This window comes from Paenibacillus sp. 05T425, from assembly GCF_056396205.1.
Map to the genome: position 1 here is coordinate 57,672 of NZ_JBFTLA010000016.1, position 57,671 is coordinate 115,342.

General features: G+C 49.4%; 51 protein-coding genes, 1 tRNA gene and 1 other RNA gene (2 of these 53 cut by a window edge). 8 read left to right on the forward strand and 45 right to left on the reverse strand.

Annotated features, from left to right (window positions below):
- On the reverse strand, positions 1-1,462 hold the 5' portion of the coding sequence (locus tag AC1DF0_RS27435) for a flavin monoamine oxidase family protein (RefSeq protein WP_477576504.1). Its footprint begins 143 nt before the window's first position; only the first 1,462 of its 1,605 coding nucleotides appear in the window; the start codon lies at positions 1,460-1,462; its stop codon lies off the left edge, out of view.
- A 347-nt stretch (positions 1,463-1,809) separates the two neighbouring features.
- On the opposite strand from AC1DF0_RS27435, the gene AC1DF0_RS27440 reads away from it, so the two are divergent.
- Complete coding sequence (locus tag AC1DF0_RS27440; RefSeq protein ID WP_442052306.1) at positions 1,810-2,055, forward strand: MerR family transcriptional regulator; 246 nt, start codon at positions 1,810-1,812, stop codon at positions 2,053-2,055.
- 16 nt (positions 2,056-2,071) lie between these two features.
- Positions 2,072-2,815: a twin-arginine translocase subunit TatC gene (gene tatC / locus AC1DF0_RS27445; RefSeq protein WP_477576506.1), complete on the forward strand. Its 744-nt coding sequence runs from the start codon at positions 2,072-2,074 to the stop codon at positions 2,813-2,815.
- A 54-nt stretch (positions 2,816-2,869) separates the two neighbouring features.
- Here tatC and AC1DF0_RS27450 read toward each other — a convergent pair whose 3' ends face one another.
- Both AC1DF0_RS27450 and AC1DF0_RS27455 read right to left on the reverse strand, forming a co-directional pair.
- The gene (locus tag AC1DF0_RS27450; protein ID WP_477576508.1) at positions 2,870-3,778 is read right to left on the reverse strand and encodes a hypothetical protein; all 909 of its coding nucleotides are present in this window, start codon (positions 3,776-3,778) and stop codon (positions 2,870-2,872) included.
- A complete protein-coding gene (locus AC1DF0_RS27455; protein ID WP_477576510.1) occupies positions 3,778-4,308 on the reverse strand; it encodes an RNA polymerase sigma factor in 531 nt (176 codons plus the stop codon). The genes AC1DF0_RS27450 and AC1DF0_RS27455 overlap by 1 nt, the downstream gene beginning before the upstream one ends.
- Before the next feature lie 179 nt (positions 4,309-4,487).
- On the opposite strand from AC1DF0_RS27455, the gene AC1DF0_RS27460 reads away from it, so the two are divergent.
- Positions 4,488-5,654, forward strand: a complete 1,167-nt coding sequence (locus tag AC1DF0_RS27460) for a type I restriction enzyme HsdR N-terminal domain-containing protein (protein ID WP_477576511.1) — start codon at positions 4,488-4,490, stop codon at positions 5,652-5,654.
- 55 nt (positions 5,655-5,709) lie between these two features.
- On the opposite strand, the gene AC1DF0_RS27465 is transcribed toward AC1DF0_RS27460, so the two are convergent.
- From AC1DF0_RS27465 to AC1DF0_RS27480, 4 genes are all read right to left on the reverse strand, one after another.
- On the reverse strand, positions 5,710-7,536 hold the full coding sequence (locus tag AC1DF0_RS27465) for a stalk domain-containing protein (protein ID WP_477576512.1): 1,827 nt from the start codon (positions 7,534-7,536) through the stop codon (positions 5,710-5,712).
- A 189-nt stretch (positions 7,537-7,725) separates the two neighbouring features.
- The gene (locus AC1DF0_RS27470) at positions 7,726-8,520 is read right to left on the reverse strand and encodes an MBL fold metallo-hydrolase (RefSeq protein ID WP_477576514.1); all 795 of its coding nucleotides are present in this window, start codon (positions 8,518-8,520) and stop codon (positions 7,726-7,728) included.
- Between the two features lie 285 nt (positions 8,521-8,805).
- Positions 8,806-9,027 carry a DNA-binding protein gene (locus AC1DF0_RS27475; protein ID WP_477576516.1) on the reverse strand — a complete coding sequence of 74 codons (222 nt, stop codon included), beginning with the start codon at positions 9,025-9,027 and terminating at the stop codon, positions 8,806-8,808.
- A 254-nt stretch (positions 9,028-9,281) separates the two neighbouring features.
- Complete coding sequence (locus tag AC1DF0_RS27480; RefSeq protein WP_477576518.1) at positions 9,282-12,611, reverse strand: S-layer homology domain-containing protein; 3,330 nt, start codon at positions 12,609-12,611, stop codon at positions 9,282-9,284.
- Between the two features lie 264 nt (positions 12,612-12,875).
- Here AC1DF0_RS27480 and AC1DF0_RS27485 point away from each other — a divergent pair, with 264 nt between their 5' ends.
- Both AC1DF0_RS27485 and AC1DF0_RS27490 read left to right on the forward strand, forming a co-directional pair.
- Positions 12,876-15,836: a histidine kinase gene (locus AC1DF0_RS27485; protein WP_477576520.1), complete on the forward strand. Its 2,961-nt coding sequence runs from the start codon at positions 12,876-12,878 to the stop codon at positions 15,834-15,836.
- Entirely contained in the window at positions 15,814-16,584 is a 771-nt protein-coding gene (locus AC1DF0_RS27490) for a LytR/AlgR family response regulator transcription factor (RefSeq protein ID WP_477576522.1), read from the forward strand. Before AC1DF0_RS27485 ends, AC1DF0_RS27490 begins: the two co-directional genes overlap by 23 nt.
- 107 nt (positions 16,585-16,691) lie before the next feature.
- Here AC1DF0_RS27490 and AC1DF0_RS27495 read toward each other — a convergent pair whose 3' ends face one another.
- The 3 genes from AC1DF0_RS27495 to AC1DF0_RS27505 all read right to left on the reverse strand — a co-directional run bounded on the left by AC1DF0_RS27495 (position 16,692) and on the right by AC1DF0_RS27505 (position 19,356).
- Positions 16,692-17,486, reverse strand: a complete 795-nt coding sequence (locus AC1DF0_RS27495) for an SDR family NAD(P)-dependent oxidoreductase (RefSeq protein WP_477576573.1) — start codon at positions 17,484-17,486, stop codon at positions 16,692-16,694.
- A gap of 64 nt (positions 17,487-17,550) precedes the next feature.
- Positions 17,551-18,585, reverse strand: coding sequence for an AraC family transcriptional regulator (locus AC1DF0_RS27500; RefSeq protein WP_477576524.1), 1,035 nt, complete (start codon positions 18,583-18,585; stop codon positions 17,551-17,553).
- Between the two features lie 123 nt (positions 18,586-18,708).
- Positions 18,709-19,356: a 2OG-Fe(II) oxygenase gene (locus AC1DF0_RS27505; protein ID WP_442052983.1), complete on the reverse strand. Its 648-nt coding sequence runs from the start codon at positions 19,354-19,356 to the stop codon at positions 18,709-18,711.
- A gap of 369 nt (positions 19,357-19,725) precedes the next feature.
- Here AC1DF0_RS27505 and AC1DF0_RS27510 point away from each other — a divergent pair, with 369 nt between their 5' ends.
- Complete coding sequence (locus AC1DF0_RS27510; protein WP_442051575.1) at positions 19,726-20,514, forward strand: nucleotidyltransferase domain-containing protein; 789 nt, start codon at positions 19,726-19,728, stop codon at positions 20,512-20,514.
- 43 nt (positions 20,515-20,557) lie between these two features.
- Here the strand turns inward: AC1DF0_RS27510 and ssrA are convergent.
- From ssrA to AC1DF0_RS27570, 12 genes are all read right to left on the reverse strand, one after another.
- Positions 20,558-20,923: a transfer-messenger RNA gene (ssrA, locus tag AC1DF0_RS27515) on the reverse strand.
- 236 nt (positions 20,924-21,159) lie between these two features.
- Complete coding sequence (gene smpB / locus AC1DF0_RS27520; protein ID WP_477576526.1) at positions 21,160-21,639, reverse strand: SsrA-binding protein SmpB; 480 nt, start codon at positions 21,637-21,639, stop codon at positions 21,160-21,162.
- A 154-nt stretch (positions 21,640-21,793) separates the two neighbouring features.
- Complete coding sequence (locus tag AC1DF0_RS27525; RefSeq protein WP_028609190.1) at positions 21,794-21,994, reverse strand: cold-shock protein; 201 nt, start codon at positions 21,992-21,994, stop codon at positions 21,794-21,796.
- A 268-nt stretch (positions 21,995-22,262) separates the two neighbouring features.
- The gene (gene rnr / locus AC1DF0_RS27530) at positions 22,263-25,103 is read right to left on the reverse strand and encodes a ribonuclease R (protein ID WP_477576528.1); all 2,841 of its coding nucleotides are present in this window, start codon (positions 25,101-25,103) and stop codon (positions 22,263-22,265) included.
- Between the two features lie 173 nt (positions 25,104-25,276).
- Entirely contained in the window at positions 25,277-25,513 is a 237-nt protein-coding gene (secG, locus tag AC1DF0_RS27535) for a preprotein translocase subunit SecG (protein ID WP_337103538.1), read from the reverse strand.
- A 98-nt stretch (positions 25,514-25,611) separates the two neighbouring features.
- Positions 25,612-26,397, reverse strand: coding sequence for a sugar phosphate isomerase/epimerase family protein (locus AC1DF0_RS27540; protein ID WP_442051572.1), 786 nt, complete (start codon positions 26,395-26,397; stop codon positions 25,612-25,614).
- A 148-nt stretch (positions 26,398-26,545) separates the two neighbouring features.
- Positions 26,546-27,838, reverse strand: a complete 1,293-nt coding sequence (gene eno / locus AC1DF0_RS27545) for a phosphopyruvate hydratase (protein ID WP_442051571.1) — start codon at positions 27,836-27,838, stop codon at positions 26,546-26,548.
- A 47-nt stretch (positions 27,839-27,885) separates the two neighbouring features.
- A complete protein-coding gene (gpmI, locus tag AC1DF0_RS27550) occupies positions 27,886-29,424 on the reverse strand; it encodes a 2,3-bisphosphoglycerate-independent phosphoglycerate mutase (protein ID WP_442051570.1) in 1,539 nt (512 codons plus the stop codon).
- Position 29,425: 1 nt separating this feature from the next.
- Positions 29,426-30,181, reverse strand: coding sequence for a triose-phosphate isomerase (gene tpiA / locus AC1DF0_RS27555; RefSeq protein WP_442051569.1), 756 nt, complete (start codon positions 30,179-30,181; stop codon positions 29,426-29,428).
- 26 nt (positions 30,182-30,207) lie between these two features.
- A complete protein-coding gene (locus AC1DF0_RS27560) occupies positions 30,208-31,392 on the reverse strand; it encodes a phosphoglycerate kinase (protein ID WP_442051568.1) in 1,185 nt (394 codons plus the stop codon).
- Between the two features lie 206 nt (positions 31,393-31,598).
- Positions 31,599-32,603, reverse strand: a complete 1,005-nt coding sequence (gene gap, locus AC1DF0_RS27565) for a type I glyceraldehyde-3-phosphate dehydrogenase (protein WP_307207893.1) — start codon at positions 32,601-32,603, stop codon at positions 31,599-31,601.
- Between the two features lie 101 nt (positions 32,604-32,704).
- On the reverse strand, positions 32,705-33,742 hold the full coding sequence (locus AC1DF0_RS27570) for a sugar-binding transcriptional regulator (RefSeq protein ID WP_477576533.1): 1,038 nt from the start codon (positions 33,740-33,742) through the stop codon (positions 32,705-32,707).
- A gap of 234 nt (positions 33,743-33,976) precedes the next feature.
- On the opposite strand from AC1DF0_RS27570, the gene AC1DF0_RS27575 reads away from it, so the two are divergent.
- Both AC1DF0_RS27575 and clpP read left to right on the forward strand, forming a co-directional pair.
- A tRNA-Arg gene (locus tag AC1DF0_RS27575) sits at positions 33,977-34,051 on the forward strand.
- Positions 34,052-34,589: 538 nt separating this feature from the next.
- Positions 34,590-35,174 carry an ATP-dependent Clp endopeptidase proteolytic subunit ClpP gene (clpP, locus tag AC1DF0_RS27580; RefSeq protein ID WP_337103554.1) on the forward strand — a complete coding sequence of 195 codons (585 nt, stop codon included), beginning with the start codon at positions 34,590-34,592 and terminating at the stop codon, positions 35,172-35,174.
- 547 nt (positions 35,175-35,721) lie between these two features.
- Here the strand turns inward: clpP and AC1DF0_RS27585 are convergent.
- The 23 genes from AC1DF0_RS27585 to AC1DF0_RS27695 form a co-directional block, all read right to left on the reverse strand.
- A complete protein-coding gene (locus AC1DF0_RS27585) occupies positions 35,722-35,991 on the reverse strand; it encodes an HPr family phosphocarrier protein (protein WP_028609180.1) in 270 nt (89 codons plus the stop codon).
- A 194-nt stretch (positions 35,992-36,185) separates the two neighbouring features.
- Entirely contained in the window at positions 36,186-37,115 is a 930-nt protein-coding gene (whiA, locus tag AC1DF0_RS27590; RefSeq protein WP_442051567.1) for a DNA-binding protein WhiA, read from the reverse strand.
- Between the two features lie 6 nt (positions 37,116-37,121).
- The gene (locus AC1DF0_RS27595; protein WP_442051566.1) at positions 37,122-38,108 is read right to left on the reverse strand and encodes a gluconeogenesis factor YvcK family protein; all 987 of its coding nucleotides are present in this window, start codon (positions 38,106-38,108) and stop codon (positions 37,122-37,124) included.
- Between the two features lie 12 nt (positions 38,109-38,120).
- Positions 38,121-39,008 (reverse strand): RNase adapter RapZ, encoded by an 888-nt coding sequence (gene rapZ, locus AC1DF0_RS27600; protein ID WP_337103546.1) that lies wholly within the window; start codon positions 39,006-39,008, stop codon positions 38,121-38,123.
- Between the two features lie 236 nt (positions 39,009-39,244).
- Complete coding sequence (locus AC1DF0_RS27605) at positions 39,245-40,195, reverse strand: ROK family glucokinase (RefSeq protein WP_477576536.1); 951 nt, start codon at positions 40,193-40,195, stop codon at positions 39,245-39,247.
- A gap of 483 nt (positions 40,196-40,678) precedes the next feature.
- On the reverse strand, positions 40,679-41,626 hold the full coding sequence (trxB, locus tag AC1DF0_RS27610) for a thioredoxin-disulfide reductase (protein WP_477576538.1): 948 nt from the start codon (positions 41,624-41,626) through the stop codon (positions 40,679-40,681).
- Between the two features lie 63 nt (positions 41,627-41,689).
- Positions 41,690-43,435 (reverse strand): tetratricopeptide repeat protein, encoded by a 1,746-nt coding sequence (locus tag AC1DF0_RS27615; protein WP_477576540.1) that lies wholly within the window; start codon positions 43,433-43,435, stop codon positions 41,690-41,692.
- A gap of 168 nt (positions 43,436-43,603) precedes the next feature.
- Positions 43,604-44,554, reverse strand: a complete 951-nt coding sequence (locus AC1DF0_RS27620; protein ID WP_337104370.1) for a ribose-phosphate diphosphokinase — start codon at positions 44,552-44,554, stop codon at positions 43,604-43,606.
- A gap of 119 nt (positions 44,555-44,673) precedes the next feature.
- On the reverse strand, positions 44,674-45,480 hold the full coding sequence (hisJ, locus tag AC1DF0_RS27625) for a histidinol-phosphatase HisJ (protein WP_477576543.1): 807 nt from the start codon (positions 45,478-45,480) through the stop codon (positions 44,674-44,676).
- A 60-nt stretch (positions 45,481-45,540) separates the two neighbouring features.
- Positions 45,541-46,233, reverse strand: coding sequence for a bifunctional phosphoribosyl-AMP cyclohydrolase/phosphoribosyl-ATP diphosphatase HisIE (gene hisIE, locus AC1DF0_RS27630; RefSeq protein ID WP_442051562.1), 693 nt, complete (start codon positions 46,231-46,233; stop codon positions 45,541-45,543).
- Complete coding sequence (gene hisF, locus AC1DF0_RS27635) at positions 46,230-46,988, reverse strand: imidazole glycerol phosphate synthase subunit HisF (RefSeq protein ID WP_442051561.1); 759 nt, start codon at positions 46,986-46,988, stop codon at positions 46,230-46,232. Before hisF ends, hisIE begins: the two co-directional genes overlap by 4 nt.
- A 52-nt stretch (positions 46,989-47,040) precedes the next feature.
- Positions 47,041-47,670 (reverse strand): imidazole glycerol phosphate synthase subunit HisH, encoded by a 630-nt coding sequence (hisH, locus tag AC1DF0_RS27640; RefSeq protein ID WP_337104374.1) that lies wholly within the window; start codon positions 47,668-47,670, stop codon positions 47,041-47,043.
- On the reverse strand, positions 47,671-48,270 hold the full coding sequence (hisB, locus tag AC1DF0_RS27645; protein ID WP_337104375.1) for an imidazoleglycerol-phosphate dehydratase HisB: 600 nt from the start codon (positions 48,268-48,270) through the stop codon (positions 47,671-47,673).
- 290 nt (positions 48,271-48,560) lie between these two features.
- Entirely contained in the window at positions 48,561-49,850 is a 1,290-nt protein-coding gene (hisD, locus tag AC1DF0_RS27650; RefSeq protein WP_442051560.1) for a histidinol dehydrogenase, read from the reverse strand.
- 130 nt (positions 49,851-49,980) lie between these two features.
- Entirely contained in the window at positions 49,981-50,625 is a 645-nt protein-coding gene (hisG, locus tag AC1DF0_RS27655; RefSeq protein WP_442051559.1) for an ATP phosphoribosyltransferase, read from the reverse strand.
- Entirely contained in the window at positions 50,622-51,848 is a 1,227-nt protein-coding gene (locus AC1DF0_RS27660; RefSeq protein WP_442051558.1) for an ATP phosphoribosyltransferase regulatory subunit, read from the reverse strand. The genes hisG and AC1DF0_RS27660 overlap by 4 nt, the downstream gene beginning before the upstream one ends.
- Before the next feature lie 232 nt (positions 51,849-52,080).
- Positions 52,081-52,608 (reverse strand): acyltransferase, encoded by a 528-nt coding sequence (locus tag AC1DF0_RS27665; protein WP_477576547.1) that lies wholly within the window; start codon positions 52,606-52,608, stop codon positions 52,081-52,083.
- Entirely contained in the window at positions 52,595-53,266 is a 672-nt protein-coding gene (gene ppaX, locus AC1DF0_RS27670; RefSeq protein ID WP_477576549.1) for a pyrophosphatase PpaX, read from the reverse strand. The genes AC1DF0_RS27665 and ppaX overlap by 14 nt, the downstream gene beginning before the upstream one ends.
- Before the next feature lie 59 nt (positions 53,267-53,325).
- Positions 53,326-54,333, reverse strand: a complete 1,008-nt coding sequence (lgt, locus tag AC1DF0_RS27675) for a prolipoprotein diacylglyceryl transferase (protein ID WP_477576551.1) — start codon at positions 54,331-54,333, stop codon at positions 53,326-53,328.
- 27 nt (positions 54,334-54,360) lie between these two features.
- Positions 54,361-55,299 (reverse strand): HPr(Ser) kinase/phosphatase, encoded by a 939-nt coding sequence (gene hprK, locus AC1DF0_RS27680; RefSeq protein ID WP_337104383.1) that lies wholly within the window; start codon positions 55,297-55,299, stop codon positions 54,361-54,363.
- 120 nt (positions 55,300-55,419) lie between these two features.
- Positions 55,420-56,793 (reverse strand): DUF4179 domain-containing protein, encoded by a 1,374-nt coding sequence (locus AC1DF0_RS27685; protein ID WP_477576553.1) that lies wholly within the window; start codon positions 56,791-56,793, stop codon positions 55,420-55,422.
- Positions 56,771-57,334: a sigma-70 family RNA polymerase sigma factor gene (locus tag AC1DF0_RS27690; protein WP_477576555.1), complete on the reverse strand. Its 564-nt coding sequence runs from the start codon at positions 57,332-57,334 to the stop codon at positions 56,771-56,773. Before AC1DF0_RS27690 ends, AC1DF0_RS27685 begins: the two co-directional genes overlap by 23 nt.
- Positions 57,335-57,456: 122 nt before the next feature.
- Positions 57,457-57,671, reverse strand: partial view of an ABC transporter ATP-binding protein gene (locus AC1DF0_RS27695; protein ID WP_477576557.1) — the 3' portion only. 907 nt of this gene lie beyond the right edge of the window; the window shows 215 of its 1,122 coding nt (coding positions 908-1,122); the start codon falls outside the window, past its right edge; the stop codon is at positions 57,457-57,459.

Here is a 57,671-nt window from a genome sequence, read left to right on the forward strand (position 1 = left end):
CAGTATTCCGTTGATCGCCGGAATAACCTACCCAGCCCCCTTCGTTATACTTGATCTTCTTCCAATCGATGGAGAACGACGCTTCGAATTCCTTGTGATATTGGGGATGGATCTTTGCACCCTGAGCCAGCGCATGCGTCTCGCGCTCCTGGTACGACATCGCACCAAGCTTGTCCGCGCTGCCGCCGAACGCATAATAGCCGAGTAACAACCMCTTCTTCTGCATATAGCCGGTAGGAGGATAATAGATGGASGAAATATCCATGTTAGTCAGCGTGTTGCCGCCGTAAATCTGATCGTCTTCCTCCCAGAAGCGACGCTTGAATTGCAAGCCGATTTTACCAGCAGAGGCATAACTGATGCTATCGATCGCATTTTTCATCTCCGGCGAGAAGTCCGCTTTAATTTTCTTCAGAACCGGCAATGGAATCGTACAGATACAGTAGTCGCCTTCTACATTCTGGTATCCGCCTGTGGCCAAATTTTTGTACGTAACCGTGACACCCTTCTCGCTTTGCTTGATCTCCGATACTTCGGAATGAAAACGAATCTTGCCTTGAAGCCGTTTCTCGAACGCCTTCGGAATGGCATCCATGCCGCCTACCGGGTGGAACATCATCATTTGTTGGTCGTAGCCGTATTCGCTGCTCAGGTAGTTGCCGAAGCCGGAATTCAGGATCGCTTTCATGCTGAATGGATCGCGGATGACGCCGGCATCCAAGCGAGCCCCAGGCTCATCCTTATACCCGCCCCTCGACGAACCTTTATAGAACAGATCGGCATCCAATCCACCTTCCGAGCGAAGGTAAGCAACCAGCTTCTCCTTCTCGTCGGCTGTCAGCGGCTTGTCCAGCGCGTTCTGATTCACGGCCTTCGCCATCAGCTCGCTTACATATCCACGCACGTCAGCCTTTGCCTCTCGTTTACGAACCTTCTTGCCGGAGAGCTCCCCGACGTTCTCGTTATAATAATAAGCATGGTCATTAACGTTGTTGAACGGCTCGATCGGAATACCGAACTTGCGGATGTATTCCATCGTGACGTGGAACTGCGGTATTCGCATCGGACCGCCGTTCAAGTAAAGTCCGTCGGAGAACCTCGCAACCTGCTTCGTTCCTCCGATTTCAGTAACCGTCGTACCGCGGCGCACCGACCAGATTCGTCCTCCTGATCGCGCACGGGCTTCCAGAATGGTGCAATCGAATCCAGCTTGGCCAAGCTCGTAGGCCGCCGTCATGCCGGCGATGCCCGCCCCGAGAATGACGATTTTTTTACCTCCGCGGTTGCTCATCGACAGCGCGTTTTTGTCAGGCGGCTCGTAATCCGCCGCTTTCAGCGTCTCGGGCGACAGTAACCCCAGCGTGCCCATGACGCTGAATACCGCAGCGCCTCCCCCGAGCTTCCCTACCGTACCCAGAAACTGGCGCCTCGACATCTCGTTTGGCGTTTTATTCGACTCCATTCGTCTCCACTCCATTCTTCAGCATCGATGTGCTTTGTCCACCACACAACGACAAGATAGCATGGACGATTGGCAGTTTTCTATTTTTGTGTTAGAAAGTCTGACATAAATCATTTTTGGCATATTGTGAAACTACGATAAATTTTACGAATATAGGCTGGTTATCCTAGATTTACAGCCTAATAAATACCAAATACCAAATTACTAGTTCATGGAGATCATTGTCATTTACGAGTCGCCTTGCTAAAATCTCTTCCATAAGAAAGTAGATGTCACCTTATCTATCATCAATCTATTGCATAATTCACTCTTCTAGTATTCTATGAATCGATCCAGGAGGCGAAGCAATGAGTTACAAAGTGATGAGCATTGGTATGGTCAGACAATTGACAGGCTTGACGGAGAGGCAGATCCGATACTACGAGGACCGCCAGCTTGTATTTCCGGATCGTACTTCTGGCGGGGCAAGGAAGTTTTCGTTCGAGGACGTTGAGCGATTAAAAGAGATTCACCGAAAGCTAAGAGACGGCTTTCATACGTTCGAGCTGCGCAAAGCGCTCATGACCGAAACCGCTCATTCCATCGAAACATAGAGAGGAGAATGGTATAATGGGAAACCCGTTTTTGATGTCCTTCTTGGAGCACTTAAGCCAGCTGCGCAAACAGATCATTATCATTGCCGCTGTATTCGCCGGATGCACGGCTCTCGGACTTTTCGCAGCGCCTTTCATTTTCGATGCGATTAAGAGCGCACCCCCGGCTTCACAGATGGAATGGAATACCTTTTCTCCTTTCGACGGCGTGCGCATTTATATGATCATAGCCATGGTCGTCGCCTTAACGCTAACGTTACCCGTTGCGCTTGCTCTCATCTGGAGCTTCGTGAAGAAGGGGTTATATCCTCACGAACGGGCAGCAACGATCCGCTATATCCCGTACAGCGTCATCTGTTTCCTTGTAGGAGGCTGCTTCGGCTACTTTGTCGTCTTACCGATGAGCTTCTCCTTCGTTAACAACATCTCGGAGAATCTGAATCTGACCGAAACGTACGGCGTCGCCGAATACTTTGCGTTTATGATGAACATCGTTCTCCCGATCGCCGCCGCCTTCGAGCTGCCGATCATCGTCATGTTCCTCACGCGGATCGGCCTGCTCACGCCGGATCGCCTCAAGCGCTCGCGCCGCTACGCATATTTGATCTTGGTCGTCAGCTCCAACCTGATGACCCCGCCTGACATCGTCTCGGACTTCCTCCTTCTGATTCCGCTCCTCGCCTTATTCGAGATCAGCGTTTGGTTGTCTGGAGCCGTCTACCGCAAACGAATGTCCGCGACGCTAGGCGCAGCAGCATAGGCTGCAAAAAAAGCCCAGTAGTCCTAATGGCTGCTGGGCTCACATCTTATACGGTTATTTGTCCAACTGACGGAGCTTATCCCCTCCCGCTGCATATCGATACTGTCTCGTCTCATCCTCGTTGGTTAACTGAAAAACTTGGCTCACGGGATCATACGTTACTGTATCTCCGTATTTCGTTTGAAGCGCGGATTGAACATTTACCGATTGGATTTGACCCGCTATATTTTTGTAAATATAAATCTGCGTTCCATCAGTAACGATGATCGCCTCGGTTACTCCATCACCGTCTAAATCCTGCTCATAAATGGTCGGTGCATTCATTTGATAATATACCTTGACCACATCTTGGTCTAAGGAAATCCAATATGTGCATTTCCTCTGAGGACCGCATCTACCGTCCATTCGAAGGTCAGCCAATCCAAAAGCGTCACTTTTTTGGAAGTTCACTTCCGTCATTGCGCCATAACCAATCTCGTAAAACTCGCCATTTGCAGAACTGAAATGATTGGAAAGCTCAAATCCGAAGAAGGATGTGTCCCCCTCCTCCGCTTTCGTATAATTCAAGTACTTGCCGAAGCCGTCTATGATGACCGTTTCTTTGATTTGAACAGATGTTATCGGCAGTCGCAGCAAGGTCGAATCTCTCACTCCCATATCCGTTGCAGGAATGAATTTGAGATCCTTCGTAGGCTCGTAGTCCAATAAGATGTTTTGGTCGGAGGCTGCTTCCGAGCCCATTATCGCGTTTGTTGGTAACCGGTCAATGAGAGGAAGAATCGTAACACAGATCATTAAGCCGAGTAGCGGAATTATGACAAAATAGAAAGGATTGTTCATCTTCTTGCGCTGATCCTGCTGGACCTGACTCATGACGGTTTGTTTCATATTCTCCGTAAATACCCCATTTGGAATGGAGCTCGCCTTAACCATTGCCGACCAATCCGGTTTATCATGATTCATTATCTAGCCGCCTCCCATCTCTTCTGGACTTCCTTGCGCGCCCTGTTCAATCTGGACTTTACCGTTCCTTCTGATATCTCGAGCAAGCCCGCCATTTCTTGAATCGTCAAGTCATGCTCCAAATTCAGAATAAGCACCTCTCTCAGCTTTCGGGATAGGCTCATAATAATTTCTCGAAGGTCTGCTGCCGCTTGATTCCCCATATAGGTTACCTCTGCAGACTGAGTTGTCTGGGTGGATCTCACATTTTCGAACAATAACATCCTGCGAAAATAACTGGACCTCATCTCATTAAGCGCAATATTTCTAGCGATGGAAAACAGCCATGTTTTAAAAGAGGATTGCCCTCGGAATGTAGACATTTTCAAATGGACTTTTATGAATACTTCCTGTGCGATATCTTTGGACTGCTCATGATTTTTAGTTATCGCATAAGCGTATCTCCACACGTCGTCCCCGTATTGCGTCATCAGATTGTATAGCTCCGTACTGTCCACTTCTTGTATGTATTTCAAGTATTCCGACTCCATCACGTTCACCTCCACCCTATTAGACAAGTTAAAGCGCCCAAAGTTCCCTAAATCCCAAAATAAACCTTTTGGACGGCAATAGATTGACTAAGAGCAGGAAAATCCCTTGAGCTTATGGAATACTCCTTGAATAGCTTGGAAGACAAAGCACAAGAACCCCTGAAGGAGAAGCTCTCATCATGTTTAACTTTGATTCCATCACTTTACCCCGCACCTATCAAAGAAACGGGCAACCTTGTTATCTTGATCCTTGTAGAAAAATACTTATTCCGGCTACGCCCGAAGAACATGTGCGTCAGAAAACCATCATACTTCTGACCCATACCATGCAAGTCCCGCTTCCATGTATAGATACCGAAGTGCCCATGACCGATTTTAAAAAAGGAGCTGCCGGAAGGGCAGACATCGTTGTATACGATTCCGATCAGAAGCCCATTCTCATAGTGGAATGTAAATCAATGAACGAGGATCTCACCCATGATGTCTATGACCAAGCTCGAAACTACGATAAGACCGTTCAAGCGCATACCCTGATGATCACGAACGGAATCGATTTATTTATAGAGTCAAGGAGCAGACTAACCGGTCATTATCAATTATTAGCCAAGCTGCCTACGTACAAGGATCTTAAAAAATCGAAGTTTTCTTTTAAAAAACCAAAAAAAGAACCTTGGCAGCGGCTGAAGTATTCGGATCTTTATAAGAATAAACGAAAAAAAGAATGGCTCCAGTTAGGATTAATTCACGAGAATAATAGCGATGCCTTCATTCCTTTCGCGATAAACGTATGTGAAATTCTTTGGGACTACATGGTTTCTATTGGCGGACAGTATCTCGGGGATGTTTGGATTGAAGAGGACAAAGGCATTCGAATTACCAAATTCGGCAATGCCGCCGGGTTCGATTGGACGGGAGATTACAGATATTTCATTATCGAAGACAGCAATAAAAACAATCAGATTATTAGCTTGGCGGTGTTGTACGGCTACCTTATCGTTGCGATTGACGATTACAAGAAGAAGCACAACTCCTTGCAGCTCAACTTAGAGGAGTACGCAACGGAAACGGGCGACTATTATGAGATTCATCATAACGGTAGGCTGACACTCGGCAAAAAAGGGGCAATGAAGCAGAGTGAGGTCATTGACTTTGTGAGGAGCATGGCACCCGAGCTCGTAGACGACAATAATAGGATCTATCTAGGCAAGCTGACGCATACCCGCAACATTACTTGGGAAGACCCCGATACTAGACAGTTTTTCGGACGTCTCATTAAATATGCGATTATTAGGGATCAATTTCGCGTATATAAGCAGGCTGAGCTTTCGGAGAGTGAAGCTTTATAAAAAAAGAAAGAGCATCCTACCCGGTGCTCTTTCTCCCTATCTCCAAATGATCGCGCTATTTCAAATCTGTTAACTTGTAAACAATAATTTTGGAATTTGTATTGGCCGTCGCCCAGTATACCGCTCCATCATGGTATCTAATCGAATCACCGGCATTTATTCTTGCGCCTTTTATTTCCGTTGCCGGCTTTACGATTTCCCCATCTGGCGTAACGACCATATAATAGGTTGTTCTGTAATCCATGTTGCTTGAGTCTTTGTTTCGTTGACCGACTTTCTCCCATACGATAACGATTCGATTGCCGTCTATTTTAGTCATTTTCGGATGGGCCGCATTTTCCAAGTCTTTGTCTCGATAATCGGTTAACCAAACCACGCCTGTATTCGATACATCATACGTACTTCCCCTAAGTGAAATGTTGAAATGCTKATTATCCCCTTTGGTCAATACGGGCTGGGCTGCCTGTTCGAAATCTCTGGCAATCCGCTGTATAAATATATTCCTCGATTCATTATGTTCTGTTTTTGCCATTTCCGCGCTCATCGTTTTTTCGGATGAACCCGCAAGGACATAGCCGTCATCCACAACAGCGATACCTCCTAGCTCGGAGAAGGTTTGCTGATAGATCGCTGTCCCATATTTAAAATAAAACGGTGTAACACTATGCAACGCATCCTGTGCACGATCTACCTTGGAAATAACAAAACCTCTATCGTACACGTCCCCGCGATCTGCAAATACAAGGTTATCCCCGTCAAAAGCAACATCCTGATCAAAGGAATGGCTTGAATACGGAATTGGAAGCGTCATTTGCTTCATCGTTGTTGAATCGACATATAAGGCGGTCGAGGATTGATGGTTCAACCCGTCGTTAGACTGGAACATAAGCCTCCCGAAAAAGGCGACCAACAGCCCGTTCGAGTATTGAAGCTTCGCATTGGCGAATGCGAAAGGCTCCTTCGTCCCGTTAAAATATTGCGTTCCCGCCGTGAATGATACGTCGCCCATTTTCACGCCGGCGTTGGAATATTTGCTGATTTTGACACTAGCCGTATTCTTCTCGTTTTCTTGCACTTCACGACCCCAAAGGACATAGAAGTTACCTTGCTCGTCCTTGGTATACGAGCCCATTAGCGGCATCTCTTTCTTTATGGAGAAGGTATTCGTAACCTTTAAGTCCGCAGATAGGGTGGCGATTTTCAAGGTCTCGCTATTCTGATCGTCCCAGCCTACGTTCAGCGTGCCGTCAGGGTTTACGAAGGTGACGACCGAGGGAGCGAGATAATCGTAGGAAGTGAGGAAATCAGCTCCCTGTCCAACCGTGCTTCTAATCGATCCATCTACTTTTATCGTTTGGTATTGAACATGGGGGATTAGGACCGGCTTGTTAATATTAATGGTGTAGCGGTCCAGCTCCAGCGTTGCCCCTACCGCTTCAACGAGAGCGCGCATCGGCAAATAAGTCGTATTATCGTAAACGATCGCTTGAATCTCTTTCAGCACCAGCTTCCCGTCGTATACGATATTTAGTTTGACGAATTGGATCGAGATCTTCTCGCTATACCCGTAACCATCGCTATACCCGCTATAGTCAGGCTCATACTCTACGTTTCCCGAAAGGTTTATCGTTGATTTTTGCGAGTTCAGCGTCACTTGTTTACCTAGTGCCTCAGCAATCTTTCGAATCGGCAAATACGTTGTCCCCTTATAGGTGAACGGAATTTGATTGTAATTAAAATATAACGGCTCCTCGTTAACCGTAATCGCAGCCGCTCCCTTCGTTACAGTAATCTGCTGTTTGCCAGCGCTGGCATAAACGGCCGATTGGAGACTTAGCGCCGCCATCGCGAGAATAACAAATAATGGCACGAACTTTTTCATCTTCTGTTCTCCTTCTGTCAGTAGATATAATTGTAAATAATAGACTTGTAACATTATGTAAACGACAAATTTTAATATACCATAGTTATTCATTCTATCCATCCCTTTCTTCAAAACCGGAACGCCCGGCCAAAGCGAAAAGACGACCAAGATTCCCTAAACAGGAATTTTGATCGTCTTTTATTTTGCTTACACCAGCTTATAAAGCTTTCCTTGCTGCAGCAGCCGGTAGCTTCCGATATTTTCGCTCGGGTTCTCGGGGTGGTCCGTATAAGCGGAGTCCGCGTAGTGGCATAGCAGCGTTTTGCGTTGGAATTCCTCCGGCAGCGTGAGCAGATCGGCTATCGGCGTATGCAGATTGCGAATATCGCCGCCCAATACTTCCGTCGGTCCGAACCATACCTCGTGAATAATGAGATCACTGTCGCTCAACCATGCGATCAATTCCGGATCGAAGCCCGTATCCGGTGCGTATCCAAGCTTAAAGTTGCCGAAATCGAATTTGTAAGCGAGCGTCCGGGGCTTGTGCCGCGTGTATTTGTAGCTGACTTTAAACTCTCCGAAATCGTGGGTCTCGCCGATCGCGATCGGGTCGAAGTACCAGTCGAAATTCGCGATGTCGCTTCCTTCGCGAGGCGAAGGCTCCAATGCGGGACGCAGATGGGACCAAATATCTTGCAGCAGCCAATCCGGCCCGTAGAGCTTGATCGGATGAACGGTTTTGTACATTTGCAAATATGCGAGCTCCTCGACACCGCCAACGTGATCGGAGTGCAGGTGGGTAATGAACAGTTCCTTATACCTGTCAATTCCGAGCGGGAGTTCTCCATGCAAGCTGTTTTGATGGAGCATCTTCGCGACGTACCCTGGGCAATCGATAAAAAATTCGCGACCGTCCACATTAATAACGCTGTTGACAAAAAAGTGCCGCGTCGTAAACGAATCGCCTACGCCAAGCGGGTAAAAGGTTACGGATTGTGCCATGATCATGTCTCCTTCAACATTGTTTTTATGCTTTTATTTGCAATGCCTTCAGTTGACTAATCGGCAATGATACCTAAGTCGCGTCCTTTTTCATCCGAGCGGAAATTTAAACCTTGTATTCTGGTTGAAATTATATGATATATTCCTATTATAGCTAATAACAACTAAAGGACAACCATCAGTTTGACGCGTTACGACGTATATCCGACAGAATGAGGCGTTTTATAGTGAATTGACAATAAAACAAAGAGAGTACCTCATGCGGTACTCTCTCTCAAGTTTAAATCACTTTATTAACTCATCTATTTCACTCTTCAATAAAAGATACCTATGAACACTTCTCATGATCGGCACTTTGGTTAGATGGCTTTTGTCTGCGTAGGTTTTCATTTGATCTTTTGTAAGGCCTAACAAATGACCTGCCTCTGTAACCGTTAATACTTCTTGATTACTTGTAGCATTAAAGGTTTTTTTCACTTTAAGATTCCAGTCTTCGAATTCATTCATAACCGGTGCAACCATTCCTATTCTTAGTCAATAACTTTCTTGACTTTATCCTTTATTATAACAGAAGTTTTCGTTTTTTCCTAAACCAATCACTGTATCACTGAGCAGACATCGTTTGCGCGTATAGACAAGAATACCATGAAAGACCCGACCTTACGAGGCCGGGTCTTTCATGGTATTGGTGGAGGCGAACCGAGGCTGTATAGAACCACAATTCCCAGCCATATGATGATTAGTTCAGTTAAAACTTATTTTTATTTTTTCCAGCTTTCGATACCGGTTTCGTATTGCTCGAATGGATGCTGAACCGAAGCTTCCATAATGTCCAAGTAGTATTCGTGGCTTGCTGGAACATCGGTCCATTTAGCGCCAACCTCGACATGCCATGGGTTACGCTCCAGCAGTTGGTTAAAGATCCTGACAACCTGGACTCTCGTAATCTCCTGATTCGGATTAAAGGTCTTATCCGTAAAATCAAATAGCAGGCCTTGCTTCTCAACCGTTGCAATAGCTTTCTCCGCCCAGTGTCCCGTTACGTCCGTGTAGGTGCTTTCATTTACAATGTCCCATTTATACACGTTCGTCAGTAGTTGCGCAAATTCTGCTCGCGTAATTTTTTTCTTTGGCTGGAACGTATCGTTTCCAGCGCCGACCATCCATTTATTATTCGTAACTGTTGCGATAGCATCTGCCGCCCAATATTTTGCGCTCACATCGGAATACGATACATTCTTCTCGCTCGCTGTAGATGTGTATAAACGGGACAGGATTGCAGCGATCTCAGCTCGTACAATGCCGCGATCCGGATCGAAAGTTCCGTCAGGATAACCAACCATGTATGGATTATGAGTTCCCTCGGCCTTCACGATCGGCTGCGAGGAGAAGCTGAATTTCACGATTGTTTCGCCAACGTGAATAACCCCGTCTTTAATATGGCTGTCATCCCCAAAGCTCTCTTCGCGCTTATCGTTACGGCTGTCAAAGACGACGTATCCATTCTTCTCGCCTAAGAAATAGTAATCGGCGTCAGCGTAAACCATCCAGCCGTATTCGCCGTTCTCCGAGCTAATTTGCGGGTTATGGTTTTTGTTTGGTGCGAAATTCGGCAGCTCTGGCAGATCAACAAGCGTTCCAGGCACTCTGCCCTTGGAACGATTCAGCTCTGTATCGGCCCAGTACAATTTCATATTCACGCCCGCAACGGGCTGATTGGTTACTGTATCAAGAATCGTGCCGTAAGGATCGATCAGATCCACCGTTAAGCTTGCTTTTCCGTTGGCATCAACAACTAGTTTACCAACAGGGCCTGCCAGCTTTTCGCCATTTGGCGCAATCACGTTCAACGATAATACATATTCGCCGGCTTCGACCTTCGGAAGCGTAAAGCTGCCGTCTTCATTCATTACAATATTCGGAAGATCCAGCTCTTGGCCGTTGGCCAACTTGATTTTACCCGTTACTTTCAAGTCGTCACCGACTAATTTCGTGATTTTGTCCGTTGTGATTGTACCGCCGTTTGCTTGGTCGGACACAATTACTTTCGTATCCATTGTTGGCTCTTCAGAAATATAAGGCGCAACCGGCTTAACTGTAACGACGTTGGATAAGCCTGCATGTTGACCCGATTCGACTGCCAAACGGAAATAGTAAGTTTCTCCGTTCGTTAGACCAATTACAGTCGCTCTCGTAGAAGTGGCGTCCAACTCCTCTGATGTCGTTACCGGAGTGAAGGTTTCACCGTCGGTTGATTGTTCAACTACGATGTCGGATGCCCCTGTTATAGCAGGGAATTTCAATGTAACTTTCTTGTTACCCGCGACAGCCGACAAAGTGGTTACCGGGTCAGAAGGGGAAACATCGACAATATTAGATACACCTTCATAAAAACCTGAACCGACAGATAGTCGGAAATAGTAAGTTTCTCCGTTCGTTAGGCCGGTTAGGGTTACACTCGTTGAAGCAGCCGTGAGCGTCTCATCTAGATCAACCGGAGTAAAGTCAGTGCCGTTTATCGATTGTTCCACCACAATATCATCATCCGATGCATCCGTTAGTGGCGGAAAGTTCAGTGTCGCTTGGCCATTGCCTGCAACCGCCGACAAAGTGCTTAAAGGACCAGGCTCTGCAGCAAGCACATAAACCGTAAAGATCTTTTCGCTTGTTAACCCGTCTTTTGTAATCGTTGCCTTCAGGTTCACATAGATTCCTGGTTGGTCCGTAACCGGTCTTGTAACCGTTCCATCAGGCGCGATGATTGAAGGCTGATCGGAGGACCAGACTGTCGTTACATCTTCGCTTTGCTCCAACGTAATGTCATTTCTCACCGTATTTTTGTTATCTCCGGAATTAAACGAGATATCTGTGTTGTCCTCTGCTTCTTCAATAGCCAGAATCGCCACTTTATAATCATTAATAATTTGATTCACAATACGTTCTGCAATTGCTTCAATGATTTCTTCATTAGCATTCTCGGAATCGGAAGGCACATATAATCCGCCATTCGCAATCTCATCAATAAAGTTTTGGTTAATATCCTCATAAACCGATTCGGTTACCCCTACATATTGGGCGTCATTGCTATCGAAGGAGTCCTTCAAATGGGATTGATTCTCTCCCCCATCCAAGCTTTCTCTAGGATCGTCGTTGATGTTCACGACATAGCGCAAAGGAGCGTAATCTTCCCAAACGATATCTTCTACTGCTTCGTCCAACGTTTTGCTGGAAGTAGAGAACAGCTTCATATTGTCAAAAGCAAAGATCGAAATGATCTCGCAACCGTGGCCGATATGGCTGACGATTGGACCGAATTCTTCACCATAAGAATCAGGGAGATCGAGATTTCTAATAACTTGCTCTCCGTTATCCCACATATTCAATGTTGTATCCGTTACATTGATTTTAATTGTGTGTTGGGCCGATGTCCCCTTTTCATAGCTTTCGATTAGGGTAACGCCGTCTATGGAGCCCAAATCGCTATATGCCTCATTGTGCAAATCATCTGCATTCACTTCATCAATCTGATAGACATTAATACCATCACTAACATATAAAATAGCGTAGCCGCTCAATAGGCCAGCGTTATCGATCTGAGTATTGAATAGAAAACCTCCGCCTTCCATGCTATGGTAATTGGCCTTGGATTCATCCATATCAAAAGTAATGATTTTTTTGCCGTCAGGCGTTTCGCTCGTCAGCATGAAATCTTTATAGCCCGACTCAGTGTAACCATAAAAGGTTAAAGCTTTGCCGTTATTGGAAGTCTGAACGTGATTGAGATCGGCCGTTACAACCTCCGGTGGAGTGCCGTTATACCAGCTGTCAGAGCCGGAATGAACATGGGAGTCCGTTACAGTCGCCGGGTTTGCGCTTGCGTCCATTATCGACACATACTTAGGATTTACGCCCCCTGCTATCAGCTTAGCTTTAATGGCATCATTTAATTGGCTTTCAAAATCACTGGAATCATAAGTGCTTGTGCCGGCATTAAAGTAAACCTCTGCTACCGGAGAAAGTGCGTACGCCATTGATGTATTCGTTACCAACAATAGAAAAGCAACTGCCATTGCAATCATTTTTTTCTTCATCTGATTCACCCGTCCTGTAAGTTTAGAAACAAAGTTTTGTATCTAATTCCGTTAACAATAATACATGCTGATAGAACTATCTAAATTAAGAGTGAAGTCCCTTGTCAGAAAGCCATACCCCTCCAAACTATCCAAGATGTTGATCCCACCATATCAGAGGCTTCTCTCAAAAATCTCTCAAACTTCTCTCCGTTCTAAATGTCAATTGGTAGTTTTTTGAGAGACCTTTAACGTATGATAGTATCAATAGGAGTGTGACTATAGATGAAAAAGTTACTTGGCTGCTTGGGTGTGGTATGCGCCTTGATCGCCATTCTTTATATGATTTTTAGCGACCATGATACAAGCTCCGTCCATAGCAAAGCCTTAGACGGCGTGCTTGACCTGCGAGAGCTGACCGATTCTCCATTTGTTTCGTTAGCCGGCGATTGGAAGTTTACGGCCGATTCTTTTATTAGTCCGACTGATTTTTCCAAAGATGCGAATCATGTGCCAGTCCCAGGTCCCTGGCCGTCGAATGTGCAATGGGGCTCCTATCAGATCATGGTATATCTGCCCGAGCACTGGTCGGAGGACATCGGTCTTCGCGTTCGCAATATTTGGTCTGCCCATACCATCTATGTCAATGGCGCATTCATCTCGGAAAAAGGGAAAACGGCCGATTCTAAACAAGAAACGGTACTGAATAATCCCTCCTATGAAGTATACTTTAAACCCGAAGGCCGGCAGCTTCTTATCACGGTTCACGTATCCAACTTCTACAATGCAAGAGGCGGCATCGTCCTGCCAATCGATATCGGCGACGCCGAGCATATTAAGAATGACGTGCAGAGAGATCTTACCATGGAATGGGCTGCAGCCTTGTGTATGCTGCTGTTCTGCATGTATCATTTAACCATATATTTGCTGCGAACGAGGGACGAAGCCTTTCTATACAGCGGATTGTACTTTCTAACGTTAGCAATCGTAATTGTGTTTCGCGGAGAGCGATTGGTCATACGCGAGTTCCCGTCATTTCCTTACGAGCTCTATTTTCGCATCCAAGACGTCAGTACATACCTGAGCGCCATCTTGCTTCTGGTCTTTATCGTCAAAATTATTCCTTCTATTATGAATCGAAAGACATTGTTTCTGCTTCTTCTTCCGCTCCTGGTCTATTCGTCTTTAAATGCCATTCTCCCGGCAAGAACATTGTCGAGCATGCAGTATGAATTTTTTTATTATATGGATGGACTATTCCTGGGAGTTATCGCTCGCATCTTTTATTTAATTGTTAAGAATCGGATCTCCATACGCAGAAACGAAGCTGTCATTCTCTTGGCAATGCTTTTGTTTCTTGCTATCTTCGCGATAAGCGGTTCGTCTGACAGCTTGTTCTACTCCGGCCGCAACAGCTTGAACAGAATCGGACTGATCGGGTGTGTGTTGGCGATGAATGTTTTTCTCGGCATACGTCTCATGAATCGAACGGAGGAATCCGAGCAGTTGACTGCTCGATTACAGAAGGCAAACGATACGAAAGATGATTTCCTGAAAGTCGCTACGCATGATTTGCAGAGACCTCTGCATGACGCCGTCCATTTGATTCATTCGATTTCTCGAGAGCGCGATCACAGGAGGCAAGGCGAGCAATTATACTTAGCCGAGCAGCTAATTGGCAACATGGTTTATATCCTGAGAGATTTGAACGATTTTACTCGTATTCGATTTAATGATTACGCCATTCAGTTGAAGTCCACTAATCTCCGAATGGTCATGCTCCATGTGCTTCAGTTGATGCAACTTACATTCGTGAAGAAGAAGATTCAAATAAACGAAAACATATCAAAGCAGCTTTATGTATCGGCGGACGAGCAAGCCCTGACGCAGGTGCTCCTGCGCATGATGACAGAGATTGCTAACGATACCGTAGAAAACAGCCTGTCTATTGAAGCCATGCAGGCTGGAGAGGATATCCTTCTTCATGTGGCGACAACTGGCGTGTCCGTGAGAGCGAACAGGGACCGGCAGCAATCTTCAGGGCTTATGATGACGGTGGAGCTAGTCCAACAAATGAATGGAAGCATAACGTATGAACGAATGGAGAGAGGTATCCGCTTCACGCTCAAACTGGCTTTCAGCGAATTTAAAGAGCCGGTTACAGCAGCGGAATACGAATACAACGTTGAAGCTGCCGTATCCGCAGAAGAACTAGAGCTGGCAACGCTTCTCATTGTCGATGATGATGTGATGCACGCGGAAGTCATGAGGGGCATGCTGAGCGATACGTACAAAATTCGAATTGCTTATACCGCTCAAGAGGCGCTTGACTACTATAGCAGTCACCCGGAAATAGCGATGATGATTATTGACGACATTATTCCCGGCAACATGAATAGTCTCGAATTGTTACAGCAAATCCGTACGCAAGCACCTTTATTGGAGCTGCCGATTATCATGATGATTTCATCCGAATATCCCAAACATATTGAAAAAATATTTGCTTCCGGCGCAAATGATTACATTGTAAAACCTTTCTCGAAAGAGACTTTGATGGCTCGATTGAATGCCGCCGAACAGACGAAACAATCTATGCTGAAAGCGATTGAGTATGAAATGGCCTTTCTGCAAACCCAAATCAAACCGCACTTTTTGTATAACGCGCTCAGCAACATTATTTCATTCTGCTACACGGATGGAGAGCGTGCTGCTCATCTGCTGACGATGCTCAGTTCTTTCCTTCGTTATATATTTGAAACGAGCCGGGACGGACAATTCTCTTCCCTTCAGAAGGAGCTGGAAATTATTGAAGCATATGTAGATGTAGAAAAGGCCAGATTTGGCGAACGGTTAACATTCGCCTGTGACATCGATCCGCTAATTGCCGCCGACAATGTTCTGATTCCTAGTTTGCTCTTGCAGCCTTTAGTCGAAAATGCGATTCGCCATGGTCTATTCGACAAAGAAGGATCTGGACATGTTCAGGTTTCGATCTACTCGCACGAATCTCGCTTGAGCATATGTGTCGCCGATGATGGCGTAGGTATGTCAGCAGAGCATTGCGCCCAATTAATGGGAGGAGAGCCTGCCAATTCCGGCATCGGATTTACGAATGTGCGTCGACGCGTACATGATCTCAAACAAGGCAGCCTGGAGATCAGCTCCTTGCCGGGCAAAGGAACTACCATTCAATTATTAATTCCGATTATGGAGGGACGAGATCATGTGGAAAGTAATTCTCGTTGAGGATGAGAAACCGATTCTGGGACTGCATGCTAGATTGCTGGAAACCTATGGTCCCTTTCAAATTGTAGGCCGTTTCGAATCGCCGTTCGATGCGTTGCAGGAAATACCGAAGCTAGATTTGGACGCGCTCGTGCTGGACATTGAAATGCCGAGAATGACAGGACTTCAGTTGGCCCAAAGCCTAGTGGAAAACGGCATCGACGTGCCTGTGATTTTCACAACCGCTCACCAACAATATGCCGTGCAAGCCTTTCGCGTACAAGCGCTTGATTATATCTTAAAACCGATGACTCCGAATACAGTTAAGCAGTTGGATGAACGCCTTCAGAAATATTATGGCAATAAACCGAAACCGGCCAATAAGCAGGAGCTTTGTGTCCAGCTTTATGGGGAAGCATTTGTTAAAAAGGGGGAACAGCTTGCAAAATGGCCTACTCGCGTAACCGAGGAGCTGTTCTACTACTTTCTGCTTCATGAAAATAAATTATGCTTAAAATGGAGAATCATCGATGATATCTGGACGCATGTAGAGGAAAAACGGGCACTCTCCAATCTGTACAATACGATATACCGTATGCGTCAGCTTTTTATGGAGCTGGATGTGCCAATCGTAATCGATCGAATAAATGACGGTTACATCATGAATACCAACAACAGCATCATCATAGAGCCGAAGGAAATCCAGGATACGCTTCTGCTGGAATCGAAAGGATATTTATGGTCCTATCGTTTAGAATCAACCGTTTAAGTCTGATTACAAAGAGGGACCGGCTCAATGGCCGGTCCTTTTCCTTACAGCTTATTTGAGACGATCTTCCCCGTTTCCCTGTTACCCTATTACTATTTCGAGAAATGTTAAAAAATAGTCGGCACCATTCCCCCATCCATACGGATTGGAGATCCTTTAAACGCCGATGCGTAAGGACTGCATACGAATGTTGTTAGTCTGCCTATCTCACTAGGCTTAATAAATCGCTGTATTTCGGATTGAGGCAGGTTTGCAGCCATAAATTTTTTCTCTTTTTCTGCGAACGTCATATTTTCATCAGCATATATACCGTCAATGATTTGATGCACATTTTCAGAAAGCGTGGGTCCTGGCATGATCGTATTGACTGTAACTTCTGTACCTATTGTTAGTTTGGACAAGCTTTTTGACAATGATAATAGCATTGATTTGGTCATGCAATACTGAGGCATTTGTCCCGAAGGCATGATGGCCTCTTCGCTAGCGATAAAGATGATACGTCCAAAATTGTTTTTCAACATTTTAGGCAAATAAAACTTAGATAAATGATTTGCTGCAAGAACGTTTGTGCGAAAATAGGATTCCCACACTTCGTCGTCAACATCTTCATATTTCATGATTTCATATTTACCCATACTATTTACTAAAATATCGATTTGAGGGTATTTTTCAAATATAGCTTCTCTTTGCTTAGCATCCACAATATCGGCTGCAGCATTCTGAGGCGTAGTATCCGGGAACTTCAACTTGATTTCACTCACAGTACGTTCTACTTCATCATCATTTCGTCCATTCATGAGTACATTAACGCCTTCTTTGGCAAGTTCAATGGCGATTGCTTTGCCTATGCCTTTCGTTGATCCTGTAATTAGTGCTGTTTTATTATTTAATCCCATATCCATCATGCATTTCTCCTTCTTATGTTGTGGATAGTGATTATATTACCTTGTATGCGTTGTTCGGTAACTAGCCTATCCCGCCAATGCTCTTGTTTGACACGCCAAAGTGTTCTACGCGCCAATTCGAAGGAGTATCGCCTTCCCAATTGCGAAAGGCGCGGTAGAAAGAGTTCTGGTCTTCATATCCAATCAAGAAAGCCACTTCCTTAATATCGAGAGAGAGGTCCGCCAAGTACTCTCGCGACTGCTCATGTCTAGCCTCTGTCAACAGATTATTGAAGCTTGTGTTTTCATCGCTAAGTCTCCGCTGCAAGGTACGGTCGCTCATACGGAGTTCCCTCGCCACAGCCTGAATGTCCGGACGTCCGCTTGTGAGGCTGCGTTTCATAATCCATTTGACCATCTCGGCAATTGATCGGCCCCGCTTCTGTTCATTCAATGATTGGTCGAGAACGGGAGTCAGAATCTCTAGTAACTCTTCATTGTACGAGACAAAGGAGCGGTCCAGATCTCTTCGATGCAGTGTCAGTCTGTTACATGTTGCATCGATTCGGACAGGGCAGCCAAAATAAGCTTCAAGCGCCTTCACATCGCCCATGGATTGGGAAAACTCGATATTCCGCGCAGTCAATAGTTGCCCTGTACCTCTGCGTCCAAGCTCTAAAAGAAATGCCAAAGTGAGGCCTACAAGCATTGGCGGACCCGATTGCTCCGAATTGTGCCATTCCAGTTCGATCGTACAGCAATCGGCCTCTTCGGTGATCTGTAATCGTTCAGGAGGGCAAAGTTGTTTGTAACGAGCCATTCGGTTCAAAGCATCGCGGTAGTCACGAGCGTGGTAAGTCGCTAAAACAGTCGGCGGGTAGTGCATTGTCTCATAAGAAGTCGCCAGATTGATAATTGCCTTGGCCGTATCGCCTACGAGATCGGAATAAGCCTGCCATATCGCAAAATATTGGGCAGTGGTCACTTCCGGTTCAGTTATAATAGTAAGCGGTAATCGTGCATGGCGTGCTACTTCGTAGTCGGCAATCCCTAAGTGACGTAATCCTGCCCAAAATCCTGGCGAGAGTTTAATCCGATCCGTGATATGAGATTTCATTCGTACGGCACTCCTTTTTATATACGTAGTTCTATGTTCCAGCGCTGTCCCCTATCAAGGTTAGCAGCAAAAACCACATCCTCATGCGGATGCGGTTTACATATGGTGGTGGCGAGCGGTTATTTAGGAAATACGAAGGGCTTGCCTTCTCATCCACATCGTCGCAACCCACTTTTCCCCTTTAATGACCGGTGTCCCCGCATGCAGAGTGAAATCGTTTAATTCATGATTGCTGTAAAAATATTCAAAGTAAACGGCCATGCCTTTGTTAGGGAAAACTGACATATTAAGCATGGGGAATGCCGTTTCCCCGCCCTCTTCCACATCATTCAAATACATCACGAGCGTACTAATTCGATTGTTAGCGCTTGCTCGACTCGTTTCTGCGAAGAAATCATAATGTGGTTGATACTCTTGGCCAGGGGTATAGAGCAGAACCTGCAATCCGTCACCGTGCTCGATAGGAATATTCATAATTTGAGAGAAGCGCCTCTCGATTCTTGTAATCGTCTCACTGTCCTCGCAGAACACCCCGCTGCTCGTTCTAATGTGATTGACTGCATGTTCTCCACCTATTTTCGAACGTTGCAATTGATCCCTGGAGTGTTTAATTAGCTCATCGCATTCCTCATCGCTAAGCACATTGCCCAGCACGACTACCAATGGTGCCTCATACTTGGCAAGTATACGAATTTCCCGATCATCCGTCTTGATCGTATTTCCAATATGATCAAATATCGTCAGCTCTTTCTCAGTCGTATCTCCCATCATCGTTATGCAGCCCCTATAGTATGACATTCACCACAGAGTAACATACCATGAATCGAAACGATTTACTCTATTAATTTCAGAAAACTCTAAATAATTCGACTGTATTGTGTTCTTGAGCAAAATAAAACAAGTGCCCTTAATGACAAAAAACAAAAACCCGACCTCACGAGGTCGGGTTCTTCATGGTATTGGTGGAGGCGAGGGGATTTGAACCCCCGTCCGAAGATCACGCCACACAGGCTTCTACGGGTGTAGTCACAGTTTTGATTTCACCCGAGTATCGCCCAGTTTATAATTGACAAAGTTCATATGAAATGATAAATTGGCGTAATACCCATTTTTTGGGTCATGTTATAAGGGGTGCTTTATATGCTTTTACCTGTACACGAACGATTCGTGTGTCAAGCAAAGGAAAAACTAAGTCAAGATCGACGAGTTCGAGGTCTCCTTGCTGGTGGTTCGATGATGACGAACACCATGGATGAGTATAGCGATTTAGACCTTATCATCGTATATGACTCAGCCTACCAGGAGCAAATCATGAATCAACGGCTTCTCATTGCAGAAGGATTGGGCAAATTACTTTCTGGATTCACAGGTGAACACGTTGGTGAACCTCGTGTGGTTATTTGCTTATACGGACCAGAGCCACTGCATGTAGATCTTAAATTTGTAACATTGGAAGAGCTTGAAATACGAATTGAAAACCCGCTTATTTTATGGGAAAAAGATCAGGAAATCAGTAAAATCTTTAATGAAACCTCTCCCTCACATCCATACCCTAATTCACAATGGATAGAGGACCGCTTCTGGGTCTGGATCCATTACGGTGCCACGAAGCTGGGAAGAGGAGAATGGTTTGAATTGATCGATCATATTACATTTATTCGCAGTGTTGTATTAGGTCCTTTGGTTTTGATGCGTAATGGTCAACTACCTAGAGGCGTTAGAAAGCTGGAACAGTATGGCATCAGTGAAATAGAAGAACTAAAAAAGACCATCCCTTTACACGGTTTCGAGAGTTGCTACCATGCGTTAAAAAGCACTATCCACCTCTATCAACGCTTACGTCAACATTCTGATGTACTTATAAAAGAAGAAGCGGAACATGTTGCTATTGCTTACCTTGAAAAGGTGTATACTTCGTTGATTAATTAGAATGCAAAAAGAGCACCTAATACGGTGCTCTTTCTCATGGTATTGGTGGAGGCGAGGGGATTTGAACCCCTGTCCGAAGATCACGCCACACAGGCTTCTACGGGTGTAGTCACGGTATTGATGTCACCCGAGCGTCGTCCCGTAACCGACTACGCGTTGGGTCAGCCTGATTATCTTCTTCCGTCGACCCCAGGCGGAGACCGAAGCGGCGTATCCCACTACTTGTTAGCCCCTAGTCTAGTCACATGGGCGATGCTAGGTAGGAGCACGCTCACAGGTTATTAAGCTGCGAAAGCGTAGTTTTGTTGTTGTTTGCCATTTAATTGGCTTTAGCGTTGATGAAGCAGACGACTCCCTGCTACCCGCAACCCGCGCTCGTACTATCCCCGTCGAATCCAAGAACGCCCCCATCTTGGCATAAACGGCTGACCGTTGAAATTCATTCAACCTCAAGCGTTTAGCGTCAATGAAGCTTCAGGATTAGCGAGCAACAACAGCTGCTTATTATCCAGCAGATCTGTTATTGATCAGTTGAGCTTGCGTTGTATTGCCTTTGCTACTGCTTTAGTATAACACGAATTTCCGGCTAATGCTCGTCATTGTTGTTGGCAACAATGGCTGGGATCATCCATGGTAATGCTGCAACTATCTGGCGACCTTCTGCTTCTCGCGCAGCGCACGCTGAATATCGCGTTGTGCATCGCGCTTAGCAGCCGTATCGCGCTTGTCATACTGTTTCTTACCTTTACCTAGACCGATGAGCAGCTTCGCATATCCATTGCGCACGTAGATCTTAAGCGGCACGATAGCATAGCCTTCTTGCTTGGACAGACCGTATAGCTTGTGGATCTGAGCCTTATGCAGCAGCAGCTTGCGCGCCCGAGTTGGGTCGGTGGGATTATGGATATTGCCTTGCTCGAACGGACTAATATGCATGTTATGAATGAAGATTTCGCCATTGCGAATCGTTGCGAACGCATCGCTTATATTGGCTCTGCCGTTGCGCAGCGACTTGATCTCCGTGCCCGTAAGCACCATTCCCGCTTCAAACGTATCTTCGATGAAGTAGTCATGGGAAGCTTTCTTATTCTGGGCTAATTGCTTGCCGTCGKCTTTCTTGCCCATGCCGGTCACCTCAACTTTGCAGCGTAAAATGTTTATATTCAGAAATTTATTGTAGCAACTTTGTAAGCGGAATGCAAGAAGTTGCCAATCCCCTGTATACACAAAAACCGTCCTTAGCCAAAGCTAAGGACGGTTCCGTTCAACGAGTAAGCTATTACAGCTTAACTACGTTTTCTGCTTGTGGTCCACGGTTGCCTTGAACAACGTTGAACTCAACGCGTTGGCCTTCTTCAAGAGTTTTGAAGCCTTCGCCAGTGATTGCGGAGAAATGTACGAATACATCGTTGCCGCCTTCAACTTCGATGAAGCCAAAACCTTTCTCTGCGTTAAACCATTTAACTGTACCTTGTTGCATGTGTAAAACCTCCAAAAAAATAATATTAATATGCGCCTGGTTTGTCTTTAAACAAAAAATTCACACATTGGAAAGGGTTTCATGACTATAATGACACCCTTTTCAATATGTGAATTCAGGTTCATATCATCGATTGACTTGAGTATACTATTCCCACAATTAAAAAGCAAGCGACAAGCCCAAATATAAATATAATTTCCCAATTCGTCCAAAACACGGCGCACCCGGTAGGCCTCCCGAACGAGTGCGCCGCTAACCCTTTAATCGCTTATTTACGCTTCTTCCGGACGAAGGCAGCCGTCGCGTTGCCGCCTCCCCCTCCGCTCTTCTTCTTACGTTTCTTCTTGCCTTCACCGCCGCCGGCAGCATCAGATCCTGGCTGACTGCCGCTCGAACGGTTGGCATTGAATACGCCGCCAGACGTCGCGTTCTTCCGCTTACCTCCGCCCTGACCGCTGCTGCCGTTCCTGCTGAAACCAACCGAATGGCCGCCGCTTGATGATGAACTGCTGCGACCTCCCCGGATCGGCAAGCCCCACATGTCGGTTTGCTGCTTTTTGCCGCCTTCAGCAGAATCGCCTCGCGATTGCGACTCCTGACGATCACCTGCAGCTCCATCGGGGATCTTCCACGATGCCCGATCCTCGCGTCCTGGTTCGTTACCCGCAGCACCAGCTCCTACAGCGCCTGCCCCGTTACCGCCGCGCCCGCGTCGCTTGCCGCCTTGGCCGCCGCCAGTCGCCACCCACGGGTTACCCCCGTGGCCGCCAGTTCCACCTCCGACTGCGCCTCCGCGCCCCGCGCCGGCGCGACCACCGCGACCGCCCGCTCCGCCTGAGCGGTCTCCGCCGCGGCCGCCCTCACCGCGGCTGCCATAGCCGCCGCGCTTCTTGCCGCCGCGCCCGCCGACGCCGAATCCCGCGTCGGCAATACCCTTCATCGCGCCGCTCCGCGGCTTCATATCGACGAGCTCGAAGTCGATCGTATGATCCGCCATGCTTACGCGCGCGATCCGGATCTTCACTTCATCGCCGATGCGATAGATTTTTGACGTACGCTCACCGATGAGAATCATGTGCTGCTCGTGGAAGTGGTAATAATCATCCGTCAGATCGCTCAACCGAATGAGACCCTCAACCGTATTCTCCAGCTCGATGAACATGCCGAAGCTCGTTACGCTGCTAATGATACCTTCGAACTCTTCGCCTACTTTATCGAGCATCAGCTCACATTTCTTAAGCTGCTCCGTATCGCGCTCAGCATCGACCGCCACCCGCTCGCGTTCAGAGGAATGCTGCGCAACTTCCGGCATTCTAGCCGTCAGCGCCTCATGCCGCGCTTCCGTCAAATGTCCGCCGCCCTCAATCACCTCGCGAATGATACGGTGGATAACGAGATCGGGATAACGGCGGATCGGCGACGTAAAGTGCGAGTAGAATTCAGCAGCGAGACCGAAGTGGCCAAGGCTTTCCGCATCATACTTCGCTTGCTTCATCGAACGAAGCATCATCGTCGAGATGACCGTTGCTTCCTTCTTCCCTTGTATCTCTTCCAGCAACGTCTGCAGCGCTCGAGGATGAACGGAATTGCCTTTGCCCTTCACCACATAGCCGAAGTTCGAGGCGAACTGCATGAACGTAAGCAGCTTCTCCTGATTCGGGTCTTCATGGATCCTATATAGGAAAGGCACGCGCAGCCAGTGGAAATGTTCGGCCACTGTCTCATTCGCCACAAGCATGAACTCCTCGATAATCTGCTCAGCTACCGAACGTTCGCGTTTAACGATATCGACCGCCTTACCCGTCTCATCGACGATAACCTTCGACTCCACGAAGTCGAAGTCGATTGCGCCGCGCTTCATCCGCTTCGAACGAAGCCGCATCGCAAGCTGCTCCATTAGCGCGAACATGTCGAGCAAATCCGCATAACGCTCCTTAAGCTCCGTCTGCGGCTCTTCATCGGTCGCCGTTAGAAGCTTCTTCACGTTCGTATACGTCATACGCTCTTTCGTGCGGATGACGCTCGTGAACACATCATGCCTAACGCGCTTCAGCGTCTTCGCATCAAATTCCATTTCGCACGACAAAGTCAGCCGGTCGACTTTCGGATGCAGCGAGCATATTCCATTCGACAATCGATGCGGCAGCATCGGAATAACGCGGTCCACCAAATAAACGCTGCATCCGCGCCGATACGCTTCCTGGTCAAGCTCAGACTTCTCCCGCACGTAGTAGCCGACATCGGCAATGTGTACGCCAAGCAGAAAATTACCGTTCTCCAGCCGCTTCACATGTACCGCATCGTCCAAGTCCTTCGCATCTTCACCGTCAATCGTCACGATGACCTCTCCGCGAAGATCGCGTCTGCCCTGCTGAACGATCTCTTCCTCCGTAATCTCATCCGGAGCAGCGTCCGCTTCCGCCATCACCTCATCGGGGAAACCTTCCGGCAATTGATGCTTGCGAATAATCGACAAAATATCGACGCCCGGGTCATCCTTATGCCCGAGTACTTCGACAATTTCCCCTTCGGCAGCGGAACGGCCTTCCGGATACGACACGATTCGCACGACGACCTTCTGGCCCGAAACCGCACCTTCAAATCCGCCCTTAGGAATAAAAATATCGCGATTGATCCGTTTGTCATCAGGCACAACGAACGCATACGATTCGTGATTCTCGAACGTGCCGACGATTTGCGTAACCGCACGCTGGACGACCCGAACGACCTCGCCCTCCATCCGTCCGCCGCCCTCGCTCTTCGACGTAATGCGGACAAGCAATATATCGCCGTTCATGGCGCTTTTCAAGTCATTGGCATGAATATAGACATCAGGGTGATCCTTCTCGTCGGGCAACAGGAAACCGAAGCCTTTCGCATGCGCCTGCAGCTTGCCTCTCAGCAGATTCATCCGTTCCGGTACGCCATACAGCTCATTGCGCGTACGAACGATCTTCCCTTCATCCTCCAGCTGGTTGAGCAGCTTTAGAAATTGCTTGAATTCCTCTGCGCCTTCAATACCGAAGTGCTTCTCAAGCTCTTGATAGGTCATCGGCTTATATGCCGTTTCCCTCATGAAATCAAGCAATTCCTGCTCGTAATTTGTCATTATCGCTATTTCTCCTCATACGCCTGCCGCAGTATTCTAGTATAATCTGCAACAGGTTGATAGATTATCATATACCATGTAGTATACACGAAATGGAAGCCATACATCCGCGACAATGTGCAGAAATACAAAAAAAGCAGGGATATCTCCCTGCTTTCCGCATGATCATTCAATTATTGTTGTACGAAGTAAGAAACGACCAATGCCAGGACGAAGAATCCAACTGCCAAAATGATCGTCAAGCGCTGCAAGAACAAATCCAGACCGCGCGCTTTTTGTTTACCGAACAAGTGCTCAGCTCCGCCCGTGATTGCTCCGGACAAGCCAGCGCTCTTACCCTTCTGAAGCAAAACAACGCCAATAAGGCCAAGTGCGAAAATGACAAGCACAATTTTCAAAGCGATTTCCATTTATTCCACCTCCAGCGTAGGTGCTCCGTAAAAAACACATAAGCTGATTTTATCATAGCTGGGCACAGATTACAATAGGACAACCAAGTACCCGGATGTCAGACGTAACCCAATTTTCGGAAATATTCAAAATTCACTCGCGCGCTTTCAAGCGAACTTACCTCAAACTGCTCTTGCTCAACAAAAATATAGGCAATACCGGCGCTGTCTGCTGTACGAATCAGCTTATCGTAACCAACCTTGCCTCGCCCAACCTCTATATCTTTGCGGCCATCCGTGAAGTCCTTCGCGTGAATCAGTTTGATTCGATCTTTGAACTTGTGTATATAAAGATCCGGTTCATATCCAGCCATATGCACCCACCCAAGATCCAGCTCCAGCGTCATAAGCTCCTTCGGCATTTGCTCCATCAGATGCTCAAGCACGGTCTTGCCTTCAATCAGCTTGAATTCATCCTCATGATTATGGAAGCCGTACTTCATCCCCATCTCCTTGACCTTCAATCCGCATTTGGTGAATACGTCGACGAGATGCTTCACATCATCCATTAACGGCTCCTCCGGCAGCGGTGCCCACGGTGTAATGATAAAGTCGAAGCCCACTTCCTTCGCATACTCGAGCTGTGCCGAAAACTCCGAGAGCATATTCGGCATATCGTTGAAGTTCAGTGCGATATGCGCCGATGGCGCCGACAGACCAAGAATCTTCAGCTTATTCATCAGTTCCTTGGCCGGCACGTTGAAAAACCCGGTAAGCTCGACCGCTTTGTAGCCAATCTCCGCAACCTTCTCTAACGTTCCAAGGAAATCAATTTCCGCTTCATCGCGCAGCGAATACATTTGCATGCCAATGATCGGCTTGTCTTGCACTCTCTCTTCCTTCATTCCCATTTCCTGCACCTCTGCATATCATCAGTATGAAATTAGATTCCCCCTCTCGGACGCCGTTCATAACCTGCAACAACGCGCATAAAAAAAGAAGACGGCACAAGGCCGTCTCCCTCTTACGCTTAAGAAGCTTGCTTCAAGCGTCTTATTTGAAGTTTTTCAAGTTGTAGAATGCTGCTTTGCCGCCGTATTGAGCAGTCGAACCAAGTTGGTCCTCAATGCGAAGCAATTGGTTGTATTTCGCAACGCGGTCCGTACGGGACGGAGCGCCTGTTTTGATTTGGCCAGCGTTTGTAGCAACAGCAATGTCAGCGATTGTGCTGTCTTCGCTCTCGCCGGAACGGTGGGAGATAACTGCCGTGTAACCAGCGCGTTTAGCCATTTCGATCGCGTCGAATGTTTCAGTAAGCGTACCGATTTGGTTAACTTTAACGAGGATCGAGTTGCCTACGCCTTTTTCGATACCGTCGGACAGACGCTCTGTGTTCGTTACGAACAAGTCATCGCCAACGAGTTGAACTTTGCTTCCAAGTTTCTCGGTAAGCAATTTCCAACCATCCCAGTCGTCTTCGGAGCAGCCGTCTTCGATCGATACGATCGGGTACTTGTCTACCCACGAAGCAAGCAGGTCTACGAACTCGGCAGGGGAGAACGATTTGCCTTCGCCGGCAAGCACGTATTTGCCGTCTTTGAAGAATTCAGTCGAAGCAACGTCCATACCGAGGAATACGTCAACGCCTGGCTTGTAGCCTGCGCGCTCGATAGCGGAGATGATTGTCGTGATTGCTTCTTCGTTCGAACCAAGGTTAGGAGCGAAGCCGCCTTCGTCGCCTACAGCTGTGTTAAGGCCTTTGTCATGCAATACAGCTTTCAGGTTGTGGAAGATTTCAGCGCCGATACGAAGCGCTTCTTTGAAGCTTTCAGCACCGACAGGAAGAACCATGAATTCTTGAACGTCGATGTTGTTGTCAGCATGCTCGCCGCCGTTGATGATATTCATCATCGGTACAGGAAGCGTCTTAGCGTTGAATCCGCCAAGGTAAGTGTAAAGAGGTACATCAAGAGCGTCAGCTGCAGCGCGAGCTACTGCCATCGATACAGCAAGGATCGCGTTAGCGCCAAGCTTCGCTTTGTTAGGCGTACCGTCAAGTTGGATCATTTTGCGGTCGATTGCTACTTGATCAAGAGCGTCAAGACCGATTACTTCAGGAGCGATGATTGTGTTCACGTTCTCAACGGCTTTCAGAACGCCTTTGCCGAGGAAACGGGATTTGTCGCCGTCGCGAAGCTCAACAGCTTCGTAAGCGCCAGTCGATGCGCCGGATGGCACGATCGCGCGGCCTTTGCCGCCGGACTCAAGGGATACTTCTACTTCAACAGTTGGGTTGCCGCGGGAGTCAAGAACTTCGCGTGCGTATACGTCAACGATAATAGACATGGATAAAACACTCCTTTTTATTTGTTAAATTTGATTGCTACCAAGCATTACTTGTTGATTAAAGTCGAGCCCGTCATCTCAGCAGGCTGATTAAGCTCGATCAGATCAAGGAACGTCGGCGCGATGTCGGCTAGAATACCGCCATCACGAAGCGTTGCGCCCGCTTTCGTTACGATCAATGGAACTGGATTCGTCGTATGCGCCGTAAACGGACGGCCATTCTCGTCGAATACCATATCCGCATTGCCGTGGTCAGCCGTAATAATGCATACGCCGCCTTGCGCCAGCACAGCTTCTACGACTTTGCCCAGACATTCATCCGTCGCTTCAACCGCTTTGATCGTCGGCTCCAGCATGCCGGAGTGACCGACCATGTCGGGATTCGCGAAGTTCAGAATAATCGCATCGTGTTTACCGGATTCGATCTCGCGAACAGTTGATTCCGCAAGCTCGTAGGCGCTCATCTCGGGCTGCAGGTCATAAGTTGCGACCTTCGGCGAGTTGATCAGCACGCGTGTCTCGCCCGGAAGCTCCGCATCGCGTCCGCCGCTAAAGAAGAACGTGACATGCGGATATTTCTCGGTTTCAGCCGTACGAAGCTGCTTCTTGTTGTTCTGCGCGAGCACTTCGCCAAGCGTGTTGTCGAGGTTCTTCGGTGAATACGCAACGTAGCCGCCTACGGTTTCACTGAACAGCGTCAAGCAGACGAAGTAAAGGTTAACCGGGTGGCTCTCGCCGCGCTCAAAGCCGCGGAAGTCCTCGTTCGTAAATACTTGCGACAATTGAATCGCGCGGTCAGGACGGAAATTGAAGAATATGACAGCATCCTCGGACTCCACTAAACCGACCGGCTTATTGTCTTCGCCTACGATAACCGTTGGCATAACGAATTCATCATAAACCGATTTCTCATACGATTCAACTACCGCTTTGATCGGATCGGTATATTGAGGTCCGTCGCCGTATACCATAGCGCGGTAAGACTTCTCCGTACGCTCCCAGCGCTTGTCGCGGTCCATCGCGTAATAACGGCCTTGTACCGTCGCGATGCGTCCTACGCCAACCTCTTCGATCTTCGCTTGCAGGCGCTCCAGGTAACCCTTCGCGCTGTCCGGCGATACATCGCGTCCGTCGAGGAAAGCATGGATGTATACGTCTTCGAGTTCTTCCTTCTTCGCCAGCTCCAGCAGGGCGAACAAGTGCTCAATGTGGCTATGAACGCCGCCATCAGAGAGCAGACCGTAGAGATGAAGCTTCTTGCTGTTTTTCTTCACATGGTTCACAGCGCCGAGAATCGTTTCGTTCTCGAAAAATTCGCGGTCACGAATCGACTTGCTGATCCGCGTCAAATCCTGGTACACGATACGTCCGGCGCCGATGTTCAAGTGACCAACCTCGGAGTTGCCCATTTGACCTTCCGGCAAGCCTACCGCTTCACCGGAAGCCGTCAGCGTCGTGTGCGGATAAGTAGACCAGTAACGATCGTAGTTCGGCTTATTCGCTTGCGCAACCGCATTGCCGGTTACGTCGTCGCGAAGGCCGAAGCCGTCAAGAATAATTAGTGCTACAGGTTTCGGAGCAGCCATCTTACTTGGCCCCCTCGACCAAAGCGATATAAGAAGCAGGCTCAAGGCTTGCGCCGCCGACAAGTGCGCCGTCGATGTCCGCTTGGCCCATGTATTCCGCTACATTGTTCGGCTTCACGCTGCCGCCGTATTGGATGCGAACCGCATCAGCTGTCGCTTGGTCATACAGACCGGCAACTACGCCGCGGATATATCCGATAACGTCTTGCGCATCTTCGGAAGTCGACGATTTGCCTGTTCCGATTGCCCAGATTGGCTCGTAAGCGATAACGACTTCAGCCGCTTGCGCAGCCGACAGCCCTTGGAATGCCGCTTCGGTTTGCACTTTGCATACGTCTTTCGTTTGTCCAGCTTCACGCTCTTCAAGCTTCTCGCCTACGCAGACGATCGGCAGCAAGCCGTTCTTGAAGGAAGCATGAACTTTCTTGTTCACGATCTCATCCGATTCCGCGAAGTAAGCGCGGCGCTCGGAGTGGCCGATAATAACGTATTTCACGCCAAGATCCTTCAGCATAACGCCGCTGATCTCGCCTGTGAAAGCGCCATTGTCTTCGAAGTGAACGTTTTGCGCGCCGATTGCGATCGACGTGCCTTTCGCTGCTTCAACAAGGGCAGGAAGCGTCGTGAATGGTGCACAGATTACGCTCTCCACGCCGTCTACTTCTGCTTTGCCTTTAATTTCGGAGAAAAAGGATACCGCTTCGGAAACGGTCTTGAACATTTTCCAGTTGCCCGCAATAATCGGTTTTCTGCTCATGCTAGTCCCTCCTAATGGGTTTATTCTTATTTATCGTTAAGAGCTACAACGCCTGGGAGTACTTTGCCTTCCATGAACTCAAGGGAAGCGCCGCCGCCCGTCGAGATGAAGTCCATTTTGTCAGCCAGGTGGAATTTCTCAGCCGCTGCAGCCGAGTCGCCGCCGCCGATAACCGTGTAGCCGGACGTTTCCGCACATGCGCGAGCTACTGCTTGCGTGCCGTGGGAGAAAGGCTCGATTTCGAATACGCCCATCGGTCCGTTCCAAACAACGAGCTTGGAGTTTTTGATAACGTCCGCATACAGCTCGCGAGTCTTAGGTCCGATGTCGATGCCTTCCCATTCAGCAGGAATGCCGTCAACGTCAACGATTTTTGTGTTCGCGTTTGCGCTGAAGTCGTCTGTTACTACGATATCAACAGGGATCAGGAAGTTTTTGCCGAGTTTTTTCGCTTTTTCGATGAACTCAAGCGCTAGATCAAGCTTGCTGTTGTCCACGAGCGATTTGCCGATTTCATGGCCTTGCGCCTTGAAGAATGTATAGGACAAGCCGCCGCCGATGATGATGTTGTCGGCAATTTCAAGCATTTTGTCGATAACCGCGATTTTGTCTTTTACTTTCGAACCGCCTACGATTGCTGTGAAAGGACGCTCAGGGTTGTTCAGCGCTTTGCCTAGAACTTCAAGCTCTCTCTCCATCAGAAGACCGGATACAGCCGGCAGCAAGTGTGCAATGCCTTCTGTCGAAGCATGCGCGCGGTGAGCTGCGCCGAATGCGTCGTTAACGAACAAGTCAGCAAGCTTAGCGAAAGCTTTTGCCAGTTCCGGATCGTTTTGCTCTTCGCCTTCATAGAAGCGAACGTTCTCAAGGAGCAATACGTCGCCGTTGTTTAAAGCCGCTACTTGCGCTTCTACGGCTTCGCCGATTGCTTCGTTAGCTTTTGTCACCGGTTTGCCTAGAAGCTCAGCCAGACGCGCTGCGGAAGCCGTATGACGAAGCTCTTCTACAACTTGACCGTTCGGACGGCCAAGGTGGGACGCAAGAATAACTTTAGCGCCTTTATCGATCAGGAAGTTAATCGTTGGAAGCGTCTCGCGGATCCGTTTGTCATCCGTAATTTTTCCGTTCTCGAGCGGCACGTTGAAATCAACGCGTACAAATACTCGTTTGCCTGCCAGTTCAGCTACGTCGCGTACACTTTTCTTGTTCATCGATAGAACCCTCCTAAAATTTCTGTGGAATGCAATGGGCAAAAATAGCATCGGAAGCATCGGCTTGAGTTAAGTATGAAAAAAAGAAAAGAGCGTTCCTTCGTCAAGAAGAAACGCCCTTAAGGTCCAAGTCCCCAAAAGGGCGCGAACTTAAGAGCCGAAGCGCCCAGCAGTGCAGGGAGCCTCGGCCCGTTCGCCTTCTTTCCTTACAGACCTTTGCTTGCGATATAAGCAGCAAGATCAACTACGCGGTTCGAGTAACCCCACTCGTTGTCGTACCAGGAAATAACTTTAACCATGTTGCCTTCAACAACCATTGTCGACAGACCGTCGATTGTGGAGGAAGCAGGGTCGCTATTGTAGTCGCTCGATACAAGCGGCAATTCGTTGTAGTTCAAAATGCCTTTCAAAGCGCCTTCGGAAGCATCTTTAAGTGCTGCGTTAACTTCTTCAACCGTAACGTTAACTTTCAGTTCAGCAACAAGGTCAGTTACCGAAACGTTAGGTGTAGGTACGCGCATAGCCATACCGTTCAATTTGCCTTTGAGCTCAGGCAATACAAGGGAAACAGCTTTTGCAGCGCCAGTCGACGAAGGAATGATGTTTTCTGCAGCAGCGCGAGCACGGCGCAGGTCTTTGTGTGGAACGTCAAGCACGGATTGATCGTTTGTGTACGAGTGAATTGTAGTCATCATACCTTTAACGATACCGAATTTGTCGTTCAATACTTTTGCGAATGGAGCAAGACAGTTCGTTGTGCAAGAAGCGTTGGAGATAATAGTGTGCGCGGAAGCATCGTATTTATCTTCGTTAACGCCCATAACAACTGTGATGTCTTCGTTAGTAGCTGGAGCGGAGATGATAACTTTTTTAGCGCCGCCTTGAAGGTGAAGCTCAGCTTTTTCTTTAGCTGTGAAGATACCAGTCGATTCAACTACGATTTCAGCGCCTACGGAAGCCCAAGGAAGGTCAGCCGGGTTACGCTCAGCGAATACTTTGATTTCAACGCCGTTTACGATCAAAGCGCCTTCTTTAGCTTCTACTGTTGCGTCAAGAGTGCCGTGAGTCGTGTCATATTTAAGAAGGTGAGCCAGCGTGTTCGTGTCTGTAAGATCGTTTACCGCTACGATTTGTACATCAGGGTTGTTCAGTGCTGCGCGGAATACGTTACGGCCGATACGTCCAAAACCATTAATACCTACTTTAACCATTGTTAATTCCTCCTAAGCATTTTTGGGATAAGGCAATTTATTTCAAGACGTTTCGCCTGCAGCAGGTTGCCCTGTTCGGCAATAACGTCATGACCACATCTTTAATGTCCTTCTTGCTCGATTATAGCTACGATCTCTAGCGCGGCTACTTCGTCCGTCACCAGCACATCGTTATGACCGAACCGCATGACGGCTGCGATCGCCTCGCCTTTACTCTTGCCTCCTGCGACACCTATAACAACTTCAGTCTTTACAATATCCTCGAGCCGTAATCCTACCGTCTGCATTTTGTGCACCACAGCGCCATTTCGGTCAAAATAAAACCCGAACGACTCCGCCAGCGCGCCTTCTGCAGCCATCGCATTCACGACGTCCTGCTCCAGCCGTCTTCGTCTAGCCATTACCATCGCATCCCCGATCCCGTGGACGACGATTCTAGCGCTTCGAATGACATCGACAATCTCGCGAATGTTAGGCTCCTGCATGATCGATGAGAATGCTTCCTCGCCCAAATGATCCGGAACATGAAGCAAGCGGTATTGCGCGCCTGTGCGCTTCGCCATCGTCGAAGCAATCGTATTCGCCTGATAGTCGAGGCTCTCGCCAAGTCCGCCCCTTGCAGGCACGAACCAATTGGTCTTGAGCGCGGTAGAGGTTGATAAATGATTCGCAACTTGGGCAATCGTTGTTCCGCCTGTTACAGCGACGACATCATTGGGCTGCATTACCTTGCGAAGCACTTGTGCGCTTGCACGGCCAAGCTCCCGCTTCGTCTGTGCCGAGCTCTCGGAATCCCCGGCTACAACAACAACTTGCGATAAGCCAAAGCGAGTGCGGATTCGATCTTCAAGCTCCGATAGACCGAACATCGTCTTATAGACCGGTTCCAGCCGCTCCAGAAGCTCTCTGCCTGCATCCGTAATTCGAATGCCGCTCGAATGAACATCGAGCAAGCCTTGCGCCTTCAGAAACTCAATCTCCGTTCGCAGCACGCGCTCCGTAAGCGATAACGCCGTGGCAAGCGTGCGGCGTCCGATAAGCTCTGTCAGCATGACCTGGTGCAGAATCGAATACCTCTTTCTCATTACATCTAGAAGATCAGGCACAAGCTGCTGCTGCAGTTCAATGATCTGACGCATCTTATCCTTCACTCCACCCGTTATATGAGACTATAGCTCCATTGACCGGGACGCGAAACGTCCCTCTATAACATTTGTAGTCCCACCTCCTATATTATCGGAAATTGTTGCTCGCCGCAAGAGCATGAAATCGAATGAAAGCGATTACTGTCACGATTTTCACAAATTTAATTTACGGAAGCCGCTTGCTTTCTAATCGCTATTATCATATAATCACCCTTGCTACTGTTTTTTGCGCCCGTGGTCCAATGGATATGACGTAGGCCTCCGGAGCCTGAGATCTAGGTTCGATTCCTAGCGGGCGCGCCACTTACTTTTTTCTAATGCAACTACATAACGCATACCTATTAAGGCCATCCCGAATGTTGTTTCGGAATGGCCTTTTTTAATCCTCCTGCAGTGACGTTGCAACGGCATTTCGGGATACTAAATTCACTTACTCCTCCTAAAGTCGCTCAATAACGGTATTTAGGGAAACTAAAATGGCTCTTTAGGCTTCACTTGGCGTTCATCGGCCATTTAGTTCGACGGAATGCCATTAGCGCATGATATTTTTAAACTGCATCTATTTAGTTTGACGAAATCGAACTATTTACGGAGGGCCTCTCTCCCAAGCTTCAATCTACTTTTACACCTGCTCTAATTTTCCCCGCACTTATCCCCGCTTAGTCTCCATTCATCCGATGTCCCACTTCGACAAAGCCCGATACAGCGGCCACTTATTGCTTGTCCAATCATTTGTCAGATAATTTGTCTGACTATCTTTGACTTTTGAGTTTCCATCCGTTATTATGAAAATACGATTTAACCATTTCGTTCAGTTTGAAGGAGGGGGCTTACGTTGGATATGAATTTCGTTCCTATGGTTATTGAGCAAAGCAATCGCGGAGAGCGTGCGTATGATATTTACTCTCGCTTGTTGAAGGATCGCATTATTTTTCTTGGATCGGGTGTAAACGACGTGGTGGCTAATTCCATCATTGCGCAAATGCTGTTCCTTGCGGCGGATGATCCCGAGAAGGACATTTCTCTTTACATTAACAGCCCAGGCGGCTCCATTACAGCCGGTATGGCGATCTATGATACGATGCAATACATTAAGCCAGACGTATCGACCATCTGTGTCGGTATGGCCGCTTCAATGGGCGCGTTCCTGCTGACGGCAGGCGCGAAAGGCAAGCGTTACGCGCTTCCGAACAGCGAAGTTATGATTCACCAGCCGCTAGGCGGCGCAGAAGGACAAGCGAGCGACATCGAGATTCGCGCGCGCCGCATCATTAAGATGCGCGACCATCTCAATGGCATTCTTGCAGAGCGCAGCGGTCAACCGCTTAGCCGCATCGAGCAAGATACGGATCGCGACTACTTCATGAGCGCAGCGGAAGCGAAAGAATACGGCCTTGTTGACAAAGTAATCGAGAAAATTGGATAAGTAGTAAAAAGGCGGTACAAGGGTTTCATGCCCTCGTATCGCCTTTTTTCTGGTTGCTGTATAGTCACTATAATGGATTTCTGCATTATAGCAAGTCTCTTTGAAGCCTACTGAAGCGCTATAGTGGATTTTCGCAGTAACTTCACTCTAGAACGGCCTGCAGGCGCTTACCCTGAGGAAAGTTAATGCAGATATCCAACATAGATTCAAATCCATCTTCAAACCGGCAAAAGTTATTGCAATTATCCATTATAGCTAATCCTACCTGTCACCTTATTAATACTTTTACCCACCTGCACCTGCCATCTGCCATGCATGCAACCAGCGAACCATCCATCCGCCGCCTCATTCACTGTTACTCCAACCTGTTCTCTTATTCGCTATCCACAAATTGTGGCTATTAAATTGTTTATCCACAACTTTATTCACATTCTATACACAGTTATCCACAATTGGTCTAATAACTTGTCAATAACTCGCAGAAACGCAAAAAAGCCTACACCGATCCACTGATCGAGTGAGGCTTTTTTCATCGGTAACCAATGAATTATTGATTCTCAAGTTCCTCTTTGCTAACAAGAGCGACTAAAGCGTTTACAGCCTGTTCCGCGTCCGAACCTTCCGCACTTATGGATACTTCAGTGCCGGAGCTGATCGCTAGACTCATAATGCCCATGATCGATTTCGCATTAACTTTTTTGTCGTCTTTCTCTACAAATACCTCGGAGGAAAATTTGTTCGCTTCTTGTACGAATAACGCTGCAGGTCTTGCATGAAGCCCCGTCTTCAGACGAACGACAACCGGAAGCCTTGTCATGGAAACCATACCCCCTATATTATACTCATTCATAAGCGTCAAACGACCCGGCCAGCAACAGCTGTGCGGACCCGGTGACGTCTAGCGCAGAAATATAAGCTTGTATAAGATTTAGACTTATACTTCTTATCTTTGGTGACAAGTTCATTTTGCATTATTATAACATTATACCAGCGGTTGCACTAGGTGAAAAGCTAACTACCTCGTATTTTTTCCGCAAGTTCGTCGATTTTGCGCAATCGATGGTTAACGCCCGACTTACTTACCTTGCCTCTTAGCATTTCGCCGACCTCGGTCAGATTCATATCGGGATGCTGCAGCCTGATCTCGGCAACTTCTTTCAGCTTCTCAGGAAGACTGTCAAGGCCGACCTCCTTCTGCAGCAGCTTAATATTATCGATCTGGCGTACGGCCGCTCCAATTGTCTTATTCAGATTCGCCGTCTCGCAATTGACGATCCGATTGACGGAATTGCGCATGTCGCGCATAATTCGCACGTCCTCGAATTTGAACAATGCCTGGTGCGCGCCGACGATATTAAGAAGCTCGATGATTTTCTCGCCTTCCTTGATGTATAGAATGAAACCTTTCTTCCGTTCAATACATCTGGCATTCAAGTCGAACTTATTCGCAAGCTCCACAAGCGCATCGCAATGCTCCTCGTACATCGACGCTATTTCCAAATGATACGAAGAACCTTCGGGATTGTTGACCGAGCCTCCAGCCAGGAAAGCGCCGCGCAGATAAGACCGCTTGCAGCATGGCTTACGAATAATCTCCTTATCGATGCCGTTAGAAAACATGAAACCCTCTGACACGATTCCGAGTTCACTTAGTATTTCCTGTACTCCCGAAGGAATCCGAACGATATACACATTATTTTTCTTCAAGCGCATCTTCTTGCGCACGAGCAGCTCAACATGCATGTCGTAATGCTTCTTAAGCAAGGAATAGATTCTTCTGGCGATGGCCGCATTTTCAGTCGAGATGTCGAGGACAACCTTGCGGCTGGATACGCTGACAGAGCCGTTCATCCGTAATAGCGCAGACAGCTCTGCACGCTCACAGCAGCTATCGGCTTCAATAAGGGTCAGCTCTTTTTTTGTTTGTGCCGCAAAAGACATCGATTATCACCTCTTTCTAAGCATCCAGTTCTCTACCAGTTTATATATATGATGGCTTAAACGTTCGGCATCATGCCTCAAAAAAGTTCGGAACAGCACAAGACGGTCCGCTATAACCTGATAACCGCGTCTCGTTACCTCGTCCAAGTCGAGATGAACCGCTTTGGCACCCATCTCGGCATACTTGCTTTCGATCTGCGGCGGAATCTCTCCGTCATTCACAATGACATAATCGAATAGATGATGTCCAATATGCTTATGGACAGCTTCCAAATGGTCGCTGACGGAATAATCGTCCGTTTCCCCTGGCTGCGTCATCACATTACAGACAAACAGCTTAACAGCCGTTGAATTAACGATCGCTTCAGCTAGCTTCGGCACGAGCAGATTCGGAATAATACTCGTATACAAACTGCCCGGACCGACCAGGATGGCGTCAGCCTGCTCGATCGCTTCTACTGCCTCAGGCAGCGCCTCCACATCGCTTGGCTCAATGAATACACGCCTAATCGCCTGACCCGCCTTCGGGATCATCGATTCCCCCGTTACGATCGAGCCGTCTGCCATCTCGGCCTTGAGCACGATCGCTTGATTGGCAGCGGGAAGCACTTGACCGCGAACGGCAAGGACGCGGCTAAGCTCACGCACACCCGATACAAAGTCGCCCGATATGTCCGTCATCGCCGCAAGCATCAGATTGCCTAGGCTGTGCCCGACTAGCCCTGTCCCGCTATTGAACCGATACTGCAGCACTTCGGTGAGCAGCGGTTCCGCATCGGCAAGCGCCATAAGCACGTTGCGTATGTCGCCCGGCGGAGGGATTTGGAGCTCGTTGCGCAAAATGCCGGAGCTTCCTCCGTCATCAGCAACCGTCACGATCGCCGTAATATCTAGCGGCTTCTCTTTCAAGCCTCGCAGCATGACAGAGAGCCCTGTACCGCCGCCGATTACGACGATTTTCGGGCGTCTAATAATTTTATGCCTGCTTTGCATCGTCTCACCCCGTCAATGCTTGTCACGATCGGCATCGCGATGGCTGACACGAATGCGTTCCGTATCGCTGCTGCCGAGCATGCGTCCCAAATATTCGGCAATCGCGACAGAGCGATGTTTGCCGCCCGTACAGCCGATTCCGATGACTACCTGGCTTTTCCCTTCCTTGCGATAGAGCGGAATAAGGAATTGCAGCATGTCGAGCAGCTTCGTTAGAAATTGTTGTGTTTCCGGCCACTTCATCACGTATTCGTATACATCCGGATTTTGCCCCGTATTCGGACGCAGATGCTCAATATAATGCGGATTCGGAAGGAAACGAACGTCGTAGATGAGGTCGGCATCGATAGGAATGCCATACTTGAAGCCAAAGGAGGTTACGTTCACGGAGAGACTGTTCTGTTCCAAATTCGTAAACCGCGTAATAATACGTTCCTTCAACTGGCCTGGTTTCAATATCGTCGTATCGATCACCTGCGAGGCCGAGCCCTTCAGATCCTCCAGCATTCGGCGTTCGTTGCGGATACCTTCCAGCGGCATTCCTTCCGGCGCAAGCGGATGGCGGCGGCGGCTCTCCTTGTAACGCTGAACAAGCACCTCATCGGTCGCATCCAAGAAAAGAATCTCGCAATCGATGGTGAATTGATCTTTAATGAATGCCAGCGATTCGGCCAAAGCGTCGAAAAACTCGCGCCCCCTCAGATCGATCACGAGCGCTACCTTGCCGATCTTGCCGTTCGATTGATCAATCAGCTCGGCGAACTTCGGAATGAGCACAGGCGGCAGGTTGTCGACGCAGAAGAAGCCAAGATCCTCGAGGCTCTGTACAGCAATCGTTTTGCCCGCGCCAGACATTCCTGTAATAATGACAAGCTTCGCAACTGTAACTGCCGTCTCCATGAGTACAACCTCCTAAAAGGTTTGCGAAGCAAACCTACTTCGTAAGCATAAGCTAAGGTTTGCGAAGCAAAGCGTAAACGGCTTGCCGGATATGATCGGCTATGCTCGTTTCGCGGTGAATGATAAGCCAATAAATAAGAATCAAAATTATTTACTCTTATCATTTAAAGCAATCTGAATAACGGGCTGTAGCCGCCCGTGGGCGGCGCAGCACTTGTTGTATCTAAATKGTATGACTAGCCTCTGAGAATAAGTCCAGCAGCGCCAACAACGCCAGCATTATTGCCGAGCGTAGCTGCAACGATCTTCACGTTTTCCTTCGCTTGGTCTTGCGTGTACTTCTCGAATACTTCACGGATTTGATCGAACAGGAAGTCGCCTGCTTTCGATACGCCGCCGCCAATAATAAAGTATTGCGGATTAAGAATAATAGCCATCATCGCCATTGACTTGCCCAAGTAGTAAGCAGCACGGCTTACGATGCGGGATGCAACCTCGTCGCCTGCTTTGGCAGCATCGATAACGTCCTTCGCCATAATATCTTCTACCAGAGACAACGAAGTGCGGTCGCCGCGCTCTACGGCATCCTTCGCCATACGGATGATACCCGTTGCGGAGGATACGGTCTCGAGGCAGCCCATTTTGCCGCAGCCGCACCCAATCGCTTCAAGGTCCGGAACGATTGCCATATGACCAAGCTCGCCCGCCATGCCAGCGAAGCCTTCTACGATTTTACCATTTATAATAATACCGCCGCCAACGCCCGTGCCAAGCGTATAACATACGCATTGGTCGACGCCTTTGCCTGCTCCGCCCCATGCTTCGCCAAGCGCAGCAACGTTCGCGTCGTTATTAACTTTAATTGTTTTTTTCAGTTCTTTCTCCAAGAAAGACTTCAAATCGACATTCTCGATTTTCAAGTTAGGAGCGAATTTAATAATACCGTTAGGAATATCAAGGAAACCGGCGATGCCTACGCCTACGCCGTCTACTTGCTCCCATTCATAAGACGATTCGTCAACAATTGCGCGCGCGTATGTCGCGATATTATGAAGGATAGTGTCCGTTCCTTTACTTGTCTCAGTCGGCCCTTCGTACGTTTGGAGCAGCTGTCCCTCCGCATTACAAATTCCTACTTTAATTGCAGTACCGCCGACATCGACGCCAACGTAAATCTTCTCAGACATCACTAGTCCACCTCATCAATAATGTTAAACTTCTCTGTACCCACTATAAGCGTTGTTCATGCTGTCGTCAACAATGTAGAATGCTGGTAAAACAAGCTGTTCAGCCTTCTATCGAGTGCGATTAAGAAACTTTTATGAAGAAGAAGATACGGCTATTCTCAAGGAACGACCCACATAATCGGTGAGAATCCTCCACGGAATGCAATTGCCCAGCCGGAAGACCTCAATAAATGAAATTTCCCTCATAATTAACGCTTATAGGTGAAGCAATAGGCTGTCTCCTAGCCCTTCTGTGGGCTATATTGGATAATCTCCAATATAGAACACGGATAGAACCAATTAACTCAAAAGCTGCTGCAGATATCCAATAGACAAGCTTCATACAAAAAAGCTATACCAGGCCAAGCATCGTCGTCGCGCTTAGCCGGTACAGCCTGTATTCTCCCTTAGATGCCGATAACGATCACACAACAGCCGTACAGCTTAAACGGACTTGCTCCAGTCATGCGTAACGTTGCCTTCAAGGAAACGTTCGCAGTCAAGCGCCGCCATGCAGCCGCTTCCCGCTGCTGTAATCGCTTGACGGTACTTGCTGTCCTGCACGTCGCCGCATGCGAATACGCCTGGGATGTTCGTCTCGGAGCTGCCTGGCTTCACTTTAATGTAACCATGCTCGTCGGTGTCGATCTGACCGTTCAGGAACTTCGTGTTCGGCGTGTGGCCGATTGCGATGAAGATACCGTCAGTCTCAATAACATCCTCTTCGCCTGTCACGTTATCGCGGACTTTAAGGCCTGTAACACCCATGCCGCCAGCTACGACTTCAACCGGCGTCCGGTTCAGGCTCCAGCTGATTTTCTCGTTCTCGCGAGCGCGATCCTGCATGATCTTCGAAGCGCGAAGCTCATCGCGGCGGTTAACCAACTCAACGTTGGACGCGAAGCGAGTAAGGAAGTTCGCTTCCTCCATTGCGGAGTCGCCGCCGCCGACCACGATAATCTTTTTGCCGCGGAAGAAGAAGCCGTCGCATGTCGCGCAAGTGCTCACACCGCGTCCGACGTTGTCTTTCTCGCCTGGAATGCCAAGGTACTTCGCCGAAGCTCCTGTCGAGATAATCACGCTCTCAGAGGCAAGCTCGCCGTGGCCTTCCACTTGCAGCTTGAACGGACGCTCGGACATATCGACGCTGTTCACCCAGCCCGTAATAAACTTAGCGCCGAAACGCTCCGCTTGCTTGCGCATGTTTTCCATAAGCTCAGGTCCCATAATGCCCTCCGGGAAACCAGGGAAGTTCTCGACTTCCGTCGTCGTCGTCAATTGACCGCCGGGCTCAGGTCCTTCGATAATTAGGGGCTCCATATTGGCGCGCGCCAAGTAAATAGCTGCAGTCAGACCGGCAGGGCCGGTACCGATAATAATCGATTTGTACATGTGAATCACCTCATCTATAGTTTTGCCTCGGTTCCCTTCAAGCACGCGAGCGCAGCCTACAGGCTACACCTCCGTAGACGAGGAAAATACCGAGCTTATCGACTTCATCTTTTTTTTGATGCCGCAAACGCCGTCGATCGTCTTCACGTTCTTGCTCACCGTTGCGATGGAAGTACCGTAGCGTATCGACACCTCATGGTAAGAGATCGCGCGGCGATGCATCTTGGCCGTTAAATATTCGAGTGCTGCCGCCCAGCCCTCCGGCTTCGTCAGCTTCGGCACATCCGGGTACGTACGGGATAAAAACTCCACCCATAACGTCATCAGGTCATGCTGCTGAACGAGATCGTAATGCTTGTTCATGCGACTCATCGCCAAATCGACAACGGCCTGCCACTTCTCTTCCCATACCGGCAGACGCGAGGGCACCCGGTTCGGCTCGATAACGGTATCCTTGCCCTCAAGCACCACATGAAGCGGTTCTTGAACGCCGATTGTTCGAAGTACGAATATGGCGATTCGCTTTAAGTAATCGTCCTCTTCATGCTCCAGCAGGAATGCGCGCAGTACGTCCTTGACCTCGCTGTCGGCGATCATGCCAAGCGCCTGAATGACTTGCAGCTTCGTATGCTGATCCCCATGGCGCAGCGCCCAGAAGAACGAGGAACGTACGAGCGGGTCGCGCTTCAGATGATCGGGAATGCCGTCCGACGACTTTTCCCATAGCTTGAATTGCTCTTCGAAAGGCAAATGATAATGGTAGCTAACATGCCCCGTTTGCTTGCCGCTGCGAATATGCTCCAGCTGCTCCATATAATATTGCGGAATGCCTGACATCGGATCAAGCTTAATCGCTTGCTTCCAGAGCCGTTCAGCCTCCTGCAGCCTTCCGATGTTGCAGGACGCTACAGCCGCGTAATGGTACAAGCATGGATCCTGATGCAGCTCAGCGTCCTTAAGCAGCCTCGAGAAGTGACGGTACGCAGAGCCATGCTCTCCTAAGATACCCATAGTTGTAGCGAGTTTAAACGCATGCTCTTGATGAAAAGGCGCTGTCTTAATCAGCAGATCGACGAGCGGACGCAGATTGGTCTCGTCGCCCTCATGCTGGTAGAAGATCGCAAGGTTGCAAAGCGCATGCAAATTGCCCGCTTCAAGGTCTAACACCTCTTGAATCGTCTCCATCGCCTTATCGAACATGCCCATGTAATAATAAGCGAGCGCCAAATTGTTTCTCGCTGCTAGAAAATCAGGCTGCTGCTGCGTAATTTGTTCCAAGATGCGGACTGCCTCGGTAAACTTGCCTTCCTCCAGCAGCGTCCGCGCTTGATCGTGTTCGATCATGCCCTCGCGCGATTTAATGTTTTTCAATTGGGTCGGGCGCTCCAGCTCATAGTGAAGCAGATCCATCATATCTTCCGCTTCATCGAGAAACTGGCCGTCGGGGTCTTCCTCCAAATATTGAATGAGGGCGCCTTCGGCAGCCTCGTACTGTTCCATATTCGCATAATTGTTCGCCATGTAGAAATAGCATTCCGTCATCGTCGGATCAAGCTCATCCATAATCATGTTTAAGATCCGATTCGATTCCTCATAGTTGCCCATCTCCGATAGGATGCCGGCCATATTGCAATGGTTTACAGGATTGTCAGGTTCGTATTCAACGGCGCGCCGAAAATATTTGAGGGCCTTGTCGTAATGGAATCGATCCAGCGAACGAACAGCCCGTTCAAAGAAAAACGTAGCGTCCCATTGAATCGGTATTACCTTCGTTTGCGTATCGACAGCCACAAGTCTCTTCTCTTTCACTAGCAAGGCACCTCCCGTTACTTCCGATTTTCTAAGATTATACCATAGCGCTGCCTATCCTAACACGAAAGAATATGTGGGAAAAAATCGCGGACGGCATACGAGCCGTCCGCGATTTTTTCGCGGTGAACCTATTCTTTTGGGCATATCGGCAAGGCCGGCCGAATATTAGACACCGTTGTTCTTGAACAACGTGCTGATCGAGCCGCCTTCCAAGATGATCCGTGTCGCTTCCGCAAGCAGCGGAGCTACAGACAGCACCTTGAAGCGTTCCGGCGTCGATTCCGGCAATAGAATCGAGTCGGTTACGATAACTTCTTTTATAGATGGATGATCCAAACGCTCAATAGCAGTACCGGAGAATAACGGATGCGTCGCACATACGTACACGTCTTCCGCGCCGCGCTCCTTGAGACTCTCCACAACATTTACGATCGTCGTGCCGGTATCGATCAGGTCCTCGATAATAATCGGGGTTTGACCTTCTACGTCGCCGATAACGTGCGTAATGGAGGATTCGTTGTGCGCAGGACGCTTCTTGATCATGATCGCAAACGAAGTGTCCAAGTAGTTAGCCAGCTTCTCCGCCGTCGAAGCACGTCCTGCATCCGGCGATACAACGACCGGATTCTTGATGTTTTTGGCTTTCAGGTAATCGCTGATCAAGTCAAGCGCCGTCATGTGGTCAACCGGAATGTTGAAGAACCCTTGAATCGCCGGAGCATGCAAATCGATCGTAATGACGCGGTTCGCGCCAACTGTCGTAAGCACGTCAGCCAACATTTTCGCCGAGATCGGCTCCCGCGGAGCTGCCTTGCGTTCCTGACGAGCATAGCCGTAGTAAGGCATGATGATGTTGACCGTTCTCGCCGAAGCGCGCTTCGCCGCATCGATCATCACGAGCAATTCTACAAAATGCTCGTTGATCGGATGAGAGAACGATTGAACGAGAAATACGTCGCAGTTACGAATCGTTTCCTCGTAGTGAACGTAGATCTCCCCGCTTTTGAAACGAGACATCTTAATTGCACCGAGCGATAGACCTAGCTCTGCACTGATTTTTTGAGCCAATACCGGATTGGACGAACCCGAAAATATACGCACCTTGTCGCTTACCATGATACCCTCCTGAGCGTCTTAAACCAATAAATTTTACTTATCAAGTACTGTCGCATGTCGAATATTATTCGACAAATCTTGTCTTATTCAATCCTATTATACATCGAATTTACGATAATTCAAAAATCAATCAGCAATATTTTTCGACAATTAAATGTCGCTAGCTGCGTATAGCCGACTTCCTTAAGCACAGCGCGCGCTTCTTCCAAATATTGACCCAGTCTCTCAGGCTGGTGCGCATCAGAACCGATCGTCAGAGGGATCCCTAGTTCGTAGGCATATTCGAGCATACGGCGGCTTGGGAACATCTCCTTCACCGGCGTACGAAAACCCGATGCATTGAGCTCAATCGCAAGACCGTGCTTCTTGACAGCTTCAAGCGCTGCATTTTCCAAATGAGCCACATCCTCATCCGGCTTGAAGCCGAACCGCTTGATGACGTCGATATGGCCGATGTAGTCGTAGAAGCCCGTTGCTGCCGCTTTGATAACCGCATCGTAATATTGCTCGTACACCGCCAGCTTGTTTTTGCCTTCCCAGCCCGCCGTCTGACGGAAGTCGGTAATGTCCCACTCGCCTAGAAAATGAACGGAGCCGATCACGTAATCCCATGGGTAAGCCTTAACGATCGCTTCGATCTGCTCCTCGCAGCCTTCGATATAATCGCCTTCCAGACCGACGCGAACGTCGATCTGTCCCTTGTACTTCTCCTTCAGAGCGAGACATTCCTCGACATAACGCGGAAGCTCCTCCATCGGCATCGCCATCTCCGGCAAGTAGGTTGCGGGGTCAACATGCAGCAGCGGCATATGGTCGGAAAGGCCGATCTCCGCAAGCCCGATCTCGATGCCCTTCTTCACGTACTCTTCAAGGTCGCCTACCGCGTGGCCGCAGCGGGCATGATGGGTATGATAATCGATAAACATGAGCATTCCGGCCTTTCGTTTTTTAAAATGGGGCGATTCAACTATTCGATAGCCTGATGACTATCTCATTTTGTTCGTAGTTGGCTTGCCTACGCGGCCGCTTAGCTCGCGCATGACATCGTCAAGCGGCAGCTTGCGCTCGCGCAGCAGCACCATCAGATGGAAGATCAAATCGCTCGCTTCACTGCGCAGCTCGTCGTTGTCTTCATTTTTTGCCGCGATAATCACTTCAGAAGCTTCTTCGCCGATCTTCTTCAGAATCTTATCAACGCCCTTCTCGAACAGGTACGTCGTATAAGCGCCGTCTGGACGCTCTGCATCTCGTTGCGCGATGACGCTCTCCAGATGACCGAGCATGGCGAAGCGCTCAACTGCTTGTTCTGTCGGTTCAGCAGCTGGCGTTGATGCGCCTTGCACCTCGATCGCATTATAGAAGCAGCTGTATCGGCCTGTATGGCAAGCCGGACCTTGCTGCTCCACGCGAAGCAGCAGCGTATCGCCGTCGCAGTCGTAGGACATCGAGACGATGCGCTGCGTATGTCCGCTAGTCGCTCCCTTGTTCCAAAGCTCGCTGCGCGAGCGGCTCCAATACCAGGTAACGCCGGATTCTATCGATAGCTTAAGGGATTCCTCGTTCATATACGCAAGCATGAGCACTTCCTTGCTCTGAGCGTCCTGAACGACAGCCGGAATCAGTCCCGCCGCATCCCATTTGATTTGTGTAAGCAGCTCGTTGTAATCGTTAACCGTCATCGAACCTCTACTCCCTTCAGACGCAAATCGTCCTTAACCTCGCGAATCGTCATTTCTTTATAATGGAAAATTGTCGCCGCTAGAGCCGCATCCGCATGTGCCTGCTGGAACACTTCATTGAAGTGTTCCACCTTGCCCGCTCCGCCGGAGGCAATAACCGGAATGCCAAGCGAATCCGATACGGCCTGAGTCAGCTTCACGTCGAAGCCGTCCTTCGTTCCGTCCGCGTCCATGCTTGTCAGCAGTATTTCCCCCGCGCCGAGACGCTCGACCTCGCGTGCCCATTCCAGCGCGCGAATGCCCGTCGTCTGACGGCCGCCATGCGTGTACACTTCCCATTCGCCCCATTCCGGATTGAACTTCGCGTCGATAGCTACGACGATACATTGCGAGCCGAACTTGCGCGCGCCTTCCGATACGAGCGCCCTATTCTTCACCGCTGCCGTATTAATGCCGATCTTGTCCGCTCCCGCGCGCAGCAGCCGCTTCATATCGTCTACATGCGAAATGCCGCCGCCCACCGTGAACGGAATCGTAATCTCGCCAGCCGTCCGCTTCACGACCTCAATCATCGTCGCGCGTCCTTCGACGGACGCCGAGATATCTAGAAATACAAGCTCGTCTGCTCCCTCGCGGTCATAAGTAGCCGCAAGCTCGACCGGATCGCCCGCATCGCGCAGATTGACGAAGTTGACGCCCTTTACGACCCGGCCGTCCTTCACGTCGAGACACGGAATGATACGTTTCGCCAGCATGTTGCCCTCTCCTTTATATGCCCAGGCCGGGCCTTCTATCGCTTTATCGTTGTTACGCTTGCTGCTGCAGCTGCGGGCTGCCTGTCAGCGCCAAGAAGTTGCCGAGCAGCTTCATGCCGAGATCGCCGCTCTTCTCCGGGTGGAACTGCATGCCGTAGACGTTGCCGCGTCCGACGATCGCCGTCACTTGCTGATTGTAGTCCGTCGTTGCAAGCAGGTCGCTCGCCAGCTCCGGCTTTGCATGGAAGGAGTGAACGAAATACACATGCCCCTCTTCCAGTCCTTCGAACAGCGGCGATTGCTTTTGCAAGAACGACAGCTTGTTCCAGCCCATATGCGGCACTTTGTAGTCGCCTTGGAAGCGGATAACCTTACCCGGTAGCAGGTTCAGCCCTTCGTTCCGGCCGTATTCCTCGCTCTCGCTGAACAGAAGCTGCATGCCGAGGCAGATGCCCAGCATCGGCTTGCCGGAAGCGGCGTAGAACTTCGCCACCTCATCCAGCTTCGTGTTGCGCAGATTCTGCATCGCGTCGCCGAATGCGCCAACGCCCGGCAATATCGCGCCGTCCGCCTCTAGAATGCGCTGCGGATCAGCGGTAATGACCGCTTCGAACCCTAGCCGTTCAACCGCTTTGCTCACGCTATGCAGGTTGCCCATGCCATAATCTATAATCGCAATCATTTACAGCACTCCCTTCGTTGAAGGCACTCCTTGTACGCGAGGATCAATGCTCGTCGCTTCGTCGATCGCACGGCCAAGCGCTTTGAATACCGCTTCGATCATGTGATGCGTGTTTTTGCCGTAGTGAACGATAACGTGCAGCGTAATGCGCGATTCAAGCGCCAGCTTCCACAGGAACTCGTGAACGAGCTCAGTAGAGAAGCTTCCAACCTGCGCCGAAGGATATTCCGCACGATATTCAAAGTGAGGACGGTTGCTGACGTCGACAATGACTTGCGCTAGCGCCTCATCCATCGGAACGAATACGCTGGCATAACGTTTAATGCCGCGTTTGTCGCCCAATGCTTCGCGAAGCGTCTGCCCGAGGCAGATGCCGATGTCTTCAACGGTGTGGTGATCGTCAATGTCGATGTCTCCGCGCGCCTCGACTTGCAGGTTGAATTGTCCGTGCTTCGTGAACAGGTCAAGCATATGGTTCAGGAAAGGCACATCCGTTTCGAGCTTCGTCTCGCCAGTGCCGTCCACTGCGAAAGACAGCTTAATATCCGTTTCATTCGTTTTGCGCTCGACCGACGCCTCACGCACTCTAGTATCCGCCATTGTAATTCCTACTTTCCTTGTATGTTGGTTGTATGATATCTCCCGCCTGTGGGGCGGTTAGCTCCTGAGCAGCAGTTTGTGGTTCTTATGCAGCGTGTAGCGTCCTTTTGGGACGTTATTTCAGCGAGCTCTCACGAAAGTTGCTCTATAACGGCATTTCGGGCAATTAATTGAGCTATTTCACCGACTGTGGAAAAAATGGGCTAATTTGCTTCCCAAAATGCCGCTAAATCGAATAACAGACATCAGTATTCTGATTTAGATGCCGAGAATGCCGTTATTTGTATCTATTAAAGCCCGCGTTCCTTCTCCAAACGGATCTCGATCGCGCGAGCATGTCCTTCTAATCCTTCGTGGCGCGCAAGTGTGATAATCTTGTCGCCGTTTGTCATTAGCGCTTCCTTGCTGTAGTAGATCAAGCTCGACTTCTTAAGGAAGTCGTCAACATTGACCGGCGAGGAGAACCGCGCTGTGCCGTTCGTCGGAATGATGTGGTTCGGTCCGGCGAAATAATCGCCGACCGGCTCCGAGCTGTACGGGCCGAGGAAGATCGCGCCCGCGTTCTCAATGAGGCCGAGCAGGCTCATCGGGTCGGCCGTCAGCACTTCCAGGTGCTCAGGCGCCAGCTGATTGACGACGTCGATGCCGTCCTTCAGCGAGTCGACGAGCAGCGCCGCGCCGTAGTTGTCTACCGAGCTGCGCGCGATCGCCTCGCGCGGCAGCGTGGAGAGCTGGCGCTCGACTTCAGCGACGACAGCCTCGGCCAGCTTCGTCGACGGCGTAATAAGGATCGCCGACGACATCTCGTCGTGCTCCGCCTGCGATAGCAGGTCGGCAGCGACGTAAGATGCGTCCGCCGTGTCATCGGCGAGGACGACGATCTCGCTTGGGCCGGCGATGCTGTCGATATCGACGGCACCGAATACGGCGCGCTTAGCGAGCGCCACGTAGATGTTGCCCGGTCCGCATATTTTATCGACCGGGGCAATCGAAGCCGTGCCGTACGCAAGCGCGGCAATGGCTTGAGCGCCTCCGACCCGGTACATCTCCTTGACGCCCGATTCCGCGGCGGCAACGAGAATATACGGGTCGATGCCTGCCTTGCCGCCAGTGGCCGGCGGCGTTACCATCACGATCTCCGGCACGCCGGCTACTTGTGCCGGAATGACGTTCATGAGCACGGACGACGGATAAGCCGCCTTGCCTCCGGGCACGTATACGCCGACCCGCTTCAGCGGTCGCAGAATCTGCCCGAGCAGCGTCCCGTCCGGCTGCAGATCCATCCACGAGGTACGCTTCTGCTTCTCGTGGAAAGCCCTAATGTTCACGGCCGCCTCGCGGATGGCCGTGAGGAACGCGGCGTCGACCTTATCATACGCCGCCTCAATTTCCTGCTGCGTCACGCGAAGCGACGCCGCATCCAGCTTCACGCGGTCAAGCTGCTCCGTGTACCTGAGCAGCGCCGCGTCTCCTTCCGTTCGGACCGCCTCTACGATGGTCCGAACGACCTCGTTCTGCTCGGGCGAGCCATACTCGACCTCGCGCTTCAACCCAAACTGCTCCGCTCTCATAATGCGCATACGTAGCGCTCCTTCCCTCACACATTCTCTATCGCTCTCTTGCCTTGACCATCCTGTACCGAAGCTTCTCTATCGCTCTCTTGCCTTAACCATCCTGTACCGAAGCTTCTCTATCGCACTCTCGCCTTAATTAAGCCTTCGCCGCAAGCGTCTCCTGCAACAGATCGCATAGGTTCTGAATACTGTCGTTCTTCATCCGATAGCTAACCCGATTCGCGATCAAGCGGCTCGTAATGCCGAAGATCGATTCCATCTCCACCAGTCCGTTCTCGCGCAGCGTCTGTCCCGTTTCCACCATATCGACGATCCGGTCGGCAAGGCCGATCAGCGGAGCAAGCTCAATCGAGCCGTTCAGCTTGATGACCTCAACCTGTTGACCGAGCTCGCGGAAGTAAGCCGATGCTACGTTCGGATATTTCGTCGCGACGCGCGGATTAATCGTCGGCTTCCAATCCGGCAAGCCGATGACCGACATCCGGCATTTCGCAATGCCAAGATCGAGTAGCTCGTAGACATCCTTGTTCTCTTCCATCAATACGTCCTTGCCGACAATGCCGATATCGGCTACGCCATATTCTACGTAAGTCGGCACATCGACCGGCTTTGCCATAATGAACTCCATCTTTGCTTCCGGCAGCTCAATAATGAGCTTGCGCGTGTCGTCGAAGTCGCTTGGGATCGGCAAGCCCGCTTCACGGAACAGCTTGGAAGCCTGCTTGTAGATGCGGCCCTTCGGCATCGCCACTTTCAATATTTGCTTGTTGTCTCCGCTCATGTGGCGCTGCCTCCTTTCTGAATGAATTCAATGTAATCCGTATATTCATTACCCTTGAACGTGAATCTATCGTGCAATTGTGAAGGAAGTCTTACTTTTGCGTACGAATGATCCCCATCAGCCAACCGCTCCGTCACAACCTTAACGCCCTCGCCGCGCAGCTCCTGCGCCTTTGCCAGCGCCTCCGTACGCCCCGCCGCATCATAAACGATCAGCGTTCTCTCCACCGCTTCATCCGCCTCGTTGCCGAGCAGCTCTAGAATGCGCGTCGTCTTCAGCGCGAAGCCCGTAGCCGGCGCCTTGCGCCCGAACTGCGACAGCAGATTGTCGTAACGGCCGCCGCTTGCTACCGGGAATCCGAGATCGGCTGCATATCCCTCGAAAGTCATGCCTGTATAATAAGAGAAATCTCCAATCATTGTGAGATCAATAAGCACATGCTCGCATACGCCATATGCCTTCAGCACATCCCAAATTTCGCACAGATGGCTGATCGACTCGCGCGCCTTCTCATTGCCGCTAAGCTGCAGCGCCTGATCGCATATTTCCTGTCCGCCTCGCAGCCTAAGGATGCCCTCCAGCTCGCGCTGTACCGGCTCGTCAAGCGCAAGCTTGCGCAATTGCTCGCGGTAGCCTACATAATCGCGTCCAAGCAAGCAAGCTTTAAGCTGCTCCTGCGCTTCCTCGCGGCCTGCCAGCGTCTCCTCGAATAGACCATTCAAGAAGCCGACGTGGCCAATAGCAATCTTGAAGCGTTCTACGCCGGCCGCTTTCAGCGACGCAATAGCAAGCGCTACAACTTCAGCGTCCGCCTCCGCAGACGAATCGCCAACCAATTCCACGCCCGTCTGGAAAAACTCCGCCTCGCGGCCTGCTTCTTCTTCGATCGCACGGAATACATTAGAGTGGTACGACAATCGCAGCGGGAAATCGGCATCCTTCAATAACGATGCCACTACGCGCGCAATCGGCGACGTCATATCGGAGCGCAGCACAAGCGTCGTTCCGCGATTATTAAGCAGCTTGAACAGCTTTTGGTCGGACGTTGAGCTGGCAACGCCTACTGTATCGTAATATTCCATCGTGGGAGTCATAATTTGCTCATAGCCCCAGCCTTGCATGCAGGCGAGCACCTGACGCTCAATATGGCGAAGCTTCGCCACCGCTCCCGGCAAATAATCTTTCACGCCTATCGGCTTCTCAAATACTTTTGGTTTGGACATTTCCGTTCTCACCTTCGGTCGCTTTAGTGTATTACAGCATTACCATGTTACCATTCTAACAAATTAAAGATATTAGTCGTAATATTAGCATGAAAAACGCCGCTCCGTCAAGCCAGTAAAAGCCCCTTCCCCTACTCTGAGCTATAACAACAAGGAAGCCCCTGCGAACGAATTGGATTCGTCCACCTGGGGCTGTTCCTCACACTATTTTCATTGCTCAATAGACGGCTAGCTAATGAATAATATGCTTCGCAGGGTCGGCGATATCGGGCTGGACAACGCTCCGCTTAATCTCTCGCATCGGATTGCCGCCGACGAAGCTTCCTGCCGGCACATCCTTATGTACGAGCGATCCTGCTGCCACCACCGCACCATCGCCGATCGTAACACCCGGCAATATCGTCGTATTCGCGCCGATCATCACGTTCGAACCGATCACTACATCGCCAATACGATACTCCCTGATCAGATACTCATGGGTCAATATCGTCGTATTATACCCAATAATCGAATTGTCGCCGACCTTGATCCGCTCAGGGAAAAATACGTCGACCATCACCATAAGGGCGAAAGCCGTCTTCTTTCCCACCTTCATGCCCAGCACACGCCGATATATGAAGTTTTTGAGCGGCAAGCTTGGACAATAACGCGCCAGCTGGATAAATATAAAGTTGCGTACCGCCTTCAAGCGGCTTACCGTCTTGTACACCTGCCAAAGAGCGTTCGGCCCTTCGACCGGGTATCGGTCAACGTTTCGCAAACGGCTCGCTCTCCATTCCGACGAATGCGTACAAATCGCGCATATCATAAATGATATGATGCGCTCCTGCTTCGCTAAGCAGCTTCTCACCTTTCAACGACCACGCGACGCCAACTGCGACCGTGCCAGCCGCTACCGCAGACTTTATGTCGACGACGCTGTCGCCCACCATCATCGTTGTCTCGGGATCGGCGCCAAGCAGCGCGATCGCTTTGTTGACCGGCTCAGGATGCGGCTTCGGATTCTTCACATCGTCAATCGTAATGACGGCATCGACGTATTCGTCTATGCCAACGAACTTAAGCCCCTTCTCCGTTGTAAGGCGCATCTTCGTCGTGACAACGCCGATCTGAATCCCTTTTCCATGAAGATTTCGCAACACTTCGACTACGTATTCAAACGGTTTAACAAGATCGTCGTGCAGCCTAAGATTAATCTCGCGATAAGCATCAACAAGATGCGATACTTCCTCAAGGCCGGAGAATCGCCTCAATTGGTCAATCAGCGGTTCACCCATCGTCGGAATAATATGCTCTCTACCGAAGCCTTCCACTGCTACGCCCTTAAGCGCCTCCACGAACGACCGTATAATAAGCTCATTAGTGTCTAGAATCGTGCCGTCCAGATCGAAGAGCATCGTACGTATGTTGCCTGTCATCTATCCAATCCTCCCAAACCGCTTTCGCAGACATCCAGCATCTAACTGCCGGCCTGCTTCTATTCTTCTTTTCCTTTAGATCCAGAAATTCCGCTATCGCCTTCCGCACCTGCGGCAGACGACTTCCCATCATTCAACTGAGCAACCTTCTCCGGCTTACTCGATACGATCGGATCGGAATAACGAGCAATGGCAAGTCCTGATCTGCGGCGAACAATAACGAAGATGATCGCAGCCACGATCAGAAGCAGAGCAAGAGCCTGCGATATTCTAATATTGCCGTAAGCCGGGTCCAAATAACCTTCCTCGAATACAATGGTCATTGGAGACCAGAGCGCATCAATGAATGATGCCAACCATTTCGGACCAGCGAAGCCCAAGCTGTCCGTACGGAGCGCCTCAATAAAGAAGCGGCCGATGGAGTACCAGATGAAATAGGCTGCCATCAATTCGCCGGAACGAAGGAAGCTTTGACGGCGCAAAATGAACAGGATTGCAATACCGACCAAGCTCCAAAGCGATTCATAAAGAAACGCCGGATGATGGAATACGCCATCAACATTCATTTGATTCACTATAAATGCAGGGATATGAAGCGTCTCCCGCAGGAAGCTCTCTTCAACCGGTCCGCCATACGCTTCCTGATTCATGAAGTTGCCCCAGCGTCCGATCATTTGACCCGCCAGCAGCGACGGTACGCAAATATCAACGATCCGCAAGAAGTTGTAACCCTTCGCGCGGAAATAAAAATATCCGCAAATGAACGCGCCTATAAGCGCACCGTAGATAGCGATGCCGCCTTCCCATATTTTGAACACATCAAGGAAATTATCCTTATAATCATCCCATGTAAACGCCACATAATAAATCCGCGCTCCGATAATTGCCGATGGAACGCCAAGCAGCAGCAGATCCATGAAGAAATCCGGCTTAATGCCGAATCGCTTGCCTTCTTGTACCGCGAGCAGCAGGCCGACCAAAGCCGCCGTGCCCAGAATAATGCCGTACCAATGAACTGATATAGTGCCGATCGAGAACGCAATCGGGTTAATGAGCAAAGTCTCCATTCACGCTTATCTCCTTTGATATCAATATCAATCGTAATCGTCCATATCGTCCGCGATCGTTTCGGTCAGCTTGTTCGTGAATTGCAGCGCCGCATTATAACCCATCCGTTTCAAACGGAAGTTCATTGCCGCCACCTCGATAATGACCGCTAAGTTACGGCCCGGACGAACGGGAACCGTTACGAGCGGAATATCCGTATCGATAATGCGCGTCGTTTCTTCATCAAGTCCAAGACGATCATATTGTTTATCCTGCTGCCAATTCTCAAGCTTAATGACAAGGCCAATCCGCTTCTGCGTTCTTACCGCGCCCGCCCCGAACAGCGTCATCACGTTAATAATGCCTAGTCCGCGAATTTCAAGCAAGTGGCGAATAAGCTCCGGCGCACTGCCATGCAGCTGACCGTCGGACGTCTGCCGAATCTCGACCGCATCGTCGGCTACAAGCCGATGTCCGCGCTTAACAAGCTCTAGAGCAGTCTCGCTCTTACCGATGCCGCTTCCTCCGGTAATAAGCATGCCTACGCCATAGACGTCAACAAGAACACCATGAATCGTCGCTGTCGGCGCAAGCTTTTTCTCCAGGAAGTCCGTAATCCGGCTCGACAAAATCGTTGTTGCCACATTGCTGCGCAGCACCGGAATCTTCGATTCATTCGATTGCTGCACCAGCTCCTCAGGCGCTTCAAGTCCTCTTGTCAAAATAATACAAGGTGTCTCCTCGTTACATAGCCACGCCATACGGTCTTTGCGTTCTTCGCTCTCCAGCGTGCTGAGGAACGATATTTCCGTCCGTCCAAGCAATTGCACGCGCTCGCTCGGATAATAATGGAAATAGCCGGCCATTTCCAGGCCTGGTCGATACAAATCATCAACCGTAATTGCTCGCTTCAGCCCATCTTCTCCAGCGACGATTTCGAGCTGAAATTGCTGGACTAGCTCAGACACCTTTACTTTTTTCGCCATCGTATGGCCTCCTCTTATGACAACTGCAGCAAGCTGATATGTAAGTATGTTTCCAATGTCTTCATCGTAAAGGAAAAAGACGCCGAACGCAACGTTTCAGCGCTGCTCGGCGTCCTTATGTTACTTAATTGCAATGCTTATCGGCTTTAAAATATATCCCGGATACTGCTGCACGCGGAACGTTAGCGGCTGTATATAATCGGCTATCGGAATTTTGTAATAATAACTGGCCGGCTCCAATCCTCCCGCACTCCATTTAATCTGCGTTCCATCCTTATCCAGGAGGTTATACGTTTTGCCACTCGCATCCGTGAAGCTTCCCTGATGCTCGAGAAACGTATAACCAAGCTTTTGCTCCGTTTCATCCAAGTTCGCCATATCGATTTGCAGGACATATCCGTCCCCATCCTCCTGCTTCCCGTTATAGGTGATGCGATTGTCAGGTGTTTCGCTCGTCTGGCCCGTCTCCGTGTTAATAACGAATAGCCGATCCCGATCGGACATATATACACCGTCTGCTTTAAACGTAAGCTTCTTAGGCTTACTAAAATAACTGCTTTGGAAATGATAGACCATCTCTGTATGATAATCCCCCATACCTGTCTTCCACTTGTAGATGCGGCCCTTCTCGTCCTTCAGCACCGCATCGATCATCCCGTTTGTTTGCAGCGAATTGCTTGGGTCAGCCTCTACGATCACTCTCACCTGCAGCGGCGTGATGACTGCGCTTTTTACCGTCAACCGTTGACCGTTAAGCTCGATAACCTCATTAACCGCAATTTCCTCGCGCATACCTGCGAATCTGGCATGGTCAATCGGAACGGACAGCTGCAGCCATTGACCCTTCAGCTTAACATTCAAATCCACCTTCTCCGGCATGACTTCGCCATCCTGAAGGGAAACATCAAAATAATCGTACAGGACGGATCCTGCGTCTTTCTTATCGTCGCTTCTGAGTTGCGAGAAACCAATCGCGCCTCGCACTCCCTCACCGTACTCCTTCAACAACTTAAAGTCCTCGATCTCCGTCTCACTCGTTATGCCCGGTCCTTCGCCCGTATACAGGATCACGAGCCGATTGTCATCGGCAATGACGCCGTTTACCGTCAGCTTGAATCCGTTCTTCTCATCGGTCAAGCTCATTGGTTGAATGAATTCGTTGTCGAGCGCCGATACGAGCGTCTTATCGCCTTCGATAAGCTCTACAAATCCTGTGAAGCCCGGAATTTCCTTTATGATCGCCGCGAAGGAAGGAGATACGCGAACGAATGCCGTCAGTAGCAGCAGTATACATACCGCCGATAAACCAAGCTTCAGACTGATCCGTCTCCTGCTTCTGGTGACCGTATGCCGGCGTCCCCTCTCAAGTCCATGCCGAATAGCTGCATCGAGCTTATCTTCTTCCATCGACAGCATTTCGCATTCAACATAATTTCGATCATTTTTCAGCACAATCTCGATTAACTGCCGCTCATTTCCCGCTTTGTCGTTCATCGTCCTCCACCTCCTCAATCAATGACTTATCGCTTCGCAGCAGCTTCAACGCTTTATTCAACCATGTCCGTATAGTGCCATCTGGCTTTTCCAGCAGCTCAGCTATTTCGGTAATTGTCATATCGCGATAATACTTCAGTACGACGACCATCCGGTAATTGGCAGGCAATGCTTTTACTTGAGCAGCCATATCGAGCCTTGCTGCCGCCGCGTCGTCGTCATGCATTTTTTCACCACTTCGCATGCGGCTTGCTTCAATCGTTCTCTCTTGCTCTCGCTTACGCTTCTTCCGCTCGTCCATGCATACCCGTATCAAAATTCGAATAGTCCATGTCGTGAAGTACTTCGCTTCTCGCAGCGTTCGACGCTTCGCCCATACGCGGCATACTGTTTCCTGCATTGCCTCCAGAGCATCATCCTCATTACGCATATAGGCGAAGGCGATACCGTACAGCTGGCGCTTATCCATATCGATACGCTGGAGCAGCGCCGTCTCATCCCCAAGAATGGCTGCCAAAGCGCATTGATCCCGATCCTCCATGCCTTCCCTCCCCGTCCAAACATTCATACTAATTAGACGTGCGAACGCCAAAAACGGTTTTCATGAATAAACAAAAAAGAGTTGCCTGGAAACTTCCAGGCAACTCTCGTTAGATCGAAGTATTAAACTTCGAAAATGTTCAATTCGGACTCTTTGTCGAACAGATGAACTTTGTTCATGTCAAGAGCAAGCTTAACGCTTGCGCCGTCACGAAGGCCGGAACGTCCGTCTACGCGAGCGATAACTGTATCAGTGCCGATACCGTTCAGGTACAGGTACATTTCGTGACCAAGGTTTTCAGCAACCTCAATGTTTGCATTTACGATTGTGTTCGGGG

Excerpts from the sequence above, each read along its gene's own strand:
- hisG (WP_442051559.1), bottom strand. The coding sequence starts at position 50,625 with ATGAGCGGAGACAACAAGCAAATATTGAAAGTGGCGATGCCGAAGGGC.
- lgt (WP_477576551.1), bottom strand. The coding sequence starts at position 54,333 with ATGGAGACTTTGCTCATTAACCCGATTGCGTTCTCGATCGGCACTATA.
- hisIE (WP_442051562.1), bottom strand. The coding sequence starts at position 46,233 with ATGACGGTTAACGATTACAACGAGCTGCTTACACAAATCAAATGGGAT.
- rapZ (WP_337103546.1), bottom strand. The coding sequence starts at position 39,008 with ATGGAGACGGCAGTTACAGTTGCGAAGCTTGTCATTATTACAGGAATG.
- AC1DF0_RS27540 (WP_442051572.1), bottom strand. The coding sequence starts at position 26,397 with ATGAAGGAAGAGAGAGTGCAAGACAAGCCGATCATTGGCATGCAAATG.
- AC1DF0_RS27660 (WP_442051558.1), bottom strand. The coding sequence starts at position 51,848 with ATGTCCAAACCAAAAGTATTTGAGAAGCCGATAGGCGTGAAAGATTAT.
- hisJ (WP_477576543.1), bottom strand. The coding sequence starts at position 45,480 with ATGTTTATCGATTATCATACCCATCATGCCCGCTGCGGCCACGCGGTA.
- tatC (WP_477576506.1), top strand. The coding sequence starts at position 2,072 with ATGGGAAACCCGTTTTTGATGTCCTTCTTGGAGCACTTAAGCCAGCTG.
- AC1DF0_RS27495 (WP_477576573.1), bottom strand. The coding sequence starts at position 17,486 with ATGGATATGGGATTAAATAATAAAACAGCACTAATTACAGGATCAACG.
- hisH (WP_337104374.1), bottom strand. The coding sequence starts at position 47,670 with ATGATTGCGATTATAGATTATGGCATGGGCAACCTGCATAGCGTGAGC.
- AC1DF0_RS27480 (WP_477576518.1), bottom strand. The coding sequence starts at position 12,611 with ATGAAGAAAAAAATGATTGCAATGGCAGTTGCTTTTCTATTGTTGGTA.
- tpiA (WP_442051569.1), bottom strand. The coding sequence starts at position 30,181 with ATGAGCAGAAAACCGATTATTGCGGGCAACTGGAAAATGTTCAAGACC.
- hisD (WP_442051560.1), bottom strand. The coding sequence starts at position 49,850 with ATGCGCATTATGAGAGCGGAGCAGTTTGGGTTGAAGCGCGAGGTCGAG.
- AC1DF0_RS27690 (WP_477576555.1), bottom strand. The coding sequence starts at position 57,334 with ATGGAGGATCGGGATCAATGCGCTTTGGCAGCCATTCTTGGGGATGAG.
- hisB (WP_337104375.1), bottom strand. The coding sequence starts at position 48,270 with ATGGCGGATACTAGAGTGCGTGAGGCGTCGGTCGAGCGCAAAACGAAT.
- trxB (WP_477576538.1), bottom strand. The coding sequence starts at position 41,626 with ATGTACAAATCGATTATTATCGGTACCGGCCCTGCCGGTCTGACTGCA.
- AC1DF0_RS27500 (WP_477576524.1), bottom strand. The coding sequence starts at position 18,585 with ATGAAATCTCATATCACGGATCGGATTAAACTCTCGCCAGGATTTTGG.
- AC1DF0_RS27570 (WP_477576533.1), bottom strand. The coding sequence starts at position 33,742 with ATGCGTCAGATCATTGAACTGCAGCAGCAGCTTGTGCCTGATCTTCTA.
- secG (WP_337103538.1), bottom strand. The coding sequence starts at position 25,513 with ATGGAAATCGCTTTGAAAATTGTGCTTGTCATTTTCGCACTTGGCCTT.
- AC1DF0_RS27440 (WP_442052306.1), top strand. The coding sequence starts at position 1,810 with ATGAGTTACAAAGTGATGAGCATTGGTATGGTCAGACAATTGACAGGC.
- AC1DF0_RS27585 (WP_028609180.1), bottom strand. The coding sequence starts at position 35,991 with ATGACAAGGCTTCCGGTTGTCGTTCGTCTGAAGACGGGGCTTCATGCA.
- gpmI (WP_442051570.1), bottom strand. The coding sequence starts at position 29,424 with ATGGCTGCTCCGAAACCTGTAGCACTAATTATTCTTGACGGCTTCGGC.
- eno (WP_442051571.1), bottom strand. The coding sequence starts at position 27,838 with ATGTCTATTATCGTTGACGTATACGCACGCGAAGTTCTTGACTCCCGC.
- gap (WP_307207893.1), bottom strand. The coding sequence starts at position 32,603 with ATGGTTAAAGTAGGTATTAATGGTTTTGGACGTATCGGCCGTAACGTA.
- hisF (WP_442051561.1), bottom strand. The coding sequence starts at position 46,988 with ATGCTGGCGAAACGTATCATTCCGTGTCTCGACGTGAAGGACGGCCGG.
- AC1DF0_RS27505 (WP_442052983.1), bottom strand. The coding sequence starts at position 19,356 with ATGATGGGAGATACGACTGAGAAAGAGCTGACGATATTTGATCATATT.
- AC1DF0_RS27595 (WP_442051566.1), bottom strand. The coding sequence starts at position 38,108 with ATGCAAAGCAGGCATAAAATTATTAGACGCCCGAAAATCGTCGTAATC.
- AC1DF0_RS27560 (WP_442051568.1), bottom strand. The coding sequence starts at position 31,392 with ATGAACAAGAAAAGTGTACGCGACGTAGCTGAACTGGCAGGCAAACGA.
- hprK (WP_337104383.1), bottom strand. The coding sequence starts at position 55,299 with ATGGCGAAAAAAGTAAAGGTGTCTGAGCTAGTCCAGCAATTTCAGCTC.
- whiA (WP_442051567.1), bottom strand. The coding sequence starts at position 37,115 with ATGTCTTTTGCGGCACAAACAAAAAAAGAGCTGACCCTTATTGAAGCC.
- clpP (WP_337103554.1), top strand. The coding sequence starts at position 34,590 with ATGAATTTCGTTCCTATGGTTATTGAGCAAAGCAATCGCGGAGAGCGT.
- AC1DF0_RS27450 (WP_477576508.1), bottom strand. The coding sequence starts at position 3,778 with ATGAATCATGATAAACCGGATTGGTCGGCAATGGTTAAGGCGAGCTCC.
- rnr (WP_477576528.1), bottom strand. The coding sequence starts at position 25,103 with ATGACAAATTACGAGCAGGAATTGCTTGATTTCATGAGGGAAACGGCA.
- AC1DF0_RS27510 (WP_442051575.1), top strand. The coding sequence starts at position 19,726 with ATGCTTTTACCTGTACACGAACGATTCGTGTGTCAAGCAAAGGAAAAA.
- AC1DF0_RS27475 (WP_477576516.1), bottom strand. The coding sequence starts at position 9,027 with ATGAATGAATTCGAAGACTGGAATCTTAAAGTGAAAAAAACCTTTAAT.
- AC1DF0_RS27685 (WP_477576553.1), bottom strand. The coding sequence starts at position 56,793 with ATGAACGACAAAGCGGGAAATGAGCGGCAGTTAATCGAGATTGTGCTG.
- AC1DF0_RS27455 (WP_477576510.1), bottom strand. The coding sequence starts at position 4,308 with ATGGAGTCGGAATACTTGAAATACATACAAGAAGTGGACAGTACGGAG.
- AC1DF0_RS27490 (WP_477576522.1), top strand. The coding sequence starts at position 15,814 with ATGTGGAAAGTAATTCTCGTTGAGGATGAGAAACCGATTCTGGGACTG.
- AC1DF0_RS27470 (WP_477576514.1), bottom strand. The coding sequence starts at position 8,520 with ATGGCACAATCCGTAACCTTTTACCCGCTTGGCGTAGGCGATTCGTTT.
- AC1DF0_RS27525 (WP_028609190.1), bottom strand. The coding sequence starts at position 21,994 with ATGCAACAAGGTACAGTTAAATGGTTTAACGCAGAGAAAGGTTTTGGC.
- AC1DF0_RS27485 (WP_477576520.1), top strand. The coding sequence starts at position 12,876 with ATGAAAAAGTTACTTGGCTGCTTGGGTGTGGTATGCGCCTTGATCGCC.
- AC1DF0_RS27620 (WP_337104370.1), bottom strand. The coding sequence starts at position 44,554 with ATGGTAAGCGACAAGGTGCGTATATTTTCGGGTTCGTCCAATCCGGTA.
- AC1DF0_RS27605 (WP_477576536.1), bottom strand. The coding sequence starts at position 40,195 with ATGTCTGAGAAGATTTACGTTGGCGTCGATGTCGGCGGTACTGCAATT.
- AC1DF0_RS27460 (WP_477576511.1), top strand. The coding sequence starts at position 4,488 with ATGTTTAACTTTGATTCCATCACTTTACCCCGCACCTATCAAAGAAAC.
- ppaX (WP_477576549.1), bottom strand. The coding sequence starts at position 53,266 with ATGACAGGCAACATACGTACGATGCTCTTCGATCTGGACGGCACGATT.